The 57,671-nt window shown below is 44.3% G+C and carries 45 protein-coding genes (2 of these 45 only partly in view); 17 read left to right on the forward strand and 28 right to left on the reverse strand.

What is annotated here, in order from left to right:
- From nhaA to fabV, 4 genes are all read left to right on the forward strand, one after another.
- A protein-coding gene (nhaA, locus tag H9L11_RS12980) for a Na+/H+ antiporter NhaA (RefSeq protein ID WP_005378034.1) crosses the window boundary here: on the forward strand, positions 1 to 215 show its end. It extends 937 nt beyond the left edge of the window; the window shows 215 of its 1,152 coding nt (coding positions 938-1,152); its start codon lies off the left edge, out of view; the stop codon is at positions 213 to 215.
- Positions 216 to 932: 717 nt separating this feature from the next.
- Positions 933 to 1,568 carry a TetR/AcrR family transcriptional regulator gene (locus H9L11_RS12985; RefSeq protein WP_005378033.1) on the forward strand — a complete coding sequence of 212 codons (636 nt, stop codon included), beginning with the start codon at positions 933 to 935 and terminating at the stop codon, positions 1,566 to 1,568.
- Positions 1,569 to 1,639: 71 nt separating this feature from the next.
- On the forward strand, positions 1,640 to 3,922 hold the full coding sequence (locus tag H9L11_RS12990) for an acyl-CoA dehydrogenase (protein WP_205390816.1): 2,283 nt from the start codon (positions 1,640 to 1,642) through the stop codon (positions 3,920 to 3,922).
- A gap of 174 nt (positions 3,923 to 4,096) precedes the next feature.
- The gene (fabV, locus tag H9L11_RS12995) at positions 4,097 to 5,299 is read left to right on the forward strand and encodes an enoyl-ACP reductase FabV (protein ID WP_005388648.1); all 1,203 of its coding nucleotides are present in this window, start codon (positions 4,097 to 4,099) and stop codon (positions 5,297 to 5,299) included.
- A gap of 73 nt (positions 5,300 to 5,372) precedes the next feature.
- Here the strand turns inward: fabV and H9L11_RS13000 are convergent, their stop codons facing one another.
- Both H9L11_RS13000 and H9L11_RS13005 read right to left on the reverse strand, forming a co-directional pair.
- The gene (locus tag H9L11_RS13000; RefSeq protein ID WP_005378028.1) at positions 5,373 to 7,055 is read right to left on the reverse strand and encodes an aspartate:alanine antiporter; all 1,683 of its coding nucleotides are present in this window, start codon (positions 7,053 to 7,055) and stop codon (positions 5,373 to 5,375) included.
- Between the two features lie 175 nt (positions 7,056 to 7,230).
- A complete protein-coding gene (locus H9L11_RS13005; protein WP_005378026.1) occupies positions 7,231 to 7,497 on the reverse strand; it encodes a GrxA family glutaredoxin in 267 nt (88 codons plus the stop codon).
- 377 nt (positions 7,498 to 7,874) lie between these two features.
- Between H9L11_RS13005 and H9L11_RS13010 the strand changes: the two genes are divergently transcribed.
- A complete protein-coding gene (locus H9L11_RS13010) occupies positions 7,875 to 9,119 on the forward strand; it encodes an iron-containing alcohol dehydrogenase (RefSeq protein WP_205390817.1) in 1,245 nt (414 codons plus the stop codon).
- 76 nt (positions 9,120 to 9,195) lie between these two features.
- On the opposite strand, the gene H9L11_RS13015 is transcribed toward H9L11_RS13010, so the two are convergent.
- The 5 genes from H9L11_RS13015 to H9L11_RS13035 form a co-directional block, all read right to left on the reverse strand.
- The gene (locus H9L11_RS13015; RefSeq protein ID WP_005378021.1) at positions 9,196 to 10,050 is read right to left on the reverse strand and encodes a MurR/RpiR family transcriptional regulator; all 855 of its coding nucleotides are present in this window, start codon (positions 10,048 to 10,050) and stop codon (positions 9,196 to 9,198) included.
- 311 nt (positions 10,051 to 10,361) lie between these two features.
- Entirely contained in the window at positions 10,362 to 12,008 is a 1,647-nt protein-coding gene (gene panP / locus H9L11_RS13020) for a pyridoxal-dependent aspartate 1-decarboxylase PanP (RefSeq protein WP_025766849.1), read from the reverse strand.
- Positions 12,009 to 12,219: 211 nt separating this feature from the next.
- Positions 12,220 to 12,732 (reverse strand): hypothetical protein, encoded by a 513-nt coding sequence (locus tag H9L11_RS13025; RefSeq protein ID WP_017634875.1) that lies wholly within the window; start codon positions 12,730 to 12,732, stop codon positions 12,220 to 12,222.
- A gap of 208 nt (positions 12,733 to 12,940) precedes the next feature.
- A complete protein-coding gene (locus H9L11_RS13030) occupies positions 12,941 to 13,846 on the reverse strand; it encodes a lysine exporter LysO family protein (protein WP_005378011.1) in 906 nt (301 codons plus the stop codon).
- Positions 13,847 to 13,992: 146 nt separating this feature from the next.
- Entirely contained in the window at positions 13,993 to 14,913 is a 921-nt protein-coding gene (locus H9L11_RS13035; RefSeq protein WP_025766846.1) for an HDOD domain-containing protein, read from the reverse strand.
- A 369-nt stretch (positions 14,914 to 15,282) separates the two neighbouring features.
- On the opposite strand from H9L11_RS13035, the gene H9L11_RS13040 reads away from it, so the two are divergent.
- A complete protein-coding gene (locus H9L11_RS13040; protein WP_005378007.1) occupies positions 15,283 to 15,870 on the forward strand; it encodes a TfoX/Sxy family DNA transformation protein in 588 nt (195 codons plus the stop codon).
- Positions 15,871 to 16,062: 192 nt separating this feature from the next.
- Here the strand turns inward: H9L11_RS13040 and H9L11_RS13045 are convergent, their stop codons facing one another.
- The 3 genes from H9L11_RS13045 to H9L11_RS13055 all read right to left on the reverse strand — a co-directional run bounded on the left by H9L11_RS13045 (position 16,063) and on the right by H9L11_RS13055 (position 19,337).
- Positions 16,063 to 16,611 carry a hypothetical protein gene (locus H9L11_RS13045; RefSeq protein WP_005378006.1) on the reverse strand — a complete coding sequence of 183 codons (549 nt, stop codon included), beginning with the start codon at positions 16,609 to 16,611 and terminating at the stop codon, positions 16,063 to 16,065.
- A gap of 291 nt (positions 16,612 to 16,902) precedes the next feature.
- Positions 16,903 to 17,400 (reverse strand): response regulator, encoded by a 498-nt coding sequence (locus H9L11_RS13050; protein ID WP_017820839.1) that lies wholly within the window; start codon positions 17,398 to 17,400, stop codon positions 16,903 to 16,905.
- Complete coding sequence (locus H9L11_RS13055) at positions 17,397 to 19,337, reverse strand: ATP-binding protein (RefSeq protein ID WP_065275065.1); 1,941 nt, start codon at positions 19,335 to 19,337, stop codon at positions 17,397 to 17,399. Before H9L11_RS13055 ends, H9L11_RS13050 begins: the two co-directional genes overlap by 4 nt.
- Positions 19,338 to 19,523: 186 nt before the next feature.
- Here H9L11_RS13055 and H9L11_RS13060 point away from each other — a divergent pair, with 186 nt between their 5' ends.
- The 3 genes from H9L11_RS13060 (at position 19,524) to H9L11_RS13070 (ending at position 23,439) form a co-directional block, all read left to right on the forward strand.
- Entirely contained in the window at positions 19,524 to 20,792 is a 1,269-nt protein-coding gene (locus H9L11_RS13060; RefSeq protein ID WP_064368075.1) for a DUF945 family protein, read from the forward strand.
- A gap of 137 nt (positions 20,793 to 20,929) precedes the next feature.
- A complete protein-coding gene (gene serC / locus H9L11_RS13065; protein WP_064353824.1) occupies positions 20,930 to 22,024 on the forward strand; it encodes a 3-phosphoserine/phosphohydroxythreonine transaminase in 1,095 nt (364 codons plus the stop codon).
- A gap of 83 nt (positions 22,025 to 22,107) precedes the next feature.
- The gene (locus H9L11_RS13070) at positions 22,108 to 23,439 is read left to right on the forward strand and encodes a D-serine ammonia-lyase (protein ID WP_205390818.1); all 1,332 of its coding nucleotides are present in this window, start codon (positions 22,108 to 22,110) and stop codon (positions 23,437 to 23,439) included.
- Between the two features lie 97 nt (positions 23,440 to 23,536).
- On the opposite strand, the gene cydC is transcribed toward H9L11_RS13070, so the two are convergent.
- The 3 genes from cydC to trxB all read right to left on the reverse strand — a co-directional run bounded on the left by cydC (position 23,537) and on the right by trxB (position 28,101).
- The gene (cydC, locus tag H9L11_RS13075) at positions 23,537 to 25,258 is read right to left on the reverse strand and encodes a cysteine/glutathione ABC transporter ATP-binding protein/permease CydC (protein ID WP_205390819.1); all 1,722 of its coding nucleotides are present in this window, start codon (positions 25,256 to 25,258) and stop codon (positions 23,537 to 23,539) included.
- Positions 25,251 to 27,038: a cysteine/glutathione ABC transporter permease/ATP-binding protein CydD gene (cydD, locus tag H9L11_RS13080; RefSeq protein ID WP_205390820.1), complete on the reverse strand. Its 1,788-nt coding sequence runs from the start codon at positions 27,036 to 27,038 to the stop codon at positions 25,251 to 25,253. The genes cydC and cydD overlap by 8 nt, the downstream gene beginning before the upstream one ends.
- A 103-nt stretch (positions 27,039 to 27,141) precedes the next feature.
- A complete protein-coding gene (gene trxB, locus H9L11_RS13085) occupies positions 27,142 to 28,101 on the reverse strand; it encodes a thioredoxin-disulfide reductase (RefSeq protein ID WP_005377991.1) in 960 nt (319 codons plus the stop codon).
- A gap of 359 nt (positions 28,102 to 28,460) precedes the next feature.
- On the opposite strand from trxB, the gene H9L11_RS13090 reads away from it, so the two are divergent.
- Positions 28,461 to 29,117, forward strand: a complete 657-nt coding sequence (locus tag H9L11_RS13090; protein WP_005377989.1) for a 2OG-Fe dioxygenase family protein — start codon at positions 28,461 to 28,463, stop codon at positions 29,115 to 29,117.
- A complete protein-coding gene (locus H9L11_RS13095) occupies positions 29,101 to 30,336 on the forward strand; it encodes a cysteine desulfurase-like protein (protein WP_005377986.1) in 1,236 nt (411 codons plus the stop codon). Before H9L11_RS13090 ends, H9L11_RS13095 begins: the two co-directional genes overlap by 17 nt.
- A gap of 90 nt (positions 30,337 to 30,426) precedes the next feature.
- On the opposite strand, the gene H9L11_RS13100 is transcribed toward H9L11_RS13095, so the two are convergent.
- The gene (locus tag H9L11_RS13100) at positions 30,427 to 31,251 is read right to left on the reverse strand and encodes a DUF2797 domain-containing protein (protein ID WP_005377984.1); all 825 of its coding nucleotides are present in this window, start codon (positions 31,249 to 31,251) and stop codon (positions 30,427 to 30,429) included.
- 336 nt (positions 31,252 to 31,587) lie between these two features.
- On the opposite strand from H9L11_RS13100, the gene H9L11_RS13105 reads away from it, so the two are divergent.
- Entirely contained in the window at positions 31,588 to 32,925 is a 1,338-nt protein-coding gene (locus H9L11_RS13105; RefSeq protein ID WP_205390821.1) for a GGDEF domain-containing protein, read from the forward strand.
- Positions 32,926 to 33,068: 143 nt separating this feature from the next.
- Here the strand turns inward: H9L11_RS13105 and H9L11_RS13110 are convergent, their stop codons facing one another.
- From H9L11_RS13110 to H9L11_RS13120, 3 genes are all read right to left on the reverse strand, one after another.
- Positions 33,069 to 34,439 (reverse strand): DASS family sodium-coupled anion symporter, encoded by a 1,371-nt coding sequence (locus tag H9L11_RS13110; protein WP_130546003.1) that lies wholly within the window; start codon positions 34,437 to 34,439, stop codon positions 33,069 to 33,071.
- A 219-nt stretch (positions 34,440 to 34,658) separates the two neighbouring features.
- The gene (locus tag H9L11_RS13115; protein WP_205390822.1) at positions 34,659 to 35,393 is read right to left on the reverse strand and encodes an ElyC/SanA/YdcF family protein; all 735 of its coding nucleotides are present in this window, start codon (positions 35,391 to 35,393) and stop codon (positions 34,659 to 34,661) included.
- Between the two features lie 154 nt (positions 35,394 to 35,547).
- On the reverse strand, positions 35,548 to 37,236 hold the full coding sequence (locus H9L11_RS13120) for an NAD-dependent malic enzyme (RefSeq protein ID WP_005377977.1): 1,689 nt from the start codon (positions 37,234 to 37,236) through the stop codon (positions 35,548 to 35,550).
- Between the two features lie 213 nt (positions 37,237 to 37,449).
- On the opposite strand from H9L11_RS13120, the gene H9L11_RS13125 reads away from it, so the two are divergent.
- The 3 genes from H9L11_RS13125 to H9L11_RS13135 all read left to right on the forward strand — a co-directional run bounded on the left by H9L11_RS13125 (position 37,450) and on the right by H9L11_RS13135 (position 42,473).
- The gene (locus H9L11_RS13125; RefSeq protein WP_205391104.1) at positions 37,450 to 39,804 is read left to right on the forward strand and encodes a helicase-related protein; all 2,355 of its coding nucleotides are present in this window, start codon (positions 37,450 to 37,452) and stop codon (positions 39,802 to 39,804) included.
- 288 nt (positions 39,805 to 40,092) lie between these two features.
- Complete coding sequence (locus H9L11_RS13130; RefSeq protein ID WP_005388859.1) at positions 40,093 to 40,470, forward strand: hypothetical protein; 378 nt, start codon at positions 40,093 to 40,095, stop codon at positions 40,468 to 40,470.
- 329 nt (positions 40,471 to 40,799) lie between these two features.
- Entirely contained in the window at positions 40,800 to 42,473 is a 1,674-nt protein-coding gene (locus tag H9L11_RS13135; RefSeq protein ID WP_138939964.1) for an alkaline phosphatase D family protein, read from the forward strand.
- A 78-nt stretch (positions 42,474 to 42,551) separates the two neighbouring features.
- On the opposite strand, the gene H9L11_RS13140 is transcribed toward H9L11_RS13135, so the two are convergent.
- The 7 genes from H9L11_RS13140 to H9L11_RS13170 form a co-directional block, all read right to left on the reverse strand.
- Positions 42,552 to 43,655 carry a phosphoribosylaminoimidazolesuccinocarboxamide synthase gene (locus H9L11_RS13140; RefSeq protein WP_085569567.1) on the reverse strand — a complete coding sequence of 368 codons (1,104 nt, stop codon included), beginning with the start codon at positions 43,653 to 43,655 and terminating at the stop codon, positions 42,552 to 42,554.
- A gap of 204 nt (positions 43,656 to 43,859) precedes the next feature.
- Positions 43,860 to 44,252: a SulA-like leucine-rich domain-containing protein gene (locus tag H9L11_RS13145; protein WP_005377962.1), complete on the reverse strand. Its 393-nt coding sequence runs from the start codon at positions 44,250 to 44,252 to the stop codon at positions 43,860 to 43,862.
- Between the two features lie 410 nt (positions 44,253 to 44,662).
- A complete protein-coding gene (locus H9L11_RS13150) occupies positions 44,663 to 44,845 on the reverse strand; it encodes a hypothetical protein (RefSeq protein ID WP_005377960.1) in 183 nt (60 codons plus the stop codon).
- A gap of 177 nt (positions 44,846 to 45,022) precedes the next feature.
- Positions 45,023 to 45,997, reverse strand: a complete 975-nt coding sequence (locus H9L11_RS13155; protein ID WP_017634859.1) for a molecular chaperone DnaJ — start codon at positions 45,995 to 45,997, stop codon at positions 45,023 to 45,025.
- A 76-nt stretch (positions 45,998 to 46,073) separates the two neighbouring features.
- Positions 46,074 to 46,733 (reverse strand): OmpA family protein, encoded by a 660-nt coding sequence (locus H9L11_RS13160; RefSeq protein ID WP_005377956.1) that lies wholly within the window; start codon positions 46,731 to 46,733, stop codon positions 46,074 to 46,076.
- A gap of 217 nt (positions 46,734 to 46,950) precedes the next feature.
- Complete coding sequence (locus H9L11_RS13165; RefSeq protein WP_005377954.1) at positions 46,951 to 47,646, reverse strand: DUF2786 domain-containing protein; 696 nt, start codon at positions 47,644 to 47,646, stop codon at positions 46,951 to 46,953.
- A gap of 208 nt (positions 47,647 to 47,854) precedes the next feature.
- Positions 47,855 to 48,535 (reverse strand): DUF3334 family protein, encoded by a 681-nt coding sequence (locus H9L11_RS13170; RefSeq protein WP_005388843.1) that lies wholly within the window; start codon positions 48,533 to 48,535, stop codon positions 47,855 to 47,857.
- A gap of 261 nt (positions 48,536 to 48,796) precedes the next feature.
- Between H9L11_RS13170 and H9L11_RS13175 the strand changes: the two genes are divergently transcribed.
- Together H9L11_RS13175 and H9L11_RS13180 are read left to right on the forward strand one after the other, a co-directional pair.
- The gene (locus H9L11_RS13175) at positions 48,797 to 51,832 is read left to right on the forward strand and encodes an FAD-binding and (Fe-S)-binding domain-containing protein (protein ID WP_005377952.1); all 3,036 of its coding nucleotides are present in this window, start codon (positions 48,797 to 48,799) and stop codon (positions 51,830 to 51,832) included.
- A 73-nt stretch (positions 51,833 to 51,905) separates the two neighbouring features.
- Complete coding sequence (locus H9L11_RS13180; protein WP_054576439.1) at positions 51,906 to 52,367, forward strand: isoprenylcysteine carboxylmethyltransferase family protein; 462 nt, start codon at positions 51,906 to 51,908, stop codon at positions 52,365 to 52,367.
- A 110-nt stretch (positions 52,368 to 52,477) separates the two neighbouring features.
- Here the strand turns inward: H9L11_RS13180 and H9L11_RS13185 are convergent, their stop codons facing one another.
- The 4 genes from H9L11_RS13185 to hutG all read right to left on the reverse strand — a co-directional run.
- Positions 52,478 to 53,203, reverse strand: coding sequence for a DUF3581 domain-containing protein (locus tag H9L11_RS13185; protein ID WP_017821813.1), 726 nt, complete (start codon positions 53,201 to 53,203; stop codon positions 52,478 to 52,480).
- 334 nt (positions 53,204 to 53,537) lie between these two features.
- Positions 53,538 to 55,073 (reverse strand): histidine ammonia-lyase, encoded by a 1,536-nt coding sequence (hutH, locus tag H9L11_RS13190; RefSeq protein WP_054866110.1) that lies wholly within the window; start codon positions 55,071 to 55,073, stop codon positions 53,538 to 53,540.
- Between the two features lie 11 nt (positions 55,074 to 55,084).
- Positions 55,085 to 56,782: a urocanate hydratase gene (gene hutU, locus H9L11_RS13195; RefSeq protein ID WP_054578031.1), complete on the reverse strand. Its 1,698-nt coding sequence runs from the start codon at positions 56,780 to 56,782 to the stop codon at positions 55,085 to 55,087.
- A gap of 73 nt (positions 56,783 to 56,855) precedes the next feature.
- Positions 56,856 to 57,671 carry the 3' portion of a formimidoylglutamase gene (gene hutG, locus H9L11_RS13200; RefSeq protein ID WP_054576440.1) on the reverse strand. It continues 195 nt past the right edge of the window, so only the last 816 of its 1,011 coding nucleotides appear in the window; its start codon lies beyond the right edge, outside the window; the stop codon is at positions 56,856 to 56,858.

The following is a 57,671-nucleotide window of genomic DNA, read 5'->3' on the forward strand; positions in this document are numbered from 1 at the left end:
CGGAAGGCATTAACTTCAAGCATATCTTTGCGGTCTCTGTGTTGTGTGGTATCGGTTTTACAATGTCTATATTCATTTCCTCTTTAGCGTTTGGAAATGTAAGCCCTGAGTTTGATACCTATGCTCGACTCGGTATCTTAATGGGCTCGACGACAGCCGCGTTACTTGGCTACGCGTTACTGCACTTTTCTTTGCCTAAGAAAGCGCAAGCGTAAGATACACACTGTTTAGTAAAGCCTCCCATTCGGGAGGCTTTTTTATGTCTGCAGATCGGCACATCAACTACTTCAGGATGGTTACTTTTGTGACCAACTAAGGTCTAGCTTATGGAGTTGGGGCAAATCATCGAAAGAGGCGCTTGGCAAATCTATAGGCGAAAAAAAGCCCAGCCGAAAATTTGACTGGGCGGATACAAACATAGGAGTTAATAAGAAAAAAGCAGCAACGTAACAATTAGATGGAAACAAGTTTGACGGCCAGTGAAACTTCAAATGCCCTAACTGTTACGTATATTCAGACCGAGCCTTTTCCAAACAGTTCCATTTTTTTTCAAAAAATTTCTACTTAATGCTTTCTAGCTTCTTACACACCCGAAAGTAATAGAAAAATCGAGATGGATTACCAACTTGGCGAAGTTACTAACTTCTGTGTTTCTCATTTTATCTCCCCTAGAACCGAAGATGTATTTCATACTCTCGTCGCTCACTCCAAGCCGCCAAGGCTATTGTTAGCATTTCAATTGCGATGGACTGAGAAGTTTGATCGTTTTCTTCTGACAAGCTTCACTGGAGTATTCGATTGAATTTCAAAAGATTAGATCACACCTTTTACTGTCTGGTCAGACCAATTGGTTAAAGTGTGATGTTAATCATTTGTTAATCTTAAGTTTCGGGAGTATATTTTCAAACAGTTGTTTAATACGAGTGATTAAAATGGCCCCGAGAACATCAACAAAAGAAAAAATACTCGATGTCGCAGAAGGACTCTTTGCTGAACATGGCTTTAATGATACTTCGCTAAGAACGATAACAGGTAAAGCTAACGTTAACTTAGCATCGGTAAACTATCACTTTGGCGATAAAAAAACGCTGGTTAGAGCGGTTTTAGATAGGTATTTAGAAGCACTAATGCCGAGCATTAAGACTTCATTAATTGAGCTAAACACGCGCGATAGCTACAACATGGACGATGTCTTTGAGTCATTGCGATTACCTTTACGTACATTAAATGATGTACGCCCAAATGGTACTGCGCTATTTATGTTGTTAATTGGCCGCGGTTATACAGACGTTCAAGGTCATCTGCGCTGGTTCATTACCACCAGATACGAAGAGGTACTGAACCTTTTCACTTTCTCGATAATGAAGGCGAACCCGGAACTATGTGAAGAACAGTTGTTTTGGCGACTGCACTTCACGTTAGGAACCTGTGTATTTACGATGGCTTCAAGCCAAGCTCTTTCGGAGCTGGCAGAAAGTAAGTTTGAAAAGGAAGTCGATGTGAAATCTGTCGTCGATTTACTGATTCCATATTTGTCAGCAGGAATGTCAGCAAAGCAGTTGGCATAAGACAAATAAGAAAGTTAAACCAATAATAAGATTATACCCCGAGCGGTTACGTGAACAAAAGGATCTGAACTATGAGCTCTCTACGAAGAAAATGGATTAGTGACCCGGCTTTTAAAGTGTTCAAAAAAGTATTGCCACCTCTGTCTAGCACCGAGAAAGAGGCGATGGAAGCGGGTAGTGTATGGTGGGATGCCGAACTATTCTCAGGCAAGCCAAACTTCACAACATTGCATCATTATCTAACGCCTACACTGACGGCAGAAGAGCAGTCATTTATGGATAATGAGCTTGAAACCCTGCTAGAAATGCTTGATGACCAGAAGATTGTCAAAGAAGACAGGGATTTACCGCCTGAAGTATGGGAGTACCTACGTAAAGAGCGATTTTTCTCTTTGATCATCTCGAAAGCATATGGTGGTCGTGAATTTTCCGCTTTGGCGAACTCAACCATTGTTTCTCGTATTGCGACTCGAAGTATCAGTACCGCGGTATCGGTAATGGTACCGAACTCTCTTGGCCCTGGTGAGCTGCTATCGCACTATGGTACGCAAGAGCAAAAAGATTACTGGTTGCCTCGTTTAGCTGATGGTACAGACATCCCTTGTTTCGCCCTAACTGGCCCTGAAGCGGGTTCTGATGCAGGTGGCATACCTGATCAAGGCGTGGTTTGTTACGGCACCCATGAAGGCAAAGAAGTGCTTGGCGTGCGAGTTAGTTGGAATAAACGCTACATCACGCTTGCGCCAGTTGCGACAGTGCTCGGGTTAGCATTTAAACTGCAGGATCCTGAAGGGCTACTTGGAGACAAGAAAGAGGTTGGCATTACATGTGCGTTGATTCCCGCTGACCATGAAGGTGTCGAGATAGGCGAACGCCATGATCCTCTGGGGTCTGCGTTTATGAATGGTCCTACTCGTGGTGAAGATGTCTTCATCCCTATGGACTGGTTGATCGGTGGCGCTGATTATGCAGGTAAAGGTTGGCGTATGCTGGTTGAGTGTCTTTCTGCTGGTCGCGGTATCTCTCTCCCTGCGCTTGGCACAGCGATTGGTCACCTTACTACACGTACAACAGGTGCTTATGCTTACGTGCGTAAACAGTTTGGAATGTCGATCGGTAAGTTTGAAGGTGTTGCAGAAGCAATGGGGCGCATTGGTGGTCTTACTTACCTACTAGAAGCGACGCGTACGCTAACGACGACTTCTCTCGATATGAAAGAAAAACCTGGGATTGTAACCGCGATTGCCAAGTACCACATGACGGAAATCGCGCGTACCATTCTAAATGATTCGTTTGATATCCATGCGGGTCGTGCGATTCAAGATGGTCCAATGAACTATCTTGCTAAACATTACCTTGGTATCCCGGTTGCTATCACTGTTGAAGGCGCGAATATTCTGACTCGTAACCTGATGATTTTTGGTCAAGGTGCGACTCGATGTCACCCATATGTTCTAAAAGAAATGGAAGCTGCGGCGAACCCAGATTCTGAACAAGGTGCGAAAGAATTTGACAACTTACTCTTTAAACACATCAAGCACGCTCTCGGTAATACATTCGGTGCATTTGGTGCAGCACTAACTGGTTCTCGATTTGTTAACGCGCACATGAGTGGCCCAACCCAGCAATACTACAAAGACATTACTCGTCTCAGTCGTGCACTTGCAGTAAGTGCAGACTTTGCGATGTTAACCTTAGGTGGAGACTTGAAGCGTAAAGAAATGCTCTCCGCACGTTTGGGTGATGGATTAAGCTATCTATATATGGCATCTGCTGCCTTGAAAAAGTATGAAGATGAAGGCCGTCAACAAGGCGATCTAGACTTCGTTCATTACGCTGTTCAACACTGTTTGTATAACGCTTCTAAGTCATTAAATGAGGCTTACACCAACTTCCCTGTGAAATACGTTGGCGGTGTGCTTAAGGGGCTATTGTTCCCGCTTGGTAATCATTTCAATAAGCCAAGTGATGAGCTGTGTGTGAATTTGGCTGAAGCGATGATGACGCCAGGTGCGCAACGTGATCGACTTACGCATCTTTGTTACATCGGAAAATCAGAGAATGACAGCGTAGGCTTAATGGAGAATGCATTCCTTGCAATGTACGACATTAAACCTTTGGAGCGTAAACTTATGAAGGCTGCGAAGGATGGTAAAGTGGCTCGTAAAGGTCTGCTGCATGACCGTTTGCAGCAAGCATTTGAAGCAGGCGTGTTAACTGAGCAAGAAATTGATCAAATCATGGCTGCAGATAAATTGCGCTACAAGGCGATTCAAGTTGACCACTTTAGTCATGACTTTTCTGAAGTGCGAACTCATAGCCCAAAAAAGTCGCAGTTGAATCCGGCGGCATAATAGACAACTAATGTTAAGAAAAGCACCTCAATGAGGTGCTTTTTTGTATTCTTGGGGAGTGGATGATGGGATAGTGCTCCAACCACTTGCCTTTTAAGAGCATTTTTACAGAAATTAGATGCGAAATCCCAACGAAACTTTTATCCTAACAAGGTTTTTTAAAGGAAGTTGAATATGATCATCAAACCTAGAATTCGTGGATTTATCTGTACTACAACGCACCCTGTTGGTTGTGAAGCTAACGTAAAAGAACAAATTGCGTACACCAAAGCGCAAGGTCCAATCAAAAACGCACCTAAGCGTGTTCTTGTTGTTGGTGCATCAAGTGGCTACGGTCTATCTTCTCGTATCGCTGCGGCATTTGGTGGCGGTGCATCAACTATCGGTGTTTTCTTCGAAAAAGAAGGTACTGAGAAGAAACCAGGTACAGCAGGTTTTTACAATGCAGCTGCTTTTGAAAAGCTAGCGCGTGAAGAAGGTCTGTACGCAAAAAGCTTAAACGGCGACGCTTTCTCAAATGAAGCGAAACAGAAAACTATCGAGCTGATCAAAGAAGACTTAGGTCAAATCGATATGGTGGTTTACTCACTGGCATCTCCAGTACGTAAAATGCCAGAAACTGGTGAATTAGTTCGTTCATCTCTTAAACCTATCGGTGAAACTTACACATCAACGGCTGTTGATACCAACAAAGATGTGATCATCGAAGCTAGCGTTGAGCCTGCAACAGAAGAAGAAATCAAAGACACTGTCACGGTAATGGGCGGTGAAGATTGGGAACTTTGGATCAATGCGTTGTCTGATGCTGGTGTTCTTGCTGAAGGTTGTAAGACCGTCGCGTACAGCTACATTGGTACTGAGCTAACTTGGCCAATTTATTGGGATGGTGCACTAGGTAAAGCAAAAATGGACCTAGACCGTGCAGCGAAAGCGCTAAACGACAAGTTAGCAGCAACAGGCGGCAGTGCCAATGTTGCGGTACTTAAATCTGTTGTAACTCAGGCGAGTTCTGCAATTCCTGTTATGCCACTGTACATCGCAATGGTATTCAAGAAAATGCGCGAAGAAGGTGTACACGAAGGCTGTATGGAACAAATCTACCGTATGTTCAGCCAACGTTTATACAAAGAAGACGGTAGCGCGGCAGAAGTTGATGAGATGAACCGCCTACGTCTGGATGACTGGGAACTTCGTGACGACATTCAGCAGCACTGTCGTGAGCTATGGCCTCAAATTACGACTGAGAACCTAAAAGAGCTGACTGACTACGTTGAGTACAAAGAAGAGTTCTTGAAACTATTTGGTTTCGGCGTTGAAGGCGTAGATTACGAAGCGGATGTGAATCCAGCAGTTGAAGCAGACTTCATTCAAATCTAATCACAGACTAGATAACCAATAAACAAAAGGCGCTCATTGAGCGCCTTTTTGTATTTCATAGCCAAAGTGAGTATTAACTTAGTATTATCAGTATCGTACCAGCTAGCGTCATTAAAATATTCGCAATCGCATAGGTACCCGCATAACCAAGGGCTGGGATGGTGGACTTAGCGTAGTCGTTAACGACATCCATAGCTGGAGCGCAAGTACGGGCGCCAATAATGGCACCGAAGAGCAGGGCACGGTTCATCTTGAGTACGTGTGCGCCAACTAAGTAAGCCAGAACCACAGGCACAACACTGACAATAAATGCCAAACCAATGACTTTTGGTCCTACTTGCGTTAGGTGCTCGAACATCTTTCCACCTGCACTTAGACCAATTCCCACCATAAAGAACATTAACCCTAGATCTTTGACCATATTCAGCGCCCCTTGTGGGACATAACCGAAAGTAGGGTGATTTGCTCGTAAGAAACCAAGCGTAATACCGGACAACAGAAGACCCACCGCATTACCCAAACTGAAAGACACCTGACCGAACGTCATTGTGATGAGGCCAAACAGAATACCCAAAATAAAGAAGCTACAAAAAGCGAGCAAATCGGCCATTTGACTGTGGATCGAGATGAAACCGATTTTTTCCGCCAGTCCATGTACTCGGCTTTTCTCGCCGCTCACTTGAAGGACGTCCCCTTTAGCGAGCACAATGTCTAAGTCCATAGGCATTTCAATCTGAGCGCGAACTACGCGGTTTAAGAAACAGCCAAACTCAGACAAATTCAAATCCGATAAACGTTTACCAGCGATAGCGTCACTTTTTACGACGATTTCTTCTTCAACGATGCGCAAATCAAGCAAGTTACGGTCGAATACTTCTTTACCATTACGGAAGCTAGGGTCTAAGCGAGCATGGCTGTCAGGGAAGCCAACCAGTGCAATTTCATCTCCCTCTTGCAAGATAGCATCACCATCTGGGTGGGCGAGAATACCATTGCGACGGATTCGTTCAATGTAACAGCCAGTTTGACGATAAATACCCAGTTCTCGCAAGTTTTTACCATCAGTCCAGTCAATTAGCTCTGGGCCCACTCGGTAAGCTCGAATAATGGGTAAATACACTTTTCTCTGGCTTGAATTTCCAAGGCCACGCTCTTGTGCGATTTGCTGCGCGGAATCAGAAAGGTTTTGTTTTTGCAGTTTTGGCAACAATTTAGCAAACATGATCATGCTAATTAAGCCGACCAGATAAGCCATCGCGTAGCCTACGGATAGATTTTCTAATACCAGAGAAAATTCCATATTCCGCGGTATAGTCGCAAGGCCAGAGTTAAGAGCATCTTGTGCACCAACCAGTACTGGCGTTGCGGTCAATGCGCCTGCCATCATACCGGCGGATAAGCCAAAATCGAGGCCGAAATAGTGACTCAAGCCATACGTTAAGCTGACCGCAGACACGAGAACAGTCATGCTTAAAATAAAATAATGCTTACCATCTCTGAAGAATATACCAAAAAAGTTTGGTCCAGCTTCAATGCCAACGCAGTAGATAAACAGCATAAAGCCAATGGTTAAAGCTTCTGCATTAAATGAGAAACCAAGGTGGCCCATTACCAAAGAGGTAATAAGAACGCCAATAGAGTTGCCTAATTGTAATTTGCCAAATCGAATTTTTCCGATGGCAAGGCCAATGGCTAATACGACGAAGATTAGAAGGATAGGGTTTTGCTCGAGAAGGTATACGACGTCTATGTTCACTGTGTGGCTCGGTAGAGTGTGTGCCAAAAAAGATTAAGAACTGTGAATTGTAACTAAATATAGCAAAAAGATAAGTGAATTTTTTTAGGTTTTACCATTAGTTGACTTAACGTAATAACCAGCTGAAAAATAATAAAAAAGCCGCATGAAGCGGCTTTTTTGAAAACAGTCTTTATTACTCGTCAAATAGACCTAGGTGCTCTTTCGCGTATGCTTCGAACTCGTCGCAGCCACCGATGTGCTCTTGGTCGATAAAGATCTGAGGAACGGTTTCAACTGGTTTACCAACTGTTTTCTCAAGATCTGCTTTAGAAATACCTTCAGCGTGAATATCAACGTAACGGTAGTTGAAGTCATCACGTTTTGCTTTTAGCGTTTCTGCGTGCTCTTTTGCACGAACACAGAAAGGACATGCAGGGCGACCAAAGATAACAACGAACATAATCTTATTTCTCCTAAATCTATTCTTTTTTGAAAGCGTACAAAACATAGCGGCTGAGTGCGCTTTCTTTTGTTGGAGTAACTATGCCCGATCCAGATACGGAAATAAAGCGGCAATTACCTCTTGGTTCTATAGGTGAAATCTATCGAATAAAAACTAAACGCACGTGCTTATTTTACGACTCTGAAGTATGTGAAGTGACGCATAAAAAACATACATTCTAAAGGGTTAATGATGGCAAGGTGGAATTGGTCAATTTTTTTTGTTTAAAAAAATAGCAATCTATTTTGGCTATACGCAAATAACTTCAACTCTTACGTAAGTGTTAAATCAGAGGGCGAGAGGTTATTTGGGTATATTCTTTTGGGAGGGTGTGTATGTTTCAGTTTATGACTGCAACAAGGATTATATTTGGTGAAGGTGCGCTTCAATCTTCATTATCCGTTATTAACCAATTTGGCTACAGTGTTTTGCTGGTTACTGGGCAGGATACCCAACGAGCCGCCCCCATTATCCAATATCTTAAAGCTCAAAATATGCGTTACCAGCACGTAGCTATCGTTGGTGAACCATACATCACGATGGTAGAAGAGACCGCAGTGCTCGGTAGAAAATTCCAACCTGATATGGTGGTTGCGATAGGTGGTGGCAGCGTCATCGATATGGGCAAAGCCTTAGCTGCCATTATTCCCAATCAAGGCAATGTTTACGATTACGTAGAAGTGGTAGGAAGAAGCGTCCCTTTAAAAGCAAAGCCTCTTCATTTTATTGCAATTCCTACGACAGCAAGCACCGGTTCAGAAGTGACCAGAAATGCTGTGCTGAAATCTGGACAAGATAAAGTGAAAGTGAGTCTTCGAAGCCCTGATATGCTCGCAGACGTTGCCATTGTAGACCCGACACTTACTTACGGGACCAACCAATACACATCTGGACGTGGCGCAATGGATGCGTTCACTCATTTAATGGAAGCGTATGTGTGTGGTGAGCCAAACCCTCTTACTGATATGGTCTGCGAAGAGGGACTACGCCGTTTAAGCCGTTCAGTGGTTGCCGCTTGTAAGCAAGATAATCATAAGGCACGCTCTGATTTATCGTTCGCTGCATTGCTTGGTGGTATGGCGATTACTAATGCCAAATTAGGTGCCGCTCATGGGTTAGCATCGGCGTTAGGAGGCAAGTTAGACGCCCCCCATAGCGTTATTACGGCTCGCCTAGCTCCGCACGTGATGCAGGAGAACATTAACGCCGCTAAACTCGCGGGTAGGAATGATGTGATAAGTCGTTATCGCAAGCTGGCCCAATTAGTCACTGAGCGAGTAAATGCTAACGAACACGATGGAATTCTTTGGGTAAATATGGTGCTAGATAAGTTAGCGTTACCGCTACTGGCTCAATTTGGAGTATGCCAAACCTCTTTTGAGCAAGTGGCGAATGATGCGCTTAAATCAATGGCAATCAAAGGGAATCCTTTACCTCTTAATCAGGAACGTTTGATACACATATTGCAGCAAGTCTGTGATTGTAGCGGAGAGTGCGCAGCTGAGAGTGCACAACATGTCAGTTCTGTTGAAGTACTGGAATCAAGAACGGACTTATCGAGTGTCAACGACTTAGGGTGATTGCTCCCTTAGCAGCATTAAAACAAAAGGGGAGCCTTGAGCTCCCCTAGATAAAGTATTGACTAAGCTTTAGTGCTTAGTACTGGCTTAATTTGTCATAGCGACTGTCTTTCAACGCATCTTTTACGCGTTTTAGGTTCTCACGGAAACCTGTACCACGGCGAAGAGTGAAGCCAGTTGCTAGCACATCAATCACTGTCATTTGTACAACTCGGCTTGCCATTGGCATGTAAACGTCGGTATCTTCTGGAATATCGAGCGTGATGGCCAGCGAGCTTGCCTTTTCTAGAGGAGAATCCTTCGCTGTAATCGCAATAACCGTTGCGCCATTTTCACGAGCAAGGTTCGCTATTTCTACCTGACTCTTTGTTCGACCGGTATGAGAAATAAGAACCACAACATCATTATCACTGCAGTTGATACAACTCATGCGCTGCATAACAATATCTTCAAAACAAGTAATTGGAATATTAAAGCGAATAAACTTGTTTTGTGCGTCTCGGGCAACAGAAGATGATGCACCAAGGCCAAAGAATGAAATGCGCTTCGCTTGCGTTAGCAAATCGACCGCACGGTTCACTTGCATTGGATCTAGGCTATTTTTCGCGACATCTAAACACGCCATCGTCGATTCGAAAATCTTATGGGTGTACGCGTCTGGGCCATCGTCTTCTTCCACATTACGGTTAACGTAAGGGGTGCCGTTGGCTAGGCTCTGTGCCAAGTGAAGCTTAAAATCTGGAAAGCCCTTGGTGTCCAGACGACGACAGAAGCGGTTTACAGTGGGCTCACTAACGTCGGCCATTTTAGCCAACGTTGCAATGCTTGAATGAATTGCAGTTTGTGGAGACGCCATAATTACTTCCGCAACTTTGCGCTCTGACTTACTGAAATTCTCCAGGTTTTTTTGAATTTTTTCTAATGTATTCATAGTGTTCACGAGGGTATAGAGAACAACTCGCTGGCTCTGCTAACGAAAGGAAACACGAAGATTCCGGAGTAGAGTGGGGCGTTAACGAAAACAACCAGCGCCATAGAATCAGTATAAACCTGATCTTCAATCAGTCTAAACCAATAACGGGTACTATTTAGTGAGAATTTGACAGGCCTCAAACAAAATGTTGTAAAAACTACAGAATTGGATGTGTAAACGAAGTTTTGTTGCGCTAGTCGCACGATAATGATGTTTGAGTTACATCAAAACGAAAAAAAATTTCAAATTGATGTAACTCGATCTGGCTGTTAAGACGATTGAATATCAACAACCAGCTGTTGAATTCTTTTCATCAAATTTGGTGCTTGCTTGGCGATTTCGCGTTGTTCATCAAGCACTGAGCTCAAAATTTCTTTTGTGGTCAGTGGATTTGCCAAAACCACTCGAAACACTATCGTATTCATGCGTTGCCATTGGTCTGGGTTCAGTCTTGTACGTGAAACGAACGATTTGCCCGTTTCGCGCTGACGCTTTTGAATAAACTGTGTTAACTCATTGATCAGCTCATTCAGTTGTTCTTTTTGTGAGCCTTCTGCTTGTGCTAATGCTTCACGGATGAATGGCGGCAAATAACGGTATGTGAGCAGACAAAGCTCTGGTTCAGAAACTAACTCGAAATCATCTTGCTGTTTGATTAAATCCGCAAAGTATCGAGCTTTTTCAATGCTTTGGTCAATCAGAAGCTCGTAACCTGGGCGACTTATGATGTGCATTGCGGCGTAGACCAACATCGCCATGCCCGAACGTGAGCCTTCTAGTGTATGGCTGCCTAGGTCTTTTGAACCTTTGCGCAATATATATTGAGCGTGATGCTCTATGGATTTCATTGCGTCAGGGTCTTTGAACAGAACCATACCAGCGCCCATCGGGATATAGAGCTGCTTGTGTGCATCAATAGTTACTGAGTCTGCCATTTCCACACCTTTAAGAAGATGACGGTGATGGTTAGACATCAGTGTTGCGCCACCCCATGCGGCATCCACATGGAAGTGACAGCTGTGAGCTTGGCAGACTTCAGCGATTTCAGGCAATGGATCAACATTACCTGTCTCTGTTGTGCCAGCCACACCAATAACAGCAATAGGCTTGATGTTTTGTTTTTCGAGCTCAACAATTTTCGCTTTCAGGTCGTTGACAATAATACGGTTGTTGGCATCGGTTTTAACCGCAACCAAGCCCTCTTGGCCTAGCCCTAATACATCGGCTGCTTTCTTAAGGGAGTAGTGACCACGCTCAGACACTAGCACCGCTAAGCCATCATAGCCATAGTGCTTCATGGCTTTAAAAAGGCCTTCCTTTTCAACGCCTTTAAATGAGCCATTGGCTCTTAACGCTTTGTTACGTGCTACCCAAAGCGCAGTGATATTGGCAATGGTGCCGCCGGAACAAAATGCGCCTAATGAGTGGTTTGCACTGTGCATCCACTGATTGTAAAACGTATCATTCTGACCATATATCAAGCGATGCAGCATACCCAAAACTTGACGCTCAAGTGGCGTAAAGGCTTTGGAAGTCTCTATTTTTACCAGGTTTTGGTTTAAGGCGATCATGATCTTTGACAGTGGCATCAAGAAATAAGGCAGTGCCGATGTCATATGACCAATGAAGCTTGGTGAAGATGTGTGAACTGAGTGCGACACCAAAGTGTCGAGTAAGTGCTCTGTATGATCTGACACGAACTCTGGCTGCTCAGGAATCTGAGCAGAAGAAAAGTCTTTTTCGATTTCGCGTAAAGGCTTTTCTTCTGCCACGATGTGTTCACGAAGAAATTGATTTAGATTTCGCGAGAGGCTCTCGTCAATTTTAGTTAACGTTGAGTCCGGACCTTCTGGGACAGTGAAGATCTTTAGCAAGCTCTCAAAGCTAACATCAGCGGTTTTTTGTTCCTTAACCATAGCAAAGAATCTTTGTAGTTATTTTGGTAATGCGAGCGGCACAATCTAAACTAAAACGGGCGCAAAGTCCCGTTTTAATTGTTGAAACCCAAGTTGTAGAAATGAAAATTTTAGGTGAAGGTTACGATATTCACATTAAAAAATTCTAGATTGAGTACGTTAAAACATTCTAGTGTTTTTGAATGCTAATCAACGACTAATGCGAGCAACCTTAGTCACATTTCTGCTTTTCAATCTTTTCTATTGACTGATTGTACTTATTAAGTGCGGTATCAATTTGTTGGGGATGACTAAGCAGATCAGCGAATGCTGAACGAAGCTCGTAGTTTTTGGGGTGGTTAGTTGATTGACGGTCGCTAAATGTCTGTTTTGCAACTTCACCTAACTTATCGCTTCGGGTCGCTAACTGCTTAACGTCATGTTGCTCTAGTTTTAACCATGCTTCGATTGGCTGTTCCGTCGCAACGCGGCTAGGGTCGTTCTCTAGAAAGTAGTGAACCGCTTCGCGGTTTAATTCAAAGTGATGTTTACGTCCATCCAAGAACCATTGACTCACTTCTTTCAGATCTGGATATTGGGTAACCGTCAAATCAACAAGATCTTGATACCACTGTAGTGAGGCATCGACGTAGCCATCGTATTTGCTAGCAAGACATTGTTGATCTGCGGCAAGCGTAAAAGTTGAGCTTGTAGCGAGGAGCGCTGCAACGACAAAGCGTTTCATTCTTCTTCCTTCTGGTTGTTATCCCTTTATTAACGCAATGCACATCAGTTGATGTTTCTCCCTTCTTTCTATTTGGTCGTGACAAATCGTTGGGCTGAATGACGAAAAGAAAGAGGGGTCTTGCCAAAAAATATTGACCACTTTGACGTTAACTGGGTATTTAAATTTTTGCCGTATTGTAATGGATGTTAAAGCGAAAACCTGAGATCTAGCTAGCAAGTGATACAAAGAAAAGCATCATAACTGGTACCAATAAACTCAAAATAAAGCCGCTAACGATAGCAACAGGAACACAACGCACACCACCGGTAGTTTGAATAACGGGTAGGGTGAAGTCCATTGCTGTTGCACCGGCATAACCAATTGCGGTGCACGGATAGCTACGAATAAAGAGAGGAATGGCAACCAGTGCGACTAACTCTCTCATCAATTCAATCAAGAACGACGCGCCACCAAATACCGGACCAAAAGCGTCACCCATTAAAATACCTGCGAGTGAATACCAGCCAAAACCTGAAGCCATTGCGAGTGCTTGATAAAGAGGAAGATCCAAAAGCACCGCTGCAAGAACGCCACCAAGCATACATGTTGCGATGACAACAGCCGCAATGGCCATTCCTTGTTTATTTAATAGGATTTGACGCAGAGTAAGTCCACTATTGCGCAGCTGAATACCAATAAAAAATAGAAGTAGAAAGAGTATCCATTCGCTTGCTGTATCTACCCAACTCAAATCAATGGGTAACAGCAGGCCAACCACTAACCCTCCGCCAACGACCACGATAAGCTTAACTGACTCTAAAGCCATCGAAGATAACGGTAGCTTCTTTTGATTCTGATTGGTCTGGAGTGGAATAATTTTATCAATAATAGGCAGAGCCAACAGGTTGCAGGCACTTAGACACAAAAAAAACGTACTCGCATAGAGGAGAATACTTTGTAAGTTGCTGCTTAAATTATCGAGCGCCGCTAAACTAAGACCCATCAACGACAAAATGACGTAAATAAGGTAGGACGTTGACTGATTGATCTTCTCCAATAACGAAGATCGAGATATAGGAATTAGATACCCCACCACAAGCGGAGCGAAAATAAATAGCATCCCTGAGAACATAAAGCTCAATGATTCCTTTTTGAGATAACATCAACACGCATAAATCAAATTATCTATCGGTTGAAATTAGAGACATTTCACCACACACAGCTCAGCCTTGAGCGAATCGTTTTATCGCGGATAAGGTATTATCAGAAAGCGATAAATTACAAACCGCTAGCATTGAGTACAGCACGGATTTGATCATTGAAGTCAGTATCACTCATGTTACTAAGTTCATACAAGACTTCTGCACCAGTTAAGTTGAATTCAACTTCATGTTCGTCAATGCGTTCATCGTGATTGCGGAACATCAATAAATGATGCGCAATTCTAGCGATGTCGAGATAACTCACTTCTGGTCGCGTTAACTCGTATTTTTCGTTTGAGGATACTTCTCTGAAGTCGTTGTCAAACCCCCAACGCTCAAGTACCAGTTTACTTGTGGCAGAACAACGTGTTTGGAAGATCTGCAATGCAATATCTGGGTCTAAGTAATTGCCCCTATCTAAGTACAAGTGGTACTCATTAATTAGGCAAAATAACCCAATATCGGCTAATAGACCGACCAATAACGCCTTTTCTTGCTCTAGATGACCATAAGTGCCTGGCTCGTGGCTACGAAACGATTGAACCAACATCACCATGACGGCACCGAGCTCACGCGATATCGCGGCACTCTTCACCAAGATGGCATTGCATTCTTTAGTGAGATTAACTGAGTGTTTAAGTTGCTCAATCGCTTGTGCGGTAACAATATCACGTACACGAAGTATTCCGAGACGAGATACCGCTGTAGTTAAGTCGTTGCAGGTGATATTTCTGCGATTGAAAATCACAGAGTTAGCGACTCGTAAAACGACCGCTGCTAATCCGGGATCTTCCAATAAACAGTTAGCAACATCGGCAATCGTGGTGTGTTCTTCGACACATAACTGCTGAATTTTAAGCACGACATCAGGAATAGGAGGTAACGAAATCTTACCCGTGGAGATGGACTGTTCTACCAGCTGAGCAAACTCGGATTCCAGTGCGTTTATAAGCTTATCTTTATTATTTGGCAGCCAAAAAAATGATAAATGTTCCATTGTGACGCTGTACTTGAGATCTTTCGTACAGTGTACCCTTACAGCGTATTCTTTATCAATTAAATGCGTATTATGTGCCCGTAATTGCCAGCGAGATCATAATGATGGCGCGTTTTAGGCATGCTATGCGTCAAAAAAATATCACCACACGAACAATAAGTGTGAAACTAATCACGTATGCAGAATTTATACTTTTTTATATGTGACCTATGTCCTAACTTATTTTTCAACGTTAAGTATGATTAAGCAAGTTGGTGAGCACAACTCACAAAAATATCGCCAACAAATCGACATTTATAATTCGCTATAAGCTGCTGTTTATCTGGTGACATCGCTAATCGGGGTAATTTATTCAGATTAAAGAGGTCAATGGACATGACAGACCAAGCTTTTTTTAAATATGTACGCACCTTCAGTGAGTACCAAAAACGTTCTATGTTCGGTGGTATTGGTTTATTCACCGATGATGCTATGTTTGCGCTTGTCAGCAATGATTGCTGCTACTTACGTGGTGGTAATGGGCTAGATGAAGTGTTTACTCAACTGAGCTGTGAGAAGTATAAGCACGTCAAAAAACAGACGACGGCAACCGTAAATTATTATGATGTAACCGATTTATTCGAATCCGGATATGTAGGGCTTGATGAACTGGTACAGAAATCAATTGAATACTCAATTAAGGAACGGAAATATCAAAAGTCCTCTGCCAGTAGACGCTTAAGAGACTTACCCAACATGCAACTAACCCTTGAACGTATGGTCAAGAAAGCCGGTGTTGATGACGTAGAAACCTTTTTAGAACTTGGACCTGTAAAAGTCTTCAACAAAGTTAAAACGGCTTACGGTAATGATGTTGATGTAAAGCTACTGTGGAAATTTGCTGGTGCAACTGATGGCGTACATTGGAAACTGATCCAAGAGCCGCGTAAAAAACAGTTATTGGCACTGTGTGACTAGGCGAAGCTGATCGCACAATGATTGACTCGTTTCGATGGAGTTAGCGGGTCGTAAAGGCAAGTGTGAAAAGCGGAAAAAGGACGTTGAAGTTTTTTACCACTTCATTGAGTTAGTCATTAAATTAGACAAAAAACCGAGGCAGAGACCTCGGTTTTTGTTTTTTTAATTTGCTCTTTTCTTACAGCACAAATCTTAAAACTTAAAACGCGTAGTAAACATTACCTGATCACCGTAAAAATCGTTGATACGTGCTTCAGCACCCAAAGAGAAAAGCTCTGTTGAGTGGAATCGAGCGTAGGCAGAGCCAGTCCAATCGTCATCGTTATCGATAGAAACGTAGCCGACTTTGCCGCCTACTTCTAATTGAGGGCCCAACCATTGGCGAACACCTAAGTTCAGCTCCATACCAACATCTGTGCTGCTCTCGTTCGAAGGTTGCACAACGCGCATTAGCATTTCACCAGTAAGATCTGCCCAGTTGTTTAGCGGAGAATGGAAGCCAAAGCCTGCAGCTGAGTCAAAATCACTTTCAAACTCAGAGTCAATACGAGCAATAACATGCGCGTTCGGGTGAATTGATTTGCTGAATCCAGCACCAAATGTCACAGGACTTGCGCCAATACGTGCTTCGAAATAGTCGTAGCTAAAGTTGCTCATAGTTGCTGGCGCATTGCGATCGTTTGCAGCTAGGGCATGGCTTGATGCCACTAGTAAGGCAGCGGCTAATAGTGTTTTACGCATAACTAACGATAAACCTTGTTCATTATTTCCATGGATTCAAGCAACCACTTGAACCGTAATCTGATTTGTCCGACATCATAATAAAAAGGAAGGTCCACGACCAACAAAAATGTGTCGATGTTTTGTCAATTAACTTAATAGTTCCTTGGTTTAAGCAAAAACTACGCCATATACGTAGTGTCCGAGGATTTCACTCGGACAAGTAACGATGTTTTTCTAACCTCGTTCTACTATGCGAGGTAAGGTGGTTCAATGACCATCGTTGAGTTCAAGTTAGAACTAAACACTTTATTACTCGCCAAAGCTTGCTCTTCTATCTGCCATGGCGTTGAGGATTGCCTCAGAATCAAGGATTTGAGTCCAGGATAGCAGGTTATCATCATTCTCAATCACAAACGCGGTAAGCTGAGACACGATTGCCTTTCTCAACGCTTCGCCTTTCCAAGGTTTGGCAATGTAATAATCGAGACTCGCGTTATTTACGGCTTCTACGGTGTCTTCCAAACCGGCTTGTCCTGTGAGTAAAACTTTGCGCGCTGCTTTTGTGTCACCATTTTGACTGAGTTCGATTAAGAAGCTGATCCCAGTTTGTTCCGGCATAATGTGGTCACATAAAATGAGAGCAAGCTGAACTTCTTCTTCCGCCATCTCCTCAATCACTTGCCGAGCTTCAGTCACTGATTCCGCTCCTTCGACAACAAAGTTCTCCTCGAAGGGAGCAAGATCTTGGAGCACGCTATCCAAGACTTCTCGTTCGTCATCGACACATAAAATTAGATACTTGGTCATGTTTCATCTCCTTCTTCGATGACTGGTAACCAGACGGTCATTCTTGTGAACTGGCCGATCTCTGATTCGACGTCAATCCACCCTCTGTGTGCTGTTACGATTTGCTGGCAGATGGACAGCCCGATGCCTAAGCCAAAGTTACCTTCTTTTTTTGTGGTGAAGTTCAGCTCGAAAATGGCGTCTCTTTGCGATTCAGGAATGCCACATCCATTATCTTCAAATGAGATAACGGCATAATGTGTGTGCTCTTTTTCTACAAGGCGTGTTTGTATGTTTAACACACCTTTCTCTGGAAATGCGTCAATGGCGTTAGAGACCAAGTTCGTCCACACCTGTTGGAGTGCGATCGGTTGACAAAGGATGGAAGGCAAGTTTGCATAGTCGGTTGAAACTTGGTGCATTTTTAATTTGTTCTCGAAAATCACCAAGGTGTCTTCAATACCCTCATGAATATCGGCATAGTGCAGGGTTTCATCATCTGACCGAGCATATCCTTTCAGGCTTTTTACCATATCAGCAATTCGTGCTGCACAGACATTAATTGAGCGAAGTGTAGAACCTGCTTTGTGGTATTGCTCTAGTGTATTGAGAGCATGATAAGACGCTTGCTGCTTTCTCATTAGTTGGGTAAGTAGCTCTTGATCGGACTCTAATCCAAGGCTCACCACTTTTTTTGCCAATGCTCGGTCTGGAAAAGTATGGCTAAGCGCTTTTACGCGTGATCTGAGCTCGGCGGTTGAAGCGGGTTTTGAGGTTTGCGCTTTGCTCAGTAATTCAATGCCTTTGGTTTGTATATCGGAACTGGGCGCATCGTTAAGTAATCGTTCTAGCGTATGCGTTAAATTCTCTACGCCCCTCAATATCGCGGCTACTGGATTGTTTAGTTCGTGGGCCACTCCTGCAACCAATTGACCAAGCATCGCCATTTTTTCTCTTTCAATGAGCTGCTGGTGGGCTGATTCTAAAGATTCGAGCGTTTTTTGAAGTTGCAGTTTGGTGTTGATGCTTCTTTGCAATCGGCGGTTGAAGTGGCGTAAAAGCAAGTTTGTAAAAAGAGGCAGTAAGTTTGAGTCGCTTTGCATCACTTTATTGAATACGTTGCGATCGAGTTTGATAACTTCTGTTTTGGTTAGTGTTAGAGCTGTCGAGAAAGAACATTCCCCAGTAACAAACGACATGCCTCCGACAATATTCCCTTTGTTATGGCGTACAACCTCTCGCTGCATGCCTTGCTCATCGCGCTTGTACAGAGCCACTTCACCTTCGGTGATAAACCACAAAAAGCAATTTGGCTCGCCTTCCACGGTTAATAAGTGTTCAGGTGAGTATGTACGGCAAGCTCTTGTTTCGTCATTATCTTTGAAAAATTGCTGGAGAGCGGAGATCACTTGCTCGGCTAACTCGGCATCAGACATCGAGTGGTAGTCGTGTAAGAATCCAGCTTGATAATGGCTCATCTGGTTATTGATGTGCGCTCGCAACAAGCTGTGATGATCCAATATCTGACTGTAACTTAGCAGGTCTTCTTTGCCATTTCGCAAGATAAATTGGGTCAGCTCTTTTTGCACTGTGTTAAATAAGACGTGATCTGGCAAAGGTTTAGTGAGGCAGTGGTCGAGCCTGCCCTCATTAACGGCAGTGAGAATTGCCTCTATATCAGACGAGCAGCTAATAAGAATTTTTCTTGCTTGCTCGGTATGTGGCATCCGGTCTAAACCAATAAGAAAATCCACGCCGTTAAAATGAGCGTGATGGCTCGCTATAACTAAAGCAACAGTCTGTTCTCTTTCTTCTAGATACTCTAAAGCGCTTTGAGCCTCTTCTATCGATTCGACAGAAAATATATCAAACTTACTTGAGAAGGCAGACAGCTCCAATCGAAACTGTTCAGCACTGATTGGGTTGTTGTCGAGACACAACACAGCATAACGATTCACAGATGTTTTAGCTCCGGTTAAAACTTCGCCACGCAAACTTTAACAATAAAAGGACATGATGAGTGGGAGCCAAGTATGATTCCTGATTAATGGACTAGAATAAGCATCAATAGTCTGATTTGTCTCAATGTTTTCTCCGCAGGTGGTTTGGGGTAGACTGACCGAAAATATCTAATAAGTGACGTTATGCAAAATCTTAAAAAAATCGGCGCCATTGGTGGTGCTATCTCATTAGCACTGTGTTGGCCATTGGCTGTCGGACAAATTGGTCAGTCCATCATTGAAGATGGTATTACCAATATGAATGATGAAATGATTAAAGGTGAAGTGGTCGAGTATCAGCGTGGCTACTTGTCTTCAGTCGTGCTGACTCGTTATTCAGTTGTTGATCCTGAGCTTAAAACTCAGCTAGAGCGTGATGGTATGCCAACGACGTTTGACGTAACCAGTGATGTTAGCCACGGTCTAACAAGCCTAACAGCTGATTCAAAATTGGTGGACAATGACTTTTTGCCTCTCACGATGCATAGCCAGACTCAACTAAATGGCAATACAGCATTTATCCTCGACCTAGACAGTTGGCATTATCGTAACGAAGCGCAAGGTGTTTCTGTTTCTACAAGCCCTGCAAAAGTAACAGGTGATGTGACGGTATTGGGTGATCTCAATTACCAAGTTTCTGTTCCTTCTGTTCAAGTGGATTTTGAAAACGGTGAAGAGCTTCATCTGAATGCATTGACAGGGCAAGGTAAAGGAAAGCAAGCAAAAGGCTACTGGTTAGGCGAGCAATCTTTCTCTCTAGAGAAGCTAGATGTGGTTGATGCGAACTTGACGCCTGTCTTTTTGATTGAAAATGCGAGCTACCGTGGTAACACTACGATGAGTGAGTCTGGTGATAAGCTGAACAGTCAATTAAACCTAGATGCTAAGAAACTACGTTTAACTGATGGGACGGATGTCGATAACTTTAAGTTGGATTTCTCAATTGCAGATGTGGATAGCCAGTCTTTTGATCAAATTATGTCTATCTATCAAGGCTCTCCTATGCTAGATGAGCAGGAAATTGCGAATTTATTGCCGCATGTCGATACGCTGTTTAGCAAAGGTTTTGATTTATCCGTGAACGAGCTTTCACTCGCGTTCGGTGACGGCAAGTTCCACAACGAGTGGCAACTATCCATCCCTGAAGGTACTGAGCATATTACTCAAGATCCAATGAAGTTGGTGACGGCCACTACTGGTGAACTTAGCACTTACTTCTCTGATGAATTAGTAACGCATTACCCATTTATTCAAGAAGGGATTGATGAGCTCCTTATTATGGAGTTGATCGAAAAAGTAGAGGGCGGTTATCAATTAAAAGCAGAAATTGGTGAAGGCAAATTGAAGTTCGAAAATGGGCATGAGTTCCCATTGGTGGCTCTACTTATGCCTGCTTTGATGCAACAACAGTAATTCGTGTTGTTGCGAATTTGTTCCAATTCAACGCTTAGTCTTTAAAAAGAGGTCGTAAGACCTCTTTTCTTGTTTTTATCACTGCGAAAACGTGATATTAATTTCTTAATATTTACATAGCAGGAGCAATGAGCATCATGGAACAAAATACGGACAACGTATTTAACTTCAGTGCAGGGCCAGCAGGTCTGCCTAAAGCAGTTATGCAGCAAGCACAAAAGGAACTAATCGATTGGCAAGGTCTTGGCACTTCGGTCATGGAAATCAGCCACCGAAGCAAAGAGTTCATCAAAGTTGCAGAAGAAGCCGAGCAGGATTTACGTGATCTTCTGAATATTCCGGACAACTATAAAGTGCTGTTCTGCCAAGGTGGTGCTCGTGCTCAGTTTGCTGCTGTTCCTCTAAACTTACTTGGTGATGCCGATACGGCAACTTACATCGATGGTGGTTATTGGGCTGGAAGCGCGGTAGCTGAAGCGAAAAAATACTGCGAACCAGACGTGTTTGATGCAAAAACAGAAATCAACGGGAAAGTCGCGGTTCTACCTGCAAGTGAATGGAAAATTGCTCCAGAAGCGGCTTACGTTCACTTCTGTCCAAATGAGACCATTGATGGTATTGAGATTAACGATCTTCCTATCACCGACAAACCGATTGTTGCTGACATGTCTTCGACAATTCTTTCTCGTGAAATCGATGTGTCTAAATACGGTGTGATTTACGCGGGCGCTCAGAAAAATATTGGTCCTTCCGGCATTGCTATTGCTATCGTGCGCGATGATTTATTAGGTATGGCGAAGCAGGTACTACCAAGTATCTTGGATTACACTGTTTTGGCAGAAAAAGAATCAATGTTCAACACGCCACCAACCTTTGCATGGTACCTGTCTGGTCTTGTTTTCAAGTGGCTGAAGGCACAGGGTGGAGTAAAAGCGATTGAGCAAGTGAACCGCGCTAAAGCCGCGCTACTGTATGATTACATCGATCAGTCTGATTTCTACCGTAATGGCGTGCACTCAGCAAACCGTTCTTTGATGAACGTGCCATTTCAACTTGCTAAGCCTGAACTAGATGCAACCTTCCTTGAGCTAGCAGACTCTAAAGGGCTGAAAGCGCTAAAAGGTCATCGAGCAGTTGGTGGTATGCGAGCATCCATTTATAACGCAATGCCGCTAGAAGGTGTTCAAGCGTTAGTAGACTTCATGCAAGAGTTTGAGAAAAACTACGCGTAAGCTCAAACTGATAGTTGTTCTCCAAAGCGTCGCTATTGCGGCGCTTTTGTTTATCTCAACTCACATCATTCCAGGAAGGTAAAATGACCAAGGCAAATATTGAAGCGCTGACTAAGCAGTTCCCACTCTTGGCAGCACTTATTGATCTTGAAGAGGTTTGTTGGTTCAACCCCCATATCAGTTCCTTGGAGGAAGGCTTACCTCATGTCGGGTTAGATGAAAAAGATATTCAAGCGGCGAGTGAACGGCTAACAAGATTTGCGCCTTATTTGATGAAGGCGTTTCCCGAAACGGAAACGTCGCGTGGCGTTATTGAGTCCGCAGTGGTGGATATTCCCAATATGAAAGTGCGTTTGGAGCAGCAATACGACACACCAATATTGGGCCATTTAATGCTCAAAAAAGACAGTCATTTGCCAATTTCTGGTTCGATCAAAGCGAGAGGTGGTATTTATGAAGTGCTCACTCATGCAGAAAAGTTGGCGTTTGAAGCCGGCTTGCTCTGTGAAAGCGATGATTACAGCAAATTGTTCAGCAATGAGTTTCGGCAGTTTTTTAAGCAGTACAGTATTGCGGTTGGCTCAACCGGCAATCTTGGTATGTCCATCGGCATCATGAGTGCGAAGCTGGGTTTTTCAGTTTCAGTCCACATGTCTGCGGATGCGCGGGAATGGAAGAAAAATAAGCTCCGGTCACATGGTGTTAATGTCGTAGAGCACCAAGAAGATTATGGTATTGCTGTCGAGCAAGGTCGTAAAGAGGCAGAAAAAGATCCCAACTGTTTCTTTATCGATGATGAAAACTCACGGACGCTGTTTCTAGGTTACTCTGTTGCGGGTGAGCGTCTTAAGCAGCAATTTGATGACTTGGGAATCGTGGTTGATGAGCATCATCCATTGTTTGTTTATCTTCCTTGTGGTGTTGGCGGTGGACCTGGTGGGGTAGCATTTGGCTTGAAGGTAGCATTTGGCGAGCATGTCCACTGTATTTTCGCAGAGCCAACGCACTCACCGTGCATGCTGTTGGGCGTACATACAGGCTTGCATGACGATATTTCGGTGCAAGATTTGGGTATCGATAACATTACCGCCGCTGATGGTTTGGCAGTAGGTCGTGCCTCGGGATTTGTCGGAAGAGCGATGGAAAGGCTACTTGATGGTTTTTACACCATTGATGACGCTCGTATGTATCACCACTTGGGTGAGTTAAGTGAACTGGAAGGTATTAATCTAGAGCCTTCTGCATTAGCCGGTATGATTGGGGCAGTGCACGTCTCGAATAACCATGCTTATCAGTCTCGAATGAAATTTGACGAAGAAAAACTCAAAAACGCAACACATCTTGTTTGGGCAACAGGTGGGGGCATGGTTCCGGAAGATGAAATGGCGGCTTATCTCAAAAAATCTGGTCGGTAAATCAGCACTGTATACGTGCTTAATTAGGTAACTAATAATACAGGAATAACAAAAGGGCTCATCGTTTGATGAGCCCTTTTCGTCACTGAAAATCGAATTATAGAGATTGTAATAGCTGGTAGTAACGACCTTTTTGAGCGAGTAGCGTTGGATGGTCGCCTTGTTCGATGATCTCACCTTGTTCCATCAAACAGATGCTATCCATACTTTCTAACTCTATCAGTCGGTGTGTAATGAATACTACTGTCTTATTAGCAAAGTGTTCATTGAAAAGCGCCATCACTTTTTGTTCCGTACGCTTATCGAGGCCTTCAGTCGGCTCATCTAAGAGTAGGATTGGGGCATCACGTAGCAATGCTCGAGCAATACCGATTCGGCGTTTCTCACCACCAGATAACTGACGACCGCCGTCGCCTAACCAAGCGTCTAAACCTGGCTCTTCAAGAAGTCCGCCAAGCTCGACTTTTCGTAAAATAGTAGACAGTTGCTCATCACTTGCATCCGGAGCGGCCATGAGTAAGTTGTCACGTAGTGTCCCGTTTAGTACATCTACGCGTTGACTGACCACAGTCATTGCTGCTCGCAGGTCCGACTCGCTCCAATCTTGCAGTTTTGTACCACCGATTCGAACTTCACCTTGGTTAACATCCCAGTAGCGGCAAAGAAGCTGAATCAGTGTTGATTTACCTGAACCTGTTTGACCTACAATTGCAGTTTTAGTGCCCAACGGTAGTGAGAGTGACAAGTCTTTCAGCACCTTTTGCTGACCGTCAGGGTAAGTGAAGTCAATGTTGTCGAATTCAATGTCTAACGTTGTGCCTTTATGTTTCGATTGCTCAGGGAAGACAACGTCAGGTTCAGCCAAAATTACTTCATTTAAACGACGAGCAGAAGTCAACGTTTGACCCAGGTACTGGAATGCGCTCGCGATAGGCATCAGAATCTCAAAGCTCGCCATGGTTGCAAACGCAAACAGCGCAATCCAAGGATCAGGAGCACGACCACCTACGCCGTCTGCAGCAAACCAAAGCATCACAACCAGTGTAATGCCGTTCACCAGCATAAGCAGTCCTGAAGCCATGCCCGTTAAATTCGCGTTCACAAATTGGTTAGACAGCAACTGCTTCTGCTTCTCTAGAATGAGATTACGATAACGTTCTTCTGCTCCAAAGATACTCAGTTCACTGTAGCCTTGAAGCCAGTCCAGTGTCGCCACTCGCAATTGCGCTTTATGATGAGTGAGATTCTCGCCATTGTTTTTACCCAGTTTATAGAACAGTACTGGCCATACAAACAACATGACGGTAAGAATCGAGCCAAGCAGTAGGGCGAGATGCCAATCAAAGAACGCCAGGACAGCCGTTAAACTCAATATGCCAAAAACACCAATCACGACAGGGCTGATAAGTCGAAGGTAAACGTGATCCATCGCATCTACGTCCGCTACTAGGCGGTTGAGCAGATCGGCATCACGCATCGTAGAAACACGACCCGGAATCAGTGGTGCAAGTTTCTTAAAGAAGAAGATACGTAGATCGGTAAGCAGCTTGAACGTTGCATTGTGGCTAACGACACGTTCTCCCCATCGACCTGCGGTTCGAGCCATTGCAGCGCCGCGTACCCCGGCACCTGGTAACATGTAGTTGAAGGTCTCACGAGCAACCGTCAAGCCTGCCACCGCTGCGGCTGAAATAAACCAACCTGATAGCGTTAATAAGCCAATAGACGCCGCTAAGGTCAGAAATGCCAGTAGCATACCTAGCGAAAGACCAAACCAGTGTTTTTTATAGAGTTTTAGATAAGGGAGTAAATCACGCATCTAAGTTCCCCTTGTCTGTTTCACGTTGTGCGAGGTTCGCTTCCAACATGTCTTTAAATAAGCCATCTTCTGTCGACAGTGTGGCGTAATCACCACGTTGAACAATCTGGCCGTCCTGCATAACAAGAATTTGCGATACGTTTTGTAAAGGCGCAAGTTGGTGAGTAATCATCAAATTCGTTGTGGCATGCGCATACTTGTTAATGCCTTCCATCACGAGTTTTTCACTGCGAGCATCTAAGCTTGCGGTTGGTTCATCTAATAACCAAAAACGACCATTTTGTAGCATGGCGCGAGCCAGTGCTAAACGCTGCGCTTGGCCGACAGATAAACCACCAGAACGATCAGATATCGGATAATCCAACCCATGCATTTCAACAAATTCAGCAGCGTGAGAGTCATTCAACACAGAATGTACGTCTGCATCCTGAATATTTTGCTTACCTAGTGTGATGTTATCTCGAATGCTACCGTGTAATAGCATCGGGTTTTGACCAATCCAGCTTACTGCCTCTCGCCATGTGGCTAGATCCACTTGCGACAATTCGCAGCCATTAATTTTTAAGCTACCTTGATAAGGCATGAAACCGAGGATTGTGTTTACCAAACTTGTTTTACCTGCGCCACTTGGTCCAACCAACGCTGTACTTTTGTTGGCTTCAAGAGAGAAGGATAGGGGACCTGCGAGCTGCTTACCTTCCAGACTAAAAATGGTTAACTGGTCCGCTTCAATATGGATAGGGCTGTTTTTATCTAACGCTTGGGTACCATCTTTGATTTGATCGACTTCCAAGTCCAGAAACTCGACAATGCTTTCTGCTGCGCCAACCGCTTGCTGTTTCGCATGATAGAACGTGCCCAAATCACGTAATGGCTGATAAAACTCTGGAGCAAGAATCAGAATGAACAAACCAGCAAAGAGCGTAACACCTGCGCCGTAGTAGCCGAAGTCCAGCTCCCCGATATAACTAAAGCCAAAGTAGACAGCGGTAATTGCGATAGAAATAGAAGTGAAAAACTCTAACACCGCAGAAGACAGAAACGCGATTTTCAGAACGTCCATGGTACGAGTACGAAAGACTTCCGAAGCACCATTAAGAGTTTCAGTTTCAGATTTTGTTCTATCGAATAAGCGAATGGTCGTCATTGCTTGCAAGCGGTCATAAAAGTGACCCGACAAACGCTGCATTGCTTTAAAGTTTTTACGGTTTGCTTCTGCGGCTTTCATCCCAACCAGTGCCATGAAAATAGGCACTAGTGGTGCAGTGACTAGGAAGATCAAGCCTGCTGCCCAGTTTACTGGGAATACGACAACCAAAATGATGAAAGGCACTAGTACCGATAATGACATTTGAGGCAAGTAGCGTGAGAAGAAATCTTGCATATCTTCTACCTGCTCTAAGATGAGCGTTGCCCAACTGCCAGCAGGTTTGCCTTTGATGTAAGCTGGCCCAAGTTTATGAACTTTATCTAAAATGAGTTGGCGAATATAAACTCGAATTTGCTCCCCGCAACGGTAACCGGCAAGCTCTCGACCCCAGGTACAAGCAGCTCGACCGATAACCGTGCCACCGAGCCCAACAAAATGCCAAATGAGGTCGGCTTTGTCGACTTGGTCAATGATTAACTGGTGTAGAATGGAGGCGAGCAGGGCTGCTTGAGCCAATAAAAACACGCTTGAAAGTACGCCTAGGCCTATCGCAATCATAAGCCAGCGCTTGGCTAACTTACTTTGTTGCTTCAGCCACTTATTCAAGCTGCTTTGCTTTTTCTTATCCATCGTGAAGGCTTAATGATAATTGTTTTAATGAGGCGGTAGTATACAAAAGAAAACCCAGCGGGAATACCGCTGGGCTTTAAGGATATGACACAAATGTGAAAAGTTATTTGTCACCAAGTGAGTCTAAGAAACGTTCAGCATCTAATGCAGCCATACAACCTGTACCTGCAGAGGTGATCGCTTGACGGTAGTTGTGGTCCATTACGTCGCCAGCTGCAAATACACCTTCGATACTAGTTTGTGTTGCGTTGCCTTCAAGACCTGATTGAACGATGATGTAGCCATCTTTCATGTCTACTTGGCCTTCAAAGATTTGTGTGTTTGGCTGGTGGCCAATTGCGATGAATGCACCCATTACATCGATATCTTCTGTCGCACCGCTGTTCACGTCTTTAATGCGGACGCCCGTTACGCCCATATCGTCACCCAGTACTTCATCGAGAGTGCGATCGGTATGAAGAACGATATTACCGCTTTCAACTTTATCCATCAGACGTTTCACAAGGATCTTCTCTGCGCGGAATGAATCGCGGCGGTGGATCAGGTGAACTTCTGACGCAATGTTAGATAGGTATAGCGCTTCTTCAACAGCCGTGTTACCACCGCCCACAACTGCAACTTTCTGATTACGGTAGAAGAAACCGTCACAGGTTGCACAAGCAGAAACGCCGCGACCTTTAAATGCTTCTTCAGACTCAAGGCCAAGGTATTTTGCTGATGCGCCGGTAGATATGATTAAGGCATCACAAGTGTACTCACCTGAGTCGCCTTTTAAACGAAATGGGCGTTGTGATAGCTCTACTTCATTGATGTGATCAAATACGATTTCAGTTTCGAAACGCTCGGCGTGTTCTTTCATGCGATCCATCAATGCTGGACCTGTCAGTCCCTCAGCATCGCCTGGCCAGTTTTCAACTTCAGTTGTGGTGGTTAGCTGACCACCTTGTTGCATTCCCGTCACAAGCACAGGGTTTAAGTTTGCACGCGCTGCGTAGACGGCAGCTGTGTATCCTGCAGGACCAGAACCAAGAATTAATAATTTACAGTGTTTTACGTCGCTCATTATGGCTCCAAAAAGGGCGTAACATTTCCCTCGATTGTATGGAAATTCTTAGTGCTTTAAAAGCATAAACAACGATTGTGATCGAATAATTGGTTATAGATTAGAACCCACTAAATATTGATTGAGAACGTTGACTTCTAGCATAAAATTCTATTCGTAGTAGAGAAGTCTAGTTTCAAATATTGTCAAAGCGTAAAACTGAAACATGGCTCTGTTTTTGTGGTTTGGTTTGGTTTGTTATGTTGTTTTCGTCGTTTTGTTGAAGCTATCAACGTTAAAAGCTGGTAATTGCAGAATATTTGCGTAACCTAGTGTGTAAATTAAATGTTAATTAATGTGCCTCATTAAAGGAGCAAATGATGTTACATTCACGTGAGAATACTCTACATTTAACACAGCTCAGCATGGCAGCAATTGAGCAGCTTTCCCCATCGTTTGAAGAACTGCCTCGTACCGAACATGCAGATGGTCAGTATCGACTACGACGTTATTCTGTGGTTGGTTTTGATAACGGCAAAGTCATCGACTTAAATAAAAATAGCTTTGTTCAATCCTCTGATATCAACCGATTTCAAGGTGATGTTGTAAGACAATTCGAGCCAATTGAGAAGGATATTCTTACCAGCGATGGATTTCGAGAAATGTGTGAATTGTTTGTCAATGCGAATCATCTGCCAAACGGTCAAGAAATAGAAATTCACCAAATCCGTATCAGGGCACTGGAAGAAGAAACCCAAGTAGCACCTGAAGGTGTGCACCAAGACGGTTTTGATCACATTGCAATGGTTGGTGTGGGACGCCATAACATCATCGGTGGCGACATCATGCTGTACAGCAGCCATAACCAAGCCCCATTTTTCCGTAAAGTGCTAGAAACCGGAGAGGTCGCAATCTTGGCTGATAGCAAGCTGTGGCATAACGCGTGCCCAATCCGCTCTGTTATTGATGACGAAGCGGGCCATATGGATGTATTTGTACTCACTGCTACGGATAAGCGTAATGAACTTCAATCTTAATCAGATCAGAGAGCAATTTCCGGCGTTGGCTCAATACCACAACGACAAGCCCGTGACGTTTTTTGATGGTCCAGGTGGCTCACAAGTGCCTCAACCAGTACTAGACAGCATGGTTGGGTATTTAGGTCGTTTCAACGCTAACTTAGGCGGGCATTATTTTTCTAGCCAAGTGACCGTTGACGTAATGCAAAATGCGCGTGAGTCGGCTCAGGCGCTACTTAATGCCCCTTCATCTGGCAATATTGTCTTCGGTGCCAATATGACCTCACTAACCTTTCAGCTTAGTCGCGCGATTAGTCGAGATTGGCAAGCAGGAGATGAGATCATTGTTTCCGCTTTGGATCACTATTCAAATGTATCCAGCTGGCAGCAAGCGGCAGAAGATAAAGGCGTTACGGTTCATCAAGTTCGTATCAACGAAGAAGATTGTACGCTGGATATGGAGCATTTAAGCCGCCTTCTTTCTGATAAAACGCGCCTTGTCGCTGTGACTTATGCATCGAACACGACGGGTTCTATTGTGGATGTACAGCAAGTAGTCAGCATGGCGCACAATGTTGGGGCACAAGTTTATGTGGATGCCGTCCATTATGCGCCTCATCATTTGGTTGATGTTCAAGCGTTAGGTTGTGACTTTTTAGCTTGCTCAGCTTACAAGTTTTTCGGACCGCACGTTGGTATTGCTTACATAGCCGATCAGTGGCTCCACAGTATTCGCCCTTACAAAGTCGAGCCTGCCACTAATATAGGCCCTGGTCGATTTGAAACAGGAACGCAAAGTTTTGAAGGTCTTGCTGGTGTCGTTTCTGCGGTTGAGTATCTGGCTCAATTTGGTGAAGTCGGTTTACCTCTTCGCCAACGGTTGGAGCAAAGCTACCAACTGTATGAACAACATGAGCAGCGCTTGAGTGAGCGTTTCTTACAGCGTTTGAATGCATTAGATGGTGTCAATCTATTCGGTATCGCAAAGGAAGATAGCCAACTCCGCACGCCAACTTTTGCGCTAACGTTTGACCGATATTCTCCAGAGTTCATCGCGAAAACACTGGGTGAACATAACATTTGTGTATGGAATGGTCACTTTTATGCGTTGGGCTTAGTTCGTCAACTTGGTTTAGAAGAATCGGGTGGTGTAGTGCGAATTGGTTGTATGCATTACAATACAATAGAAGAAGTCGATATGTTATTCGATGTGCTAGAAAGCATCCTTGACGCATAACTAACGATTTCTTCCTAATAGAAAAACAAAAGCTCGAGTCAAACTCGAGCTTTTTTCGTTTTTATTTGAATCAACGCGTTTTACAAGCGATTACTCACTAACTTCAACTTCATAGGAAGTGAATTTTCTTACATTAATAACGCCAGTATCAAAGATGAGGTATTGACCTTTAATGCCTTGCAAAGTGCCAGTAACAACCGGGTTTTTATCGAAGTTATGCGAAGTGATCTTCGTTGGGTGCTGTTGTACCGGGTAGCTAAGGTCGGTAATGCTTTCGTTTAATACTTCAATGGCATCTTCGCCGAATTGCTGTTTTATCTCGGCAATTTTCTCTTCGACTAAAGGCAATAGCTCAGCAAAACGGTCCTGCAATGCCATAGGTTCACCGTCACCTTTAAGCAGTGTGCGCCAATTGGTCTTGTCTGCGATATGTTTCGCCAGTTCAACTTCAATTAAACCGGAGATATGGCGAGTTTTTACTTTAAAAATTGGCAAGCCCTGAGTCGCGCCTTGGTCAATCCAACGAGTCGGGATTTGAGTATGACGAGTAATACCAACTTTTAAGCTGGATGTGTTGGACAGGTAGACAAAGTGATCCACCATGCAATTCTCTTCACCCCATTGTGGTTCGCGACAAGTCCCTTGATCGTAGTGGCAGGTCTCTGGCTTCATGATACACATGTCGCAGCTTGCTAGCTTTTTCATGCATACAAAACAGTGGCCTTGCGAATAACTCTTTTTCGTTTTCTTTCCACATGAGCAACAAAAAATATTGCCAGTGTGAGTCAGTGTGAGCGTTTTACCCAGAAACGGAGTTAAGTCGATTTCTTCCTCACCGACAGGAAGACGGTAGTTGACGGCACCGTCCAGAGAAGCACGCATTTTGTTTAGCGTGCCAGTTGCAATTAATGACATGACATTACTCATTATTGTGTTTTTGCACAGTATATACTGAAGTGGAGAAGAGATGCAGGGTTGACAGGAGCTTTAAAGTAAATGTCTTGCACTAAATTATTATGCATCGTGTTTTATTTTCTAAAAATTATGGCTGTGAAATGCTTCGCAAATAGAAGTTGAGCTGCACTTTTTAGAAATTTTAAAACGTGATAACGGTTCAAAATCCGTTACTATGTGTCGAAACTAAGAATTGAATGAGAAAGTGATTTTATTTCTTGATAAATCACCTTGATTTCATTTTTTGAAATTATTGAACCTCACGTATTGCATATAATCTCAGCAGGTCACTTGCCCATGAAGTGGATCCATAACTTTATCTTTGCTCTTTCTATTTGCACTATCAGTTTGGTTGCCCTTTATAGTGTGCTTGGCGATACGCGAAAGCTGACCATTACACCTGAGCATTTCAATATCTATGCAACTAAAGATGCCAGTGAAGGAGGTGTGAGTGAGGCTGATATCACATACGATCGGCAAAGCCTAGTTCTTAGCTGTGAACTAAAGCAGAGCTCGTATGCTTGGCCTTACTGCGGAATCTCGGTTTATACCGATTCAGCAACGCCAACACAGGGTATTGACCTTTCCAACTACCATACGATTCGATTGAAGGTGCGATATGAAGAGGCAGGAATAGGGGCTAACCCTAGCCACGACCTACGTTTGTATCTTCGCAATTATAATTCTGAGTATTCCAAGCCGGACGACGAGTACACCATTAAATATAATGGCATGCAGTTTTCTCCGTCGGGTTCGATCGATATTGTCGAAATTCCGATTAAAAATCTTCAGGTGATGACCTGGTGGTTAGCAGATAACGGAGTCGCGATTGAGCACTCTGCACCTGAATTTTCAAACATCACACGTATTGATATTGCAACTGGGTCTGGTGCGGCACTTGGTAAACATAGAATTGTGATTGATAAAATTGAGTTTGAAGGCGCTTACCTTGCGCAAGAAACATTGTTGTATGCATTATTACTCTCTTGGATGGCGCTTGGACTGGCTTTTTCACTGCATGAGTTACGAAAAAATAGAGTGGCTTATGAAAAAGCGCAAAAGCGTCACCGTCATTTGGAAAAGGTGAATGATACTTTGCGAGCTCAAAACTATGAGTTTGCAGAGTTAGCGCATCGAGATGCTTTGACGGGCACGATGAACCGATATGCTGTGCAACACTGGCTGGAACAACAATCTCGTCAGGTTCGCTGGGGGCATAACACCTTCAGTATTCTCTATTTGGACTTGGATAAGTTTAAAAAGGTGAACGACAAATTTGGGCACCAAATGGGGGATGACATATTGCGCGAATTTGTCATGGTGGTAGCGACTTCTATTTACTCAGACGATCGACTCGTTCGTTGGGGCGGCGAAGAGTTTGTCGTATTTTGCCCTGATACCAATATTGAACAAGCGTTAGAGAAGGCAGAAATGATTCGCAAAAATGTGGAGGATCATTTGTGGGTGCACGGTGAATCATTAACTTGCAGTATTGGCGTTGCCCAAATGCAGAATGAACGCGTCTCAGAAACCATGGCGAGAGCTGACGAAGTGTTGTATCAGGCGAAGCGCAATGGTCGCAACCGAGTGGAAGCTCATTATGGTTTACTTGCTTGCGAAAAGAAGCAAGCCTGATAGTGGTTCACTAAAAGGAAAGAAAAAAGGTGGCCAACTGGCCACCAAGAGGGAAACTGCTGAACACCACTTAGGGGGGGAAGTTTGGGTTATCGATACGATTACCGTGAGCAGCAGTGTAATGCTAATCGAACTTGCTATTTTTACCAGAACAACCAAGCGAAAAGCGTTAGTGCAGCAATACAGGCAATGTTTAATACGAAACCAATTCGCATCATTTCTTTTTGCTTGATATGACCCGTACCGAACACAATCGCGTTTGGAGGTGTTGCAACTGGTAACATAAATGCACAAGATGCAGCGACGGCAATCAGTGCAGAAAGAATAACCGGAGACATGCCTAAGGCTTCTGCAATGGTCGCAAATACAGGGACAAGTAGTGCAGCACTGGCGGTGTTACTCGCAAACTCAGTTAAGAAGACAACAAAAGCAACCACTGCAAGAATCGTTAAGAGAATACCAGCTTGCTCAAGGAAGCCTGACAAGCTATGAGCCAAAAATACGCTTGTTCCGGTTGTTTTTAGGACGTTACTCAAACAGATACCACCACCAAATAGGATTAACACACCCCAGTCGGTTGTTTTCTCGATATCTTTCCACTCGACGGCGCGAGAAGCACCAAGTAGAAGGATGGCGCCAATAGCTACAAGAGTATCGAACTTCGCGAAGCCACCCAGCATAGCGTTAATAGGCTTACTGAATATCCACAACGTCACGGTCAGTAAGAAAATCGCCAACGTAATCATTTTGCCGTTTGTCCATTCGACTGGTTGATGGTCAAGGTCAAACTTGTGGCTAAGGTCAGGCTTAGTCATCGTGTACAATACGAGGATAGCGATTGGCATTAATACTAGGGAAATAGGTACACCAAACTTCATCCATTCAGTGAAGCTAAGGCCAACTTCAGCTGCTGCAATTGCGTTTGGTGGGCTACCAACCAGTGTTGCAATACCACCAATTGAAGCACTGTAAGCGATACCGAGTAGAACAAACAAAAAGGTGTTGTGGTTTTTCTTGGCGTCTAGCTTTGTCATCACACCCAGCACAAGCGGTAACATCATCGCGGCGGTGGCGGTGTTTGAAATCCACATTGACAGGCCAGCACTCACACCAAATAGCATGAATACAGCGACAGACATTTTTCCTCTTGCCAGCAATAGTACTTTATCTGCAATAGCTTGATCTAGCTTTTGTTTATGTAGAGCCGCAGCTAGTGCAAAACCACCCAAAAATAGAAAAATGATGGAGTTGGAAAAGTTATTCAGTGCGGCTTGAGTGTTGAACACACCCAAAAATACCGCAAGTAGTGGTATGAGCAGCGCAGTAATGCTGACGTGAATCGCTTCGGTTAGCCACAAAATAGCAACAAAAACTAAGATGCTCAGGCCGGTTACTACTTGTGGTTCAAAGGGTAAGGTATTAAACAAGATAATGAACAATAGGATATTCGCGTTCAAAATCATGCTGTTGCGAGTGAAGAACCAATTCTTCAATGTCACAGCGAGTGCGGTCATGGGTAGTGCTCCTTTTGCATTGCCTTTTGTCGGTTTTTTTATGGCAAAGTAACTGACTTGTAGTTATTTATTGATGAAATGTTACTTTGAATGCGAAAAAGAGTTTTGCCTGAATCGTAGAGCAAATTAGAAAGTGTGATGTTGAGAATTGGAAATGGGTAGAAAACTACCCATTTGTTTTATAGAAATGTTACTAGGCTTGTGAGCCACGTTATTCCTCTATTCGACGGGGACTTGAAGAGGCTCGTTATCTGCTTTATTTGGCTCTTTTACTGCAACGATAGGTTCTTGAGGGCCAAGGAACTTAGGCTGCGTATTGATAATGTACAGGTCTAAAAACGCTTTCACACGGGCTAGCAGTTCTCGAACACGCATCGATGTTTTTTGCTTGTTGGCCGTCGGCCCTGCTACCGCGAGACACTGGGCATCAATGCTGTAAGCATCAGCGATGAACAGTGCGCGTTCACAGTGAAAGCGCTGAGTCACAATCAGAAATCGCTCCGAAGCAAAAATTTTTTTCGCTCGTACAATCGAATCTAAGGTACGAAAGCCAGCATAATCAAGGTGAATCACTTCTTCAGGCACGCCTGCTTTAAGTAAGTCGCGTTTCATTGTCCACGGTTCGTTGTATGAACGGTGGGCGTTATCACCACTCAATAAAAACTGTTTTACTTTGCCTTGGTTGTAAAGCTCAATCGCCGCATTAATGCGATGAGTGTAGTAAGTGTTGAGGATCTTTCCGATGTATTTACTGGTACCAAGAACTACGGCAACCTCATGTTGAGGGATTTGCTCGTATTCAGTGAAAATGCTCTCTTTGGCTTGTAAAACCACCCACCGGTCGATGGCAATAACAGAAACAAGCAGACTAAGTGCAGAGATCGACAAAATCAAAGCAAATCGCTTCCAGGAAAATTTCAGCTTCCACTTTGATCTTATGCGAGAAAACAACAAAACGTTTTATATCCTTAACTAAAAATGTAGTTCTCATCATATCTGATAGAAACAAAAAGAGAGAAGCCCATTTATGCCAAAATCTGGTTAGGATGATAAAAAAATAAAAGCCCCTACATGGTAGGGGCTAATTATTAAACGAATTGTCTCAAGCTTAGAACGCAGTGCGTTTGTAACGGCGGTAAACAGGTTGCCAGAACGACTGTTCAATCGCCACGTTCAATGCTTCATCAGTAATTTCTAATGCGACACCTTGTTCAATTGCCTTTTTACCAACGGCAAATGCGATTTTTTTCGATACTAAGTGGATCTCTTCTAGTGGTGGAAGTAGAGCCCCACGACCGTTGATTGCTAGAGGAGAACATGTTGCGAGCGCGCGGCTTGATTCCATTAGCATCTCGTCAGTGACACGTTTTGCATTGACAGCAAGTACACCAAGGCCAATGCCTGGGAAGATGTAGCTGTTGTTACATTGTGCAATAGGGTAAGTGCGACCTTCATGAACCACTGGCTCAAATGGGCTACCTGTTGCAACCAGTGCTTCACCATTTGTCCAACGAATGATGTCGTTCGGTGTCGCTTCCACGCGGCTTGTTGGGTTCGACAGTGGGAAGACAATCGGACGCTTACAGTGTTTATGCATTTCTTCGATGACTTCTTGGCTAAATAGGCCAGGCGCACCAGAAACACCAATTAGTACCGTTGGCTTGGCGTTACGCATAACATCGAGTAGTGAGAAGCCATTTCCTTCATTTTCCCACTCTTTCGTATTGGTATGCTTTTGCACCAAGCGTTGTTGGAAATCAAGAAGGTTAGGCATGCCTTCTTGTAACAGACCCCAACGGTCAACCATGTAAACTTGTGAGCGAGCTTGCTCGTCAGAAATTCCTTCCGATACCATTTGTGCGATGATCGCTTCTGCGATACCACAACCAGCAGACCCTGCGCCTAGGAAGGTAATACGTTGTTTAGAAAGCTGGGTTCCTGCTGCTTTACAAGCTGCAAGTAGAGAGCCAACAGTAACAGCAGCAGTACCCTGAATATCATCATTGAAGCAACACACGCGGTCTTTGTAACGCTCAAGAAGAGGCATCGCATTTTTCTGAGCAAAGTCTTCGAACTGGATCAAAGCATCAGGCCAACGGCGCTGTACCGCTTGGATAAACTCTTCTACAAATGCATCGTATTCTGCACCCGTAATACGAGGATGACGCCAACCCATGTACATCGGATCAGCTAAGCGTTGCGGGTTATTGGTACCCACATCAAGCACGATTGGTAGCGTGTAAGCAGGGCTGATACCACCACACGCGGTATATAGTGACAGTTTACCGATAGGAATACCCATGCCGCCGATACCTTGGTCACCCAAGCCAAGGATACGTTCGCCATCTGTCACAACAATCACTTTAACGTTGTGGTTTGCTGCGTTGTTCAGCAAGTCGTCAATACGGTCACGGTTCGGGTATGAAATGAACAGACCACGACCACGACGATAAATGTTAGAGAAGTTTTCACATGCTGCGCCAACAGTCGGTGTGTAGATGATAGGCATCATCTCAGAAATGTGATTTTGCACTAGGCGGTAATACAATGTTTCGTTGGTGTCTTGGATATTACGCAGATAAATGTGCTTATCCATATCGCTTTCGAAACTTTTGTATTGCTGGTAGGCACGTTCCACCTGCTCTTGGATAGTTTCGGTCGACTCTGGAAGCAGACCTTCTAAGTTGAATGAACTACGTTCTTCAGCAGAGAATGCACTGCCTTTGTTCAAAAGAGGGGTTGCTAAAAGAGCCGGACCCGCATATGGAATATATAGTGGGCGTTTATCGTTGTTCATTGGGTGCCTTATGTAGGGTTGAAGGATGCGCACCAAATTTTAACGGGTTCACTATTTAGTTGTAAACATGCGTTGATGCACATCAATGTAATGTCGCAAAAAAATTCAGATACCGACGAAAATATCGGCAATATTGGTTGTTTAGAGATACCTAAAGCAGGATTTTTTTACTTGGGTATAATGTTTTGCATCATCAAATCAAATCCAATTTCTATGTTTCAACTACCTATCGACAGCCTGCAAGCCGAGTTTGACCATCATGTAAGCCTTAACCATCTTGTGGTGGAAGCCGAAACCGGGTCGGGTAAATCTACCCGCTTGCCCATGTGGGCGGCAAAACACGGACGCGTTCTGGTTATTGAACCACGTCGAATTGCTTGTACCTCGCTGGCTGAATTTCTTGCGGAGCAATCAGGAGAGCCAATGGGTCGCAAAGTCGGTTACGCGATCAAGCTTCATGCCTACTTTGATGAAAAAACCGAAGTTGTATTTGTGACTCCGGGGGTTGCACTGCGTTGGTTTTCGGAAAACAAGCTAGCAGACTTTGATGTCGTGATAGTGGACGAATTTCACGAGCGACGCTGGGATATTGATCTATTAACCGCCATTTTGAAGCAAGAAAATCAACATCGATTGATCGTCACTTCCGCTACCTTAGAAGGCGAAAAGCTTGCTCGTTACCTGAATGCTAAGCGCCTGAGTTCGGAGGGACGTTGCTTTCCAGTCACGGTGACACATCGTTCTACAGACAGCCGCTATTTACCGAACAAAAAGGGATGTGAACAGGAGGTTGTCGGAGCGGTAAAAGAAGCACTGGAAGATGAAGATGGCGATATTCTTGTTTTTCTCCCAGGACGCAAAGAGATCACCCAATGCGCGCAGATGCTACAAAGCAGCAGTGATGTCATGGTGGTTAAACTTCATGCCTCGGTCAGTGATGAAGAACGACATCGTGCGTTGACGGTACAAAAGCAACGGAAAGTCGTATTGGCAACCAACGTCGCGGAAACCTCTCTGACCATTCCTAATATCCGTGTGGTAATCGATAGTGGTTTAGAGCGCAGAACTGTACAACGAAATGGACGTACAGCACTGACATTAACCAACATTTCTAAGGCCAGTGCCGCGCAGCGAATGGGGCGAGCAGGTCGCGTTACCGAAGGGGCTTGTATTCGTCTATATGGTGAGCACGCGCCTTTAGAGTTGGTGACACCTCCAGAATTACACAGAGAAGAGCTCGTCGAGCCCATGCTGGCAGCGGCTTGTTGTGGGTACCGTCTCTCAACACTCGATTTTCTCGACTCAATTCCAGAAAAGTCGCTAGAGGCATCTCATTCGACGTTGTTATCCATGGAAGCGATTGATGAGGATGGCAATGTCACGCAGCACGGGAGAAAAGTATATCCACTACCCATTGATGCACTGTTTGCCGATCTCGTTACCAGAATTCAAGCGAAGCCAGAGAAGGAAGCAATGATTGATTTGGCTGCCGCCTTATCTGTGCCTGCGCAGCTCTATCAGCGACAAAGTGGTGAAGTTGCTGAGCTTCTATCTCAAGAGGAGCCATACGGATGTGATGCCTCTTTGTTGATCCGTTTGGTTCGGGGGGAGCGACTTCCGGGCATTGTCATTGATGCCAGCGCACTCGAAGAGGCACAAGGTTTAGCGAAACAAATGCGAGAAGTATTTGAATTACCGGAACTTGACGTTGCCTCTCGATATAAACGTCAAGCGCTCTTTTTCTCCATCGCCTCATTGCACCCTGAGCTTGTGTTTGTCCGACGAGCTCGTCGAAGGGATGCTCTAGGAAATGGCGTAGTCGAGATGCTGGTTGGGCGTAACAGCCGCTTTCCTGACAAAGAAGAAGCGGCAATCGTGCTAGACAGCCATAGCGTGCCAGGACGAGGCGTTAAGCAAACACTGAACCTCGCATCGGTTATGATGCCTATCCCGCTGACATTATTACGCGAACTTGAATTTGGGGAGTGGCAACAAGGTGAGACGAATTATGAAGAAGATACGCCAAGAGCAACAATGCACTTGGTCTACGCCGGGCGAACAATCTGTACTGAACATCAAGCGTTAAAAGGTGATGTTGCTGTTCATTCTATTGTCGAAATGATAGAAGACGAGACACTGTTACCAGGTTTTGCTTCTCAAAGAAAACAGCAAATCCAACACTGGAAACTCTACAACGCATTGGGCCTTAATGTCGAAGGAGAAGAGGTTAACGACTTGGCCTCCTTGACATTTTCTAGCTGGTTAAAGGATCAGTTGGAAACATTAGGCGTTGAAAACATCGATGATATGGCGTTGTTTGAACCAGAAGACTTAACATTTAACGGTGTTCCAGAATGGGAATACGACGATTTCACGGAGCAGTACCCTTTAGAACTTTTGCTGCCAGAACTCCAACTAGATGTCGAGTATTACGCGTCTCGCAAGCTGGTACAGGTCGTTTATCGAGAGGGAAACCGTAAGGGAGACCCGAAGCGTTGGGAGCTGCCACGTTGGGCGGGTTGGAAGATACAGTATAAAAAGGCCAGTCGAGTGATTGATGTAAAGTAGGTCGGCGGATGACGTTGTGACAAGAATTGATATTTTCTTGGTGAATCTATAATAATTTCATATTGATAGCGTTACTTGCGTGTTGTTTTTAGTTTCTTAATTGAAATATTAATCAATTGAATGCTTATATATGGCGAAGCTGTACATCAGTTGTTACAAAGCTGGTTTTAATATTTCCTTTTGTATGTAAATTAGGGCATAAAAGACGAATGTTTTATATCCCATTGCTATATCAAAACAGTTGAACGATATTTGGTATATCTCATTTTCGAGTGTCGGGGGCATAGAATGGATCAACAAGGAAAGACGTGCATTGAATTCGACTACACTAGCTTTTTAGGAGCGACAGGTAGTAAAAAATGGACCTTTTTAGAGGCATTTGCCACCATCGCGCCTATTTTCGGTTTGATGTGGAAACAGAACATTGCGGAATTGCGCAAGCCTGAAGATCGGTTGTGGGATGCCGCATTAAAATCGATGTCTTCTCGTAAAAGTGATGAATCCAATTTGGTCCGCTTAACCCAGCTAGCTAAACATGAAGGGATCAATGAATTGCGAGTCGTTATGCCATATTCGCTCGATGTTCAGCAAATCGAGTACATAGAATCTCGCAGTCAGTTGAAGGTGGATACGTCAGAACAAGATGTCCTTAACATCAAGTTTTAGGCTGAGCATTTCCACTTCATCGATGTACCACTTAACAATAGTGCAATGAAAAGCGACCTCAAAGTAGGTCGCTTTTTTATTTTGAGGTTTTTGTCACAGGTCTTGGAAGTGTGATGAATATAGAGTATTTGCACTTAAATTAACAAAAATGTAACGTTTGGAAATGCAATTGTCATAACTAGCTTCTAACTTTGTGTTTTTAGGACAAATTACCGACTAAGTGGTTGGTACTGTAAGTTCGAATTAACGTCCCTTATTGGCACACAAGGATGATTGAGTCACCACGTCATTTGGGCATAAAAACAAACACAATAAGAAAGGAAGTCAATATGTCTTTGTCTCGTCGAGACTTTATGAAAGCTGCCTCTTCAACGGCGATTGTTACCGGGCTGGTGGGCTGTGGTAGCGATGCTAGTGAATCTGTTGCGGTTACCTTTGAGCACGGAGTGGCGAGTGGAGATCCTACTCAAACACAAGTAATCATTTGGACTCGTGTTACAACCTCAGCGAGCTACGCAGATGTAAGCTGGCAAGTTTCATCTAACGAAAATTTTACTGATATCGTGCAAAGTGGCACTTTTGCCACAGACACGAGCCGAGATTTCACGGTAAAAGTCGATGTTCAAAATCTCAACGCAAATTCTCGTTACTACTATCGATTCATGGTTGGTGATGTCACTAGCGAAGTCGGGCAAACTCAAACATTACCAGAAGATGGTGTAGAAAAGGCATCCATGGCGGTTGTTTCTTGTGCAAACTATCCTGCTGGCTATTTCCATGTGTACCGAGAGATTTTAAATCAACATGAGCAAGACCCGTTTGATGTGGTGCTTCATCTCGGTGATTACATATATGAGTATGGTGCTGGTGGCTACGCTAATGAAGATGCTGAGGCACTAGGGCGAGAGCCAAGCAAAGGCACTGAATGCATTACCTTAGATGATTACCGAAAACGGTATGCGCAATATCGCCAAGATGCTGATCTGCAAGCGTTACATGCGAGCCTACCAATGATTGCTGTCTGGGATGACCATGAGCTTGCAAATGATACTTGGAAAAATGGTGCGGAAAACCATCAAGAAGAGGAAGGCAGTTTTAATGATCGTCGTGCAGCTGCGGCTGCCGCGTGGACAGAATGGTTGCCCGTTCGTGAAAACACTTTCTCAAACATGCTGATTTACCGTCAGTTTTCGTTTGGAAGTTTAGTCAATTTGATGATGCTCGACACGCGACTTGTGGGGCGTGATAAACCGTTGGATTATTTCTCGCTCAGCTCACCAACGATGGAAGCTATTGGCGGTTTAGTTGCTCAGTCGCGCAGTCAAGACCGAGAGCTGTTAGGCGCTGACCAACTCGCTTGGCTGATGGATGTGTTCAGTACGCACGACGCAACTTGGAATGTGCTAGGGCAACAAGTGTTAATGTCTCGTATGGAGTTGCCAAGTTCGGTTATGACCGCGATGTTTCAATTGTTTACTGCCACTGAAGAACAAAAAACAGAGGCGTTATTAGCGGTAAACTCTGCGATTACGGGTTATCTCTCTGACCCAAGTTTAGATACCATTGCTTTGCCATATAACCTAGATGCATGGGATGGTTACTACGTTGAGCGAGAGAGCGTTTATCAACTGGCCAAAGCCAGCAGTGGTAACTTTGTCTGTTTGGCAGGAGATACGCACAACGCATGGGCAAGTGAGCTTAAAGACATATCTAAGCATCCTATCGGGGTAGAGTTTGCGACTAGCTCGGTGAGTTCCCCTGGGTTAGAGGCCTACCTCGCGTTAGACCCTGTCGCGATCGCTCAAATGGAATACACGCTGCCGCACTTAGTGTCAGAATTACAGTGGGCAGACATCAAACAGCGTGGCTTTATGCGCGTTACTTTTACGCCCGACAAGGCAGAGTCGACCTGGTATTTCGTATCAACGATTAAAGACAAAACATATCAGGTGACGACTAAGTCAGCCTTTACAACAGATGGCACTACGTTAAACATCAGCTAAACTGAACCTAATATGAAAAAAGTCCGCAAGCTAGTGCGGACTTTTTATTGGAAAGCGTTTAGCAATCTAGCGACAGTGCTAGTCAATCAATCCGTATTCTTTGCTCAGAACTTCGATGATTTCCGCTTTCGGATTCTCACTCAAATGAATCGGCTTGCCTGTAATCTTCTCGGCAATACCAATGTAGGTGCTCGAAATCGCCATCAAAGATTCGACGGGTAAAGCATTATCACGAGCGAGTGCTTCACGCTCTGGCATACGTTCTTTGTTTAGCAAGATATCTGGGTCAGGGAAGTGGTTAAGTAGGAACTGGCGGAAACCTTCTTTTGAGTTCTCTACGATGTGACCTGCTTGGTACTCTTTAGCATCCCATATACGAGACGAGTCTGGTGTACCCACTTCATCCATGTAAATCAGCTTTTCATTGCCAGCAGCATCATGAACATAACCAAATTCGAATTTGGTATCGACAAAGATTTGGTCGATTTCTTCTAACGCTTGGCTGATAACGTTAAAGCCTTCTTTCAGCAATTTTTCGTAGAGTGCGATATCGTCAGCGCTTGAGAAGTTAAATGCTTCGTAGTTGTCTACGATGTTTTGACGAGTAATATTTACGTCATCCGCTTCTGGCACACCGGGAATGCCTTTTAGAATGCCTTTTGTGGATGGGGTCATTAGCAACTCTGGCAGTGCTTTGTCTTTTCCTAACCCTTCAGGAAGTTGGATTCCACAAAACTCGCGCTCGCCATTTGCGTAAGCGCGCCACATCGAACCCGTGATGTATTTGCGGCAGATGGCTTCGATTTTTACCGGTTTGGCTTTTTGTACAATCCAAACAAAAGGGTGAGGAATGTCTAGAATATGGCTATCTGCTAAGCCATTTTCTTTGAACAGTTTGAACCAGTGATTAGAAATCGCATTAAGCGCAGCCCCTTTACCCGGGACACCATTAAGACCACCTTCAGCATGCCAAATACAATCGAATGCAGAGATTCGGTCGCTAATCACCATGATAGCCAAAGGCGCATCTGGAGCGACATCGTATCCTTTTTCTTTGATCAGTCGGGCGCTGTCTTCTTCAGTTAACCAGTAAACTGAACGAACTTTTCCACTATGAACGGGTTTATGGGTGCGAATTGGCAGGTCGTCATTGACGGCAAGTACTTGATTAGCAAGGCTCATTGCGACATTCCTATCATCTTAATCAAACGTCAGAAAGAGAAGATATTCAGCAAAATGTGGGCGCTGAATAAATCGAATGTGGGCATCATACCAGAACTATTTTAACTCGCCAGAGAAAAAGCAAACGTTTGCTTGTTTTCTTTAATACAAAAAAATGCCCCCTTAAAAAGGAGGCGAGATGCAGGATGGATAACGTCGAACTTATTAGTGGTACTTATTAACTCTGCCTTCGACGAAAAAGACTTCACACTGATAGCGCTGCGCCATGTCGCGCAACATAGATTGATTCATAAGTGCAATTTTATTTGATGCAACAACAGCACTGGCATTGCCTGATCGGATGGCTTTGATCACGATCTCGACTTCTGAAAGCTGTTGAGAGGGCTTCATTTGAATAACGTTTTTACAGCAAATATTAGAAGCAGTGAGTTGTTCAAAGTCTGGACGAGGGCAGTCTGCTGTAAACAAAATCCATTGTTTCTGCTGCGATAAAACAGCCAGCTTAGATAGAAGCTGATCCGAAACGGCCATGGGCTTAGTTGCTTGTGCCAATACGTTGTAACGAGAGTATGTATGAGATTGACTTTGTAACTGCATCTTACTGTTCCTTTATACATGCTGTATGTGTATACAGTAGTTTGTTTTGGTGACCTGATCAACCAGTTTCTCAAAAGTTATTTGCGGTTTTTTGAGAAGGAAATAAAAGGATTTGATTCTAAGTAATTGAATTTATGTGGTTGTTTTTCATTTTTGATATGTCTAACATCAATTTAAAAATGTGAGGTGAGTAGAAAACTGGACGAGAGACATACAGGGGTTTACTACTGTATATACAGGTGTTTTTCACGGACAATGGTTTGTATACAGTGGGAGAGGGCTGATAACCGATGCGACGTGCTATGTAAGATAGGAGGGAATACGAGATAGAGATTGGAAATAGGCTTGGGCGATCAAAAAAGCGCCTTAAAAGGCGCCTTTGAAAATCAGTTCCGTTGATTCCGTCTTGCTTAGCTCGCTCGTTGCAAGCGTTCGCGCATTTGTAATTCGCCTTGGTTAAATAGGCGCACGTCGATTTTCGCCATATCGTAGCAAGCTTTACATGAGTAGTGGTGCTTGCCATCTAAATAATCGTGACGAGTTACAAGGCTAGGTTTTTTACACCAATCACAGGTGCCTTCTTCAGTGAACATTGATTTTCTCCCCACCTAGATTAATTTGAGTCGTTAGGTGTTATTTTGCGCCGGGCATTATGGCATAAAAGCGCGACTTAAGTTAAATGTCTGTTAATTTGTTTGAGAGGGAGATCGATTGCGGCGCTTGATTATATAGGTCTAAAAGCATGCTAGCCAAAGTATCCTAACCTATTTTTACTGTTTTGTAACATTTTGTGAGACGAGCTTAAAGGCATGATTGAGTCGCTTCATTTCTTCTTCACTGCCTCTTGTGTCAGGATGATAAAGCTTTGATAGCTGTCTATAGCGTAGCTTGATTGCTTGTAAATCAGGGATGTGTTGTGGTGTGTAGCCAAACATAGCACACGCGACGCTTAGCTTATGGTTCTCTGCCTGGGTTTTGGATTTCTTAAACTCTTTGAATACTTTCTCTAGCTGGCGTTTCAGTTGCTTGTTCGTAAACTCTAGCTCTTTTATTTTTTTCGCCATTCGTTGATTTTGGCTTTCCTCTTTGGCTTCAAGCGCTTTTCTATTCTGCTTAAGTTTCTTGATTACGAGAAAACTTAAGCCGCTGATGATGAGTATCGCCGCTAGCCAGATCAGCCATAAAAACTGCGAGTGTTCTACTTTGGGGTTTGCAACTGTGCTTTTCTCTTCCTGTGCTTGCTCAGCCTTTTTATCGAGCGACTTTATTTGCGAGACTTGTTTAGCTCGCAGTTGGTTGAAGCGCTGCTCTAACAGTTGATTATAAGCTTGTTCTGCTGCTGGATTATGCTGAGAAGCCATTTGATACAAGGCTTCAGTCAATTGAGAAGTTGTGACCTTATCTGGATTGCGCTGAATAAAATCGGCGAGAAGAAAGCCACGATCGGTTGGGTCATTGAGTGCGATAGAGGTTAGCCAATATAACGCTTGTGTTTCATTTTTTTCGCCATTTATCCCTTTAGCAAAGTCGTTCGCGAGCTGTTTTTGTGCAGGGAGGTAACCTTGGTTGGCGGATTGCTCTAGCCAGTAGCGCGTTTCTGGTGAGGCTTCAGCTTCGTTTGATGCCAATAATTGTTGTGCGTACTCGTATTGTTCGATGGGGTCATTTGGAGCTTGAGAGGCAAGTGAGTAGCCAGAAAAGCTGAGGCTAAATAAGCAGAGTAGGGCAGACGTTTTGACAGACATTAATATGTCAGGCCTAACGATAATGGTTAGGCCTGCTCCGGTAATTTTTTATTATTACCGTTATGGTGCAACCAAATTACTTCAGTGGCAAGATCTGGATTTCAACACGACGGTTGCACGCACGACCTTCAGAAGTTTGGTTTGAGCAAATTGGGTTACGTTCGCCGTAGCCGCGTGCAATTGCACGACCAGGTGCAACGTTTTGAGATACTAGGAATTGACGTACGGACTCTGCACGGCGCTCTGACAACGTTTGGTTGTATGACTCACTACCTGTGCTATCCGTGTAACCGTCAATAACGAGACTGGTATCTGGGTACTCAACTAGGATGCGAGCAACACCGCGTAGAGTGTTATGGATACTAGCATCAAGCTGGTAAGAGCTTGAAGAGAAGCCGATACCGTTTTCCATACGCAGTAAAAGCTGATTTTCACCAACACGCTGAACTTGTACGCCAGAGTTTAGCAAAGCGCGACGTAATTCCGCTTCTTGTTGGTCAAAGTAGTAACCAACGCCAGCGCCAGTCGCTCCGCCTGCGGCTGCACCAATGAGTGCATGCTGACGACGTTCTTTAGCATCATCACCCGTTGCTAGGCCGATTGCTGCGCCAGCGATCGCACCAATAAGCGCGCCTTGCGTGGTGGAGTTAGTTTCGTATTCACCCGTTGTTGCATTTTGGCGTTGAGTGGCTTGACAGCCAGTAAGAGCTAGCACTAGAGCTAGTGCAATAGGCATCTTTTTCAAGGGAAAATCTCCGTATAAAACTGAGGCGAAACCATGCCTCATAATGGGATGCGAATTATGAATAAACAAGCATTAATATTTGTTATGAGAAAGTAAGATTGATAAGAGTTTCTGTAAGAAAATTCCTATCAATACTGCCAAAGCTCTCAAAGTAAGCCCTATAGACATCGAAGTCATGGGTGCTTATGTGAATCCTTTACTATTCTGGCTATTTCGATGAATCGCCCAACATTTTGCGTGCTTGTTCGCCGCCCACTCCACGGTTAACTGAAACCTTTCTACCTTTCTTTAAGCCCACTTCGTAGTCTTCAGTTAGGTTTTTCATCGCTTCTTTCAATTGCTTCTTGAACGTTTCGCGGTCAATGTTTTGGAATTCTTTATCAATATAGTCATTAATTTTATTGGCCGACTCTTCATCTGGAGAAATAATTGGCAATTTTTCAATCGCGCCTTCCACCCAGCCAGATACAAATGAGTTCACACGGCGAGTCACTTCCTGAGAAGAGGTGCCGGTGCCAGCAAAGCTGTTTCGGAATTGTCCGGTACTTTCGTTCATCTCGCGATAAACAATATCGAAAGCAAATGCAGCAAAAATAGCGCGATCTGCTTCACCGATAAATTCGACACGTTTGAGCCCTTTGTGATTCAACAATACTGCTTCGACACCGAATTTTGTGTTAATGCCGCGAATCACTCGCAATATGGTAGAACTGATGTTCGCTGGTAGCAGATGAGAAGATTGTGTTTTTCCCATTCTGATGAACTCAATATCGTCTTTATCGAGACCATATTTAAGCATGAGGCGATGTGCCATTTTGATAGCATTGGCAGCCTCATTAACATTAGCGGAATTGCCCAGTTCTAAGCACTTGGCGATTTTTTTCAGAGCTTTTTGTTTATCCATCGACAACCAGTAACGAAAGCAGAAAATTTATGAAGTCAGATATATTACCTTTTTTGACATAAAAACGAAATACAAGGTGGGACTGAAGATAATTTCTGCACATAAAAAGAAGCCTCGCATTAAGCGAGGCTGGCGTTTTAGTTCGTCGTAATCAGTATGAAGCCGTACTTGTGTCTAAGAAGCCATTCTTCATTAAGATTCGTTAGAATTACAACCCGAGCTGGTTGAGCAAGTCATCGGCATCATCGTTTGATCCCGACGATTTAGATTCTTTCTCAGCCAACTGTTTACGTGTTGCCTCTAAAATGTCGTCTGGGTTTTCGTCTTCAGCAACTTCAAACTCTTCCAGTTGGATGAACTCAGTTTTATCCATTGCTAGCTCGAGATAGAAAATATTGTTGTTTTCGGTGGAGAACGTCACTCTGCGCGCTTGAGGGCGGTCAAGGTTGGTATCAACTTGTAAGATAACTTGCTTATTCAGCGCCAGCATTTTTGGTTGGTTTTGTGTGATGTTCGTTTGCAGGTCTTTACGAATTTTATTAGTGAAGTCTCCGACCAGTTGATTCATGAGTTCACCCAGAACATCGCCTACCTCGTCAGAAGTATGAGATATTGCCAGTTCTTCTTCTGGCATGCCCATATTACGCATGTAGTTGGTGTAGATCTCCAGTGCGGCTTTTGCCGTAAAATTAATCACAACTAGCCCGGTAAATCCGCCATCAAACAGAACAAAACAGCCAAAATCTGGTTTGAGGCTAGTCTTGTGGATTTTTTGCACCATTGCTGAATAATTTACTTGAGAAGATGTCGCCGAAGTAAGTACGCCAGAAACAGACTGGCAAAGTTTGAGAAGGATATCTTCAGTGGTCACAATTTTATTTTTTTTCATTCTGAAAACTCATCTAGAAACGCGATTCGTTCCCCAATGTAAGGCATCAAGCGTGAAAAAATAAAGCATAAGTTTAATTATTGTATCGAGATTCTGATTTGCTCGTCTTTTTAAATGTTGTAAAGTGACGAAATTCAAAGAATATTACTTCACTAACTCTTTTGTGGTGTTTTTTCGCTTAGCGCCAATTTGTATGAGAAGTGAGCAAATAATTACACAACCCGCAGCTGATCGGATCAGCGTCGTAGGGGCAGGAAGCAAATGTTACCAAGATTACACTCGCAAACTGATGTCGATCCTCTTGTTCTTAGTTTTCTGAAAGAGCTTGAGCACGCCGGATTCACTGGTGATATCGAAAGCCAATATTCAAGTCGACTAGCGGTTGCCACTGACAACAGTGTTTACCAGCAACTTCCTCAGTCTGTCGTTCATCCCAAAACGACAGAAGATGTTTCTCTCCTCGGGAAACTGAGCAATAAAGAAAAGTACGAACGAATTACCTTTTCACCTCGTGGTGGCGGCACGGGGACCAATGGTCAGTCGCTAACCAAAGGTATTGTGGTGGATATGTCTCGCCACATGAACAAAGTGCTTGAGATTAATGAGAAAGAAGGCTGGGTTCGTGTACAAACTGGTGTAGTGAAAGACCAGTTAAATGACGCAGTTCGCCCTTATGGCTACTTCTTCTCTCCAGACTTATCTACCAGTAACCGTGCAACGATTGGCGGCATGGTCAACACCGATGCTTCTGGTCAAGGTTCTCTGAAATACGGAAAAACATCCGATCATGTTTTGTCGCTACAAGCGGTGTTTGCTGATGGCTCAGTTTTAGAATCAGACCTGTCCAACGGCTACCCAAAAGAAGACGAGTTTGCTGCCAAGGCGCTACGTGTAACGGAATTCGTATGTCGTGAAAAACGCCAGCAGATCGTAGATAAGTTTCCTCCTCTTAACCGCTTTTTAACGGGCTACGATTTAAAAAATGCCTTGAATGAAGACGGTGACCGTTTCGATATCACACGAGTACTTTGCGGCGCGGAAGGTTCATTGGCATTTATTACCGAAGCAAAGCTGAACCTGACGCCAATTCCGAAAGCGCGTACGTTGGTTAACGTTAAATACAACAGCTTTGATTCTGCACTGCGTAATGCACCGTTTATGGTAGAAGCGAAAGCGCTGTCTGTAGAAACCGTTGACTCAAAAGTGCTTAATCTCGCGAAGCAAGATATCGTTTGGCACACCGTGAGCGATTTACTTACCGATGTTCCAAATAAAGAGATGCTTGGCATCAATATGGTGGAATACGCAGGTCAGGACGAAGAGGAAGTTGCTGCTCAGGTTGCAGCGTTGACCGCCAAGCTCGATACCATGTTGGAAACAGAAGAAGCGGGCATTATCGGCTACCAAGTTTGTAACGATGTAGCGAGCATTGGGCGTATTTACAACATGCGTAAAAAAGCGGTGGGTTTGTTAGGCGCAGCAAAAGGTCGTGCTAAACCGGTCGCATTCGCTGAAGATACCTGTGTGCCACCAGAAAACCTGGCGGACTTTATTGTAGAGTTTCGAGAACTGTTAGACAGCAAGTCTCTGAATTACGGCATGTTTGGTCACGTCGATGCTGGGGTGCTTCACGTACGTCCTGCGTTGGATTTGTGTGACCCGCACCAAGAAGCATTGATGCACGAAGTGTCTGATGAAGTGGTCAAGCTGGTGGCGAAATACGGTGGTTTGATGTGGGGTGAACACGGCAAAGGTTTCCGTTCAGAATATGGCCCTGAGTTTTTCGGCGACGAGTTGTTTACTGAACTGAGACGTGTGAAAGCGGCATTCGATCCACACAACAAAATGAACCCGGGCAAAATCTGTACACCGCTGGATAGTGATGCAGAGCTTGTCAAAGTTACCGATACCAAACGTGGTTACTATGACCGTCAGATTGACGTTCAAGTACGTGACAGCTTTAAACAAGCGATGGAATGTAACGGTAACGGTTTGTGTTTTAACTATGATACCAGCTCGCCAATGTGTCCATCGATGAAAGTAACAGCCGATCGTCGTCATTCACCAAAAGGTCGTGCAGGTTTGGTTCGTGAGTGGTTGCGTCAGCTTACTGAGCAAGGCATTGATATTCTTGACTTAGAAAAACAAACACTAGAAAACAAAACATCAATCAAAACCATGATTGACCGCGTACGTCATTCTATCAATCGTCGTCACGAGTATGACTTCTCTCACGAAGTGTATGAAGCGATGAATGGTTGTTTGGCGTGTAAAGCGTGTGCGAGTCAGTGTCCGATTAAAGTCGATGTTCCGAGCTTTCGCTCGCGCTTTTTAAACATCTATCACTCTCGTTACCAACGTCCTGCAAAAGACTATCTGGTTGCGAACATTGAGACTATGCTGCCGATGATGGCGAAAGCGCCAGGTGTCGTAAATGGTGTTTTGAAGCAGTCGTGGGTGAAAAGTTTAACGGCATCTACGGTCGGGTATGTCGATGCGCCGTTGTTATCAGTACCCACCTTGAAACAACGAGTAGAGTCGCTGACAACGCCTTATGATCTGCAAGCGCTCAGTGGTTTGTCTTCGTCTGAAAAGAGCAAGCATGTTTTAATTGTTCAAGACCCATTCACTAGTTACTACGACGCTGATGTCGTTGAAGACTTCGTTAAGTTATTGAAAAAGCTGGGTATGAATCCGGTGCTTCTGCCGTTTAAGCCGAATGGTAAAGCACAACACATTAAAGGGTTTTTACGTCAGTTTAAGGACACAGCAGCCGACACAGCGAAGTTCTTGGCGATGGTAGCGGATCTGGATATTCCATTAGTTGGCGTCGATCCTGCTTTGGTGCTGTGTTATCGAGATGAATACGCTGAAGTGCTTGGCAGTAAGCGAGGTAATTTCGATGTACTAACAGCCCACGAATGGCTTTACCCAAGACTAGAAGCGTTTGAAAGCGGAGAGCATAAGGCGCAGGAACCTTGGTATCTGTTTGCGCACTGTACTGAGAAAACCAAAATGCCAAATGCGGAAAAAGAGTGGGGCGCTATTTTTGCTCACTTTGGTGCAGTTTTGAATACGGTACCTGTTGGTTGTTGTGGTATGGCGGGTACGTTTGGTCATGAGGTTGATAAGTTGTCGATGTCGAAAGATATTTACAATTTAAGCTGGAAGCCAAGCTTAGATAAGTTGGATAACGAGAGATGTTTGATTACAGGCTATTCTTGCCGCAGCCAAGTGAAACGCTTTGAAGGAACGAAGCCCAAGCATCCCGTTCAGGCATTGTTAACTTTGTTGTAATCGGACTAGATCAAGCCCAGTTTTACTGGGCTTTTTAGAAACCGTATTTAGACCCTTTCAAAGGATATGAATCTTGAGAAAACTTGAACTCAAAGTCCCACCTGTTGTGGTGTTTTTGCTAGTCATACTTTTGATGTACGGACTTAAAGTTTTGACGCCGAGCATGAACATTCGAGTACCCTTTGTTGAATTTGTAGTAGGTGTATTAACTTTGTTGTCTGGCTACATGGGCATTGCTGGCGTGTATGAATTTCGCAAAGTAAAAACCACAGTGAACCCAGTAAAACCTGAAGCGGCATCTTCTGTTGTAAGAACTGGTGTGTTTGCCTTTTCACGCAACCCTATGTACATGGCATTATTGCTTCTAATCATAGCAACTGGTTTGTGGTGGCAGCACTTGAGTGTGGTGCTTTGTGGCGTGATATTTGTCAGTTATATGAATCGGTTTCAAATCAAGCCTGAGGAACGCGTTTTAGAGCGATTGTTTGGTGAAGAGTATGTGGATTATAAAAACCATGTTCGTCGTTGGCTCTAAGCATTGCGTTTAGTTTTGTTTGGATGAGACATAAAAAGAAAGCCCAACGGTCGACGTTGGGCTTTCTTTTAGTAAACACGTTTTTTGTGCGCTTCTGATAGGGCAGTCTACTAGGCTGCCTTAACGAACTTTGCTAGGAATGCATCCTTACGTTCATTAAAGCGGCGTACAAGGTCATCAACCGCTTCTTGGTCATATGGCTTCAAGCCACTTGCAACCATGCGCTTAATACCTTTACCAACGACTTCACCGTCTTCTTTAAACGCAAAGTTTAAGGTGACTACACCTCGTTTTCCTTCTACGTCGAATGTTGCGCCAGTGAAATCCACCTCTGGATGCGTAAGGTCTAAGCGTGAAAATTCGACTTCCATGCTTTCATAAATAACTAATGGACGCTGGCAGTTGATCATCATTTGCTTCTCTTCCATAAGAGGAACCATGATGTGAGGGAAGTTCATACCAGAAAATTGCACGTAATTTGTCACTACATGCTCAATAAATGCCGGATCGTGGTTAGTTTCACCTTCACGGGACATGTGTAAGTATTCTTTACCTGCCTCGTCAACAACAGCGCTTTCTTTGTCACACTTATTTTCAATATGAAGTGCTACACCATCGTTTACCATGCCAGAGAAGTTAAAACGCATCTTTTGGCTAACGCCTTCTTTACTGAGAAGCACAGCGAAAAGTAAATCCCCAGGGACACAAAAGCGTTTGTTGTCTTCATCATGAATTGGGTTGTAGTCACCTGCGACACGTTTTGCAAAGTGGCTTGCTTGTTCGCGAGTGAACTGAAACTGGTGATTAGTGTTTGAAAAATAAGGTGTTAGAAACATAATTTTTACGTAGTAACCAAAACTGTGTGGGATTATATGCGAATATCTGCGTAGCAATGGTCCATCCAGTGAAAACTTCACCGTATCCTAACAATAAGACACTATTTCGGCGGATAAACCGTTAAAAACGCATACTTTAGCAACGCTTTTATTTGTGAAAACAATAAACAACGACCTTTTCGCTCGCCTATCTTGTAAAGTATAGCCATCAAAGTAGACAGGCGTTCATAAATAGTGCCATCAATATGTTTAATCGTATATAAAAAGGCTCCACGCAGAACGTAGAGCCTTCAAGTCATTATCTGTTTATTCGATGAAATCCAGTTATGCTTGGTTATTGAACACTTGGTAACAAGCTCTCTGGCATGAGCGTGTTGTGAATAGCCAGCTTAAGCAGAGTATTTGCCTGTTCAATGTCTGGAGCAAAGTAGCGATCTTTATCGTAGAACGATACTTTTTCACGCAACATTTGTTTCGCAATCTCAATACGCTCAGAGGACTTGTTTGGCGCTCTAAAGTCTAGGCCTTGTGCTGCTGAGAGGTATTCGACAGCCAGAATACCGCGAGTGTTTTCGCCCATTTCTTTCAATCTGCGAGCCGCGAATGTTGCCATTGAGACGTGATCTTCTTGGTTTGCAGATGTTGGCAAGCTGTCTACTGACGCTGGGTGAGCGAGTGTTTTGTTTTCACTTGCTAACGCAGCGGAGGTAACCTGAGCAATCATGAAACCAGAGTTCACACCACCATTGTCGACTAAGAACGGTGGCAGTTTTGATAGCGCGCTATCGATAAGTAATGCCATACGACGTTCAGACAAGCTGCCGATCTCGGCAATCGCAAGTGCTAGGTTGTCGGCTGCCATTGCAACAGGCTCCGCGTGGAAGTTACCGCCAGAGATGATGTCACCATCTTCAGCAAACACCAACGGGTTATCTGATACGGAATTCGCTTCTACTTGTAGTACTTCCGCCGCATTGCGGATTTGCTGTAAACACGCACCCATCACTTGAGGCTGACAGCGCAAAGAATACGGGTCTTGTACTTTTTCACAGTTAGTGTGCGAATCACCTATTTCACTCGATGTGTCTAACAAATGACGGTATGCGAGTGCTGCGTCCATTTGGCTGCGATGACCACGTACACGGTGAATGCGCGGATCGAATGGACGTCGGCTGCCGAGAGCGGCTTCAACAGACATTGCACCACAAACGGTTGCTGACGCGAAAAGGTCTTCCGCGATAAACAGGCCTTCCAATGCGAACGCTGTGGATGCCTGAGTCCCATTTAGTAGCGCTAAGCCTTCTTTTGGCGCCAGAGTGATAGGCTCTAGACCTGCGATTTTTAAAGCTTCTTGCCCGGAAATGATATTACCGTTGTGGCGAGCTTGTCCTTCTCCCAGTAATACTGTGCTCATATGGGCTAGAGGAGCTAAGTCACCTGATGCGCCAACAGAGCCCTTTTTAGGTACGCAAGGGTAAACTTGTGCGTTGACTAGGTCGGTCAGCATATTAATGACTTTTAGGCGAATCCCAGAAAAGCCACGAGACAGACTATTGATTTTTAATACCATCATCAGACGAACCGTTTCATCTGACATAAACTCACCGATACCTGCCGCATGAGAGAGAACGATACTGCGTTGCAGTGTTTCTAAATCTTCTGGTGCTATTCGTGTGTTAGCCAATAGCCCAAAACCAGTGTTAATTCCGTAAACCGTTCGATCTTCCGCGATGACTCGGTCTACGACCTGTGTGCTTTCTTCAATGGCCGGAATGGCTTCAGGATCCAAAGTAAGGTTGACTGGTGAACGGCTCACTTGGCGTAGTTCGTTTAAGCTAATATGACCTGGCTTTAGCGCTAAATTTAACATCTCTTTCATCCTTACTTGAGCTTCTTCAGTTCTTCGTTGAGCATTGGCAAATCTAGCCCTTGCTCTGCTGCACATTGTTTAGCGATATCGTATCCCGCATCAGCATGACGCATCACGCCTGTTGCTGGGTCGTTATGCAGCACGCGGGCAATACGTTGTGAGGCATCTTCACTGCCGTCACAGCAGATAACCATACCTGAGTGTTGCGAGAAGCCCATACCTACGCCACCGCCGTGGTGCAGTGAAACCCAAGTTGCGCCGCCCGCCGTGTTGAGTAGCGCGTTTAATAATGGCCAGTCTGATACGGCGTCAGAACCGTCCATCATACCTTCGGTTTCACGGTTCGGGCTTGCTACAGAGCCAGAGTCTAAGTGATCTCGACCAATGACAACGGGCGCTTTAAGTTCGCCATTTTTCACCATTTCGTTGAATGCTTGACCAAGACGCTCACGATCTTTAAGACCAACCCAGCAAATACGCGCAGGTAAACCTTGGAACTGGATGCGTTCGCGAGCCATATCTAGCCAGTTATGTAAGTGCGGATTATCTGGAATTAGCTCTTTTACTTTTTGGTCGGTTTTATAAATGTCCTCAGGATCGCCAGAGAGAGCAGCCCAACGGAAAGGACCGATACCTTCACAGAATAGAGGACGAATGTAGGCTGGAACGAAGCCAGGGAAATCAAATGCGTTTTCTACGCCTTCTTCCAAGGCCATCTGGCGGATGTTGTTACCGTAGTCGAGTGTTGCGGCGCCGCGATTTTGCAGCTCTAACATCGCTTGAACTTGCACAGCCATGGATTTTTTCGCTGCTTTTACGACCATTGCTTCATCTTGCAAACGCATTTCTGCTGCGTGAGACATGCTCCAGCCTTGTGGTAAATAGCCATTGAGCGGGTCGTGTGCAGACGTTTGGTCTGTTACTACATCAGGCGTGATATTACGTTCTACCAGCTCAGAGAAAACGTCTGCTGCATTACCTAGTAGACCAACCGATACTGGTGTGTCTGACTCTTTAATGATAGCTAGCGCTTCATCTAAAGAAGTCGCTTTCTTATCGACATAGCCTGTACGTAGGCGGTAATCGATACGTGACTCATCACACTCTACTGCAATCATGGAGAAGCCCGCCATTGTACCAGCGAGAGGTTGAGCACCACCCATGCCACCGAGACCACCTGTTAGAATCCAACGGCCCTTTGCTTCACCGTCAAAGTGTTTTTTTGCAACAGATACGAACGTTTCGTATGTGCCTTGTACGATACCTTGCGAGCCAATGTATATCCAGCTGCCAGCGGTCATTTGGCCGTACATCATCAAGCCTTGTTTATCGAGCTCGTTGAAGTGTTCCCAGTTTGCCCAATGCGGAACAAGGTTTGAGTTTGCGATAAGCACGCGTGGAGCATTTTTATGAGTAGGGAAAACACCAACAGGCTTGCCTGATTGAACTAAAAGCGTTTGGTCATCTTCGAGTCTTTCAAGTACTTCAACAATCTTGTCGTAACATTCCCAGTTTCGCGCTGCTCGGCCAATGCCGCCATATACAACCAGTGAATGTGGATGTTCTGCAACATCAGGATCAAGGTTGTTCATCAGCATACGAAGAGGGGCTTCGGTTAGCCAAGATTTTGCGCGCAGTTTATCTCCGTGAGGTGCACGAATTGTTCTGCTTGTATCAAGTCGTGGATCTTGTCCCTGGCGCTGTGTCATTTCAGACTCCTTTAGTTTCTCGTGATGACCAAGTACTTGCTTGGTCGTAATAATCAGTGGCATCTGGGATGCATTATGGTTTGTGCTGTTTTTCCGCCATTGCGTTGGCGATATCCCAACACAAACGGGCAGCTAATCGTGCTGTTTGACTATCGACGTCATAATTTGGGTTGTATTCGGCGATATCAGCCAGCATTAACTTATTTTTGTAATGAAGAATTCGATCTAAAAAGGGTGCAATAGTGTCGTAACTCACTCCCCGAGCTGCTGGTGCGCTGACTCCAGGTGCGGTTGCGGCAGGAAATACATCCAGATCAATGGTCAAATAGAGGTAGTCACAGTCGTCAATAAAATGCTGAAGCTGAGTTAAGTGATAACTGTGGTTTAAGTAGCAGAGCTGATTGTCCTCTACATACCAAACATTTAACGCATCTGCTTTTTCAAATAGCGCTTTAGTGTTGCTACTACGGCTTACACCAATACAAGCGTAATGAAAGTCCCAATCGTTACGTTGGCAAAAATGATGAATTTGGTTGAAGGGGGTGCCAGAGCTTGGTCTTATGTCGGTGAGGTTGCTCTCAAATGCGCGCAAATCGAAATGCGCATCGAAATTAATAATGCCGATTTTAGGCTTCTTCTCTGGATGGTGCGCTTTAAAATATTCCGCTAAGCCGGAAAACGAGGCCCACGCAATCTCATGCCCACCACCTAGCACGATGACTGGCGTATGGGGCAGTGCGCTTGAAATGGTTGCTGCACATAGAGCTTGGCTCTCTTCCAGTAAGTCGTCTTCACACACCACAGTACCTAAGTCATATAGTGGGGCGTCTTGGTGCCATGCTAAATTAGCGAGTGCTCGTCGGATTAAGTCTGGCGCTTTTTTCGCGCC

It is taken from the genome of Vibrio sp. sp1 (assembly GCF_016920955.1).
GTDB lineage: Bacteria > Pseudomonadota > Gammaproteobacteria > Enterobacterales > Vibrionaceae > Vibrio > Vibrio alginolyticus.

What these genes read in the sequence shown, in the direction of transcription:
- H9L11_RS13030 (WP_005378011.1), bottom strand. Translation starts at nt 13,846, where the DNA reads ATGTTCTCAGGGATGCTATTTATTTTCGCTCCGCTTGTGGTGGGGTAT.
- fabV (WP_005388648.1), top strand. Translation starts at nt 4,097, where the DNA reads ATGATCATCAAACCTAGAATTCGTGGATTTATCTGTACTACAACGCAC.
- H9L11_RS13130 (WP_005388859.1), top strand. Translation starts at nt 40,093, where the DNA reads ATGGATCAACAAGGAAAGACGTGCATTGAATTCGACTACACTAGCTTT.
- H9L11_RS13105 (WP_205390821.1), top strand. Translation starts at nt 31,588, where the DNA reads ATGAAGTGGATCCATAACTTTATCTTTGCTCTTTCTATTTGCACTATC.
- H9L11_RS13050 (WP_017820839.1), bottom strand. Translation starts at nt 17,400, where the DNA reads ATGACCAAGTATCTAATTTTATGTGTCGATGACGAACGAGAAGTCTTG.
- H9L11_RS13100 (WP_005377984.1), bottom strand. Translation starts at nt 31,251, where the DNA reads ATGTCATTAATTGCAACTGGCACGCTAAACAAAATGCGTGCTTCTCTG.
- serC (WP_064353824.1), top strand. Translation starts at nt 20,930, where the DNA reads ATGGAACAAAATACGGACAACGTATTTAACTTCAGTGCAGGGCCAGCA.
- H9L11_RS13145 (WP_005377962.1), bottom strand. Translation starts at nt 44,252, where the DNA reads ATGCAGTTACAAAGTCAATCTCATACATACTCTCGTTACAACGTATTG.
- H9L11_RS13060 (WP_064368075.1), top strand. Translation starts at nt 19,524, where the DNA reads ATGCAAAATCTTAAAAAAATCGGCGCCATTGGTGGTGCTATCTCATTA.
- H9L11_RS13110 (WP_130546003.1), bottom strand. Translation starts at nt 34,439, where the DNA reads ATGACCGCACTCGCTGTGACATTGAAGAATTGGTTCTTCACTCGCAAC.
- H9L11_RS13095 (WP_005377986.1), top strand. Translation starts at nt 29,101, where the DNA reads ATGAACTTCAATCTTAATCAGATCAGAGAGCAATTTCCGGCGTTGGCT.
- H9L11_RS13120 (WP_005377977.1), bottom strand. Translation starts at nt 37,236, where the DNA reads ATGAACAACGATAAACGCCCACTATATATTCCATATGCGGGTCCGGCT.
- panP (WP_025766849.1), bottom strand. Translation starts at nt 12,008, where the DNA reads ATGGTTAAGGAACAAAAAACCGCTGATGTTAGCTTTGAGAGCTTGCTA.
- H9L11_RS13150 (WP_005377960.1), bottom strand. Translation starts at nt 44,845, where the DNA reads ATGTTCACTGAAGAAGGCACCTGTGATTGGTGTAAAAAACCTAGCCTT.
- H9L11_RS12985 (WP_005378033.1), top strand. Translation starts at nt 933, where the DNA reads ATGGCCCCGAGAACATCAACAAAAGAAAAAATACTCGATGTCGCAGAA.
- H9L11_RS13070 (WP_205390818.1), top strand. Translation starts at nt 22,108, where the DNA reads ATGACCAAGGCAAATATTGAAGCGCTGACTAAGCAGTTCCCACTCTTG.
- H9L11_RS13040 (WP_005378007.1), top strand. Translation starts at nt 15,283, where the DNA reads ATGGACATGACAGACCAAGCTTTTTTTAAATATGTACGCACCTTCAGT.
- H9L11_RS13090 (WP_005377989.1), top strand. Translation starts at nt 28,461, where the DNA reads ATGTTACATTCACGTGAGAATACTCTACATTTAACACAGCTCAGCATG.
- hutU (WP_054578031.1), bottom strand. Translation starts at nt 56,782, where the DNA reads ATGACACAGCGCCAGGGACAAGATCCACGACTTGATACAAGCAGAACA.
- cydC (WP_205390819.1), bottom strand. Translation starts at nt 25,258, where the DNA reads ATGCGTGATTTACTCCCTTATCTAAAACTCTATAAAAAACACTGGTTT.
- H9L11_RS13170 (WP_005388843.1), bottom strand. Translation starts at nt 48,535, where the DNA reads ATGAAAAAAAATAAAATTGTGACCACTGAAGATATCCTTCTCAAACTT.
- H9L11_RS13175 (WP_005377952.1), top strand. Translation starts at nt 48,797, where the DNA reads ATGTTACCAAGATTACACTCGCAAACTGATGTCGATCCTCTTGTTCTT.
- H9L11_RS13185 (WP_017821813.1), bottom strand. Translation starts at nt 53,203, where the DNA reads ATGTTTCTAACACCTTATTTTTCAAACACTAATCACCAGTTTCAGTTC.
- H9L11_RS13015 (WP_005378021.1), bottom strand. Translation starts at nt 10,050, where the DNA reads ATGAATACATTAGAAAAAATTCAAAAAAACCTGGAGAATTTCAGTAAG.
- H9L11_RS12990 (WP_205390816.1), top strand. Translation starts at nt 1,640, where the DNA reads ATGAGCTCTCTACGAAGAAAATGGATTAGTGACCCGGCTTTTAAAGTG.
- H9L11_RS13125 (WP_205391104.1), top strand. Translation starts at nt 37,450, where the DNA reads ATGTTTCAACTACCTATCGACAGCCTGCAAGCCGAGTTTGACCATCAT.
- H9L11_RS13160 (WP_005377956.1), bottom strand. Translation starts at nt 46,733, where the DNA reads ATGCCTATTGCACTAGCTCTAGTGCTAGCTCTTACTGGCTGTCAAGCC.
- H9L11_RS13010 (WP_205390817.1), top strand. Translation starts at nt 7,875, where the DNA reads ATGTTTCAGTTTATGACTGCAACAAGGATTATATTTGGTGAAGGTGCG.
- H9L11_RS13135 (WP_138939964.1), top strand. Translation starts at nt 40,800, where the DNA reads ATGTCTTTGTCTCGTCGAGACTTTATGAAAGCTGCCTCTTCAACGGCG.
- H9L11_RS13155 (WP_017634859.1), bottom strand. Translation starts at nt 45,997, where the DNA reads ATGTCTGTCAAAACGTCTGCCCTACTCTGCTTATTTAGCCTCAGCTTT.
- H9L11_RS13140 (WP_085569567.1), bottom strand. Translation starts at nt 43,655, where the DNA reads ATGAGCCTTGCTAATCAAGTACTTGCCGTCAATGACGACCTGCCAATT.
- hutH (WP_054866110.1), bottom strand. Translation starts at nt 55,073, where the DNA reads ATGTTAAATTTAGCGCTAAAGCCAGGTCATATTAGCTTAAACGAACTA.
- H9L11_RS13045 (WP_005378006.1), bottom strand. Translation starts at nt 16,611, where the DNA reads ATGCGTAAAACACTATTAGCCGCTGCCTTACTAGTGGCATCAAGCCAT.
- H9L11_RS13005 (WP_005378026.1), bottom strand. Translation starts at nt 7,497, where the DNA reads ATGTTCGTTGTTATCTTTGGTCGCCCTGCATGTCCTTTCTGTGTTCGT.
- H9L11_RS13165 (WP_005377954.1), bottom strand. Translation starts at nt 47,646, where the DNA reads ATGGATAAACAAAAAGCTCTGAAAAAAATCGCCAAGTGCTTAGAACTG.
- H9L11_RS13025 (WP_017634875.1), bottom strand. Translation starts at nt 12,732, where the DNA reads ATGAAACGCTTTGTCGTTGCAGCGCTCCTCGCTACAAGCTCAACTTTT.
- H9L11_RS13035 (WP_025766846.1), bottom strand. Translation starts at nt 14,913, where the DNA reads ATGGAACATTTATCATTTTTTTGGCTGCCAAATAATAAAGATAAGCTT.
- cydD (WP_205390820.1), bottom strand. Translation starts at nt 27,038, where the DNA reads ATGGATAAGAAAAAGCAAAGCAGCTTGAATAAGTGGCTGAAGCAACAA.
- trxB (WP_005377991.1), bottom strand. Translation starts at nt 28,101, where the DNA reads ATGAGCGACGTAAAACACTGTAAATTATTAATTCTTGGTTCTGGTCCT.